Here is a 45,302-nt window from a genome sequence, read left to right on the forward strand (position 1 = left end):
TGCTTGTGTCTTTATCTGGTTGCCACTCATTTGAATTCTATACACACCCTAGTTTACCAAGTTTAGGTGTACGGTTTTTTCAGCATAGCTCAACTGTGTCACTGCTTATATTCCAATAACAGGAGAGTAAGCAGTAACTAGGCGAACTGACATTAAAAAAACTGGTCGAGCAAATGGCTAGCAATATAAATAGCTTTGATGGTATCAAGGACTTTCAAAAGCAACCGCGAGAATTCATCATTTACCCTCTGCTCTAGCTCTATCCTCACCTGAAATAGCAAAAGGTCCTTTTATAAACCAATCATCGTTAGCCTTGGTAAAGCTCCAGCCTCTTGTATCTACTTGTCTCTCTCCTTCATAGTCAATACCTACTGATACCACACAAAAATATTTACCCTCAGTTTCGGTGGCTTTACATTCAGTGTAATCGAGTTCTACCTGATCTTTTAAAGATTGATCAGACATATTACGTGTGACTTTAGATACCACAAGTTCTTTTATTTCAGAGTCACTTGGAGCTCCACTAGATGAACATGCAATGACTGGTAAAATAAGAGCAGATAACGCGAATAGTTTTAATCTTTTTAACATTTTTTACCTCAATTTTTCTAAAAAGTATTAACCTACTTATCATCGCCTTAAGTATCAGACATATTTTCTAAATTAACTTTTGCTGCATCGCTACCATTAGCAGCTGCTTTGGTGAACCATTCAATAGCCTTATCATGGTCTATTCCTTTTATTTCAGAAAGTGCTTTCGCTACGTCTAGGTAATCAAAGCTTTTAGGGTTATCAAGTCCGAAATCTTTAAATAGTTCTTCATAATCCTTAGGTGATAATTCTGTTTCATTTATTTCATGATCATGCAGTATCGTATATACAGCTTCGGGAGTCTCTTTACCATCACGATAGATTAACCCTAGATTATTTTGGGCATCAGCATGACCTTGTTCAGCTGCTTCTGTGAACCATTTAAATGCTTCGTAATCACTCTGTGGAATAGCTAAACCCTCTTTGTACATTAATCCTAGATTGTTTTGAGCACCAGCATGACCTTGTTCAGCTGCTTTCGTAAATAACTCAAACATCTTTTTATAGTCGTATTTAACTACAGATATATCGCTGTCTAAAATTCCTTCTGTACCATTTTTAAGAATTGCACCTATACAAGCATTTACGCTAGCTTCGGTTGGCTCCCACCGTATCTTTGTTTCTTCTGTAACTATAGGTTCATTCATAAGTCATTCCTCAAGGTTGTAAATCCGGACAAATTTTCATCTCTTAACTTACAGCAATTATTTTAAATATGAAACTAGCTTCAGAAGGAAGGCGACAATTAATGTCGCAAAGTAGATAAGTTAGCTTGTGTAAGGTTAGATAAACTAAATCCACAAAAAATACCCTTTGCTGAGGGGGAGGGTAACTAGACAGCTTATTTAGTCCTATTTACCATGTACCATGTACCCTAGGTTCGAAAGGATCAATCCAATAAAAAAGGATGCCACCAATTTGGTAAGCATCCTATTGAGGTGTGAAATACTTGTTAAAGCCATACTCTCTTATTTACAGTAAGTATTGAACAGCACACCTACTGCCTTACGAGGAATATGATCAGTCCAACCCTCATCGCCAAGTCCAGGTCCATACTTACCACCAATTGCCATGGAATCTTTTAAACTGATACGCTCGTTGTCACCCCTTTCGATGTATGAGTTACGAGGGTTTTGACAGTTAAGTAAAACCCAGTCGTCAAATTCTTCACTAGGAAAGGCATAACCAGCGCCTCTGACGCGAGCTAATGCATACTTTACTTTGCCATTTTCTTTAATAATCGTATGTGGACTTGTATAGTACGTTTCGTTTTTGATCTCAGCCGAACTTTCCCAAATTTGTGTCATCCTAGCATCGGGTTTCTCTGCTTTACCAAACTCAGGGTAAGAGTAGACGTCAATATAAGGTACTTCATCAGGATATTTGTTTTCATACAATATAGCTGTAGCCCCAACCTGACTACTGATTAGACCAAACCCCAAAACAGCGAGACCAACCACTGAGTTCTTCATAAAAAGTCCTATAGTTAAATTTTAGACCAGAATTTCCGGACATTTATTGTACTATAAAGATAGATTAATGTTCGTTTTTATGGCATATATTTAATTATAGTATTAGAGATATTTACTGTTCATTTATTATAGCTTGCCTTAAGTCATATTGATTTTGACTCTTTAATGACCTCAGCAATCAGCTGACGTGAGCACTTAGCCATCACCTGTATCTCAGAATAGCTGTGACCAGCTTTCAATAAGCTTGCGATGATTTTGCGTTTCTCAATATCCTTCCTTCGTCCTTTATACTTGCCTTCAGATTTTGCACGTGCAATACCTTGCATTTGACGGTTGCGGCGATCCTCGTAGTCTTTACGAGCAATGGCAGCAAGCATATCAAGTAGCATATCGTTAATGGCACGTAGTACGCTATCCATAAACTCAGAGCTATTCGCTTGCTGCAGAGCCATATAAGACGTTGGCAACTCTTTTGATACTACAGAGAGGCGTTTAGCTGACAGCTTTTGCTTGAGGGTGTCCCAGTCGGTTGGGTTGAGCCGCGCTAATCGGTCTATCTGCTCAACCAAGATCACATCGCCTTCATGAGCGTCATCAATCAACTGCATCAGCTTGGGGCGCTCTAGCGTTGCCCCTGATTCATTCTCAATATAGAAGGCAGCAATTTTGTGACCATGATCGTTGGCAAATGCTATGAGTTCACTTTTAGCACGTTTGGCGTCTTGTTCTTTGGTAGAGGCGCGGAGGTAGGCTCTGATAAACATAAACACCTAAAATAGTCTATTATAAGTGGTTCCATTATAGCAGTCTATTTTAAGTGGTCTATTAATAGGTTTGAGGGGCTAAATAGCCGGTTCCCTTGGGGTATAGTCTTTTGATAAGTTATTAAGACAATTAGTTGTTACGAACAGGTTTGTACAATTGAGCCTTGAAACTTTATAATGCTCAATGAAATCAAAAGATAAAATGTGTTGTGCATATAGTTTAACAAAAACTACCTTTTGAGATAAGTTTGTAGTCCAACCAAGGTTATTGAATGAAACAGTATCTAGATTTATGTCAGCGTATAGTTGATGAAGGTGTATGGGTCGAAAATGAACGAACTGGAAAGCGTTGCTTAACCATTATTAATGCTGATTTAGACTACAACGTAGGAGCTAATGAGTTTCCCTTAGTAACTACTCGAAAGAGTTATTGGAAAGCAGCTATCGCAGAGCTGTTGGGATATCTACGTGGTTATGATAGCGCAGATCAGTTTCGAGCTATTGGATGTAATACATGGAATGCCAATGCTAATGAAAATGCAGCTTGGTTAGCTAATCCTTATCGTAAAGGTAGGGATGATATGGGCCGAGTATATGGTGTACAGGGACGCAGGTGGCGTAATTCAGTAGGAGAGGAGTTTGACCAGCTTCGTAAGATTTATAATAACTTGCGAAACGGTATTGATGACCGAGGTGAAATCCTAACTTTCTACAATCCAGGTGAGTTTCATATGGGATGTTTACGTCCTTGTATGCATACTCATACATTTTCGTTGTTAGGCGGAAAGCTTTATTTGACTTCATCACAACGTTCATGTGATGTGCCATTAGGTCAAAATTTTAATCAGATTCAAGTGTTTACCTTACTAGCTCTCATGGCTCAAATTACGGGGCATGAGGCTGGAAAAGCTTATCATAAGATCGTAAATGCACATATTTATGAAGACCAATTAGAGTTAATGCGCGATGTGCAATTGAAACGCGAACCGTATCCAGCACCTAAGCTTCATATTAACCCTGACATTAAGTCTTTCGAAGACATTGAAACATGGGTAACACTAGATGACTTTAAAGTTGAAGGATACCAGTATCATGAGTCTATTGCCTATCCATTCTCAGTTTAATGTAAAAATAAAGTGAAAGCTGAGAAGGTTGATAAATTTTTATTAGGTATAAAGTATTAATATATGTGATTTGTACTATGGGATATATGCTTATTAGCTAAGCTCTCGCTAGCTTTTAAGCAAGATGAAATCAAGATTATGCTCTTTATAGCATAGATGATTTTTGACAGACTAGTGTATAAGCTGTTTCGATCCTGCATCTTCTAAGGCTAAAATTTTTCTCAATTTCTTAATTTCTTGTTCAGCTTCTGATAGTGACCTTTTGTCTGTGTCAGATAGTGTTTTATAGTAATCTCGTGACTCTCTCATTTTCTGTAACCGTTTATCTGAGTGCTCAGCGATCCTTTTTATATCTTGATATTCATTAAACCAGTAGATAACCTCATTTTGTGTTCGACTTAGCTTCGCTTCAAGCGCATTTTTTGCATCGTTAGTGCTTAAACGTACTTGTTCTTCAAGCGATTTCTCTTTAGTTTTTCGGGCTTCTCTAATCTGTTTTAGTTTTTGGCCAGGCCAAACTCGGTTTGAGATGGTGTTCCGATGAATACCAGTCATTTCTGAAAGTTGTGCTACAGTGACTTTCAACCTCTTATTGCCTTTAATGTCCGATAATGCTTTTTCCAATAGTAATGTATTTGCGTCATAGTCGTCTCTATTTTTCTGGTCATAAGCTTCATTACTCATAGTTCGACTTCCTCACCAAGACTTTCCAGTACCACTTTAGCTTCGTTCATTGCCGCTAAAATTTGATCACGATTTTGCGAGTATTCTGGTTTATTTAGATTGACCTTATTTAATGTGTAAACTTCACGCCATTTAGGAGCATGTTTAATAGTTACAACGGCTTGTTTACACCGAGCTGGGTTACAGCGTAGTGAACCAATACATGGCAAACTTGAATCATACTCTTCCTGTCTATTACCATAGCAAAGCCCCTGTCCCATGTAGACAACGGCAACTCCTTGATCTACCATTGCTTCATACACTTCATCTTCCGTATAGCCTTCAGCCATATATCCATTAAATGTCTTAATTAGACCTTTTTTATGCTCATACGCTTTACCGCCATAATACGTGCCATTTGGATTATGGGCTGTTTTAATAGCCTCTAATTCAGCTGCTCGACGCAGTGATTTCTTATCACCTTTTCGGTTCCCATCTTTTGATAGCATGTCACCTATATCACCATACCCTAGCGTTACTAATGAAGTAGAGCCAGTAGAGGTGTAATTAGAGACACTATCCACAAAATGTTTTAATTGAAAAGATATCAGAGGTAGACCAACTTCAGCCCTGAATAGTTGATATGTTAGGGTGTGTCTTAACATATATGGATTAAATTTTATTTCATTAGCAACGTTTTTGCCTAATAGTTGACTAATAAAATTATTCATTTGATGTGCAATACCCTTACTATCCATTGACTGTGGGGAGCTACCAGGTTTAACAGTATCTACATTAGAAACTAAATAAGGTGAAACTTTAATTTTTGAAATATACGAGGCTGCTAATATTGCATCTTTAACAATTGGTATAGCTACCCACTTATCGTCGAATAAACCCGTACTAACTTCATCTTTATGTTTTTTGACAGTACTTTCAATAAGCCAAACACCATCACTTTGAACTAAGCACGAACAATTCTGAACTCTTACTTCTGATAATTCAGATGGTCTCATACCTGTATACTGACCTACTAAATATGTGCATGCGTACGTTACGAGGTTGAAGTATTCTCTAAGATTATCTAGCTTATAACCACGTTTTTTCAATGCTTTACGTAAAGTCAGTCCGCCCATAACATTAGAATCTTTGTTGAGCATCCAATTATAGGATTCCACCATATTTGTAACGAAACTCGTAGAATAGCCTTTAGTTCCTAGCCTAATAGCAATATAAGCATTTAAGATTTCGTGGGTTACTCTTTCTTGGTTTGCCCATGATAGATGGTTGCTTGTATCAAATCTTTCTAACGAGTTAGAGTCAGATATTTTTGCTGAAGCCCCTATAGCACTTAAAAAGTCAACTATGATAAAGGAAGCCATTTTCGATAAAGACTCAAAGACCAAGTCTGGTAACACTTGATCTTTCTTTTCTTTATCAATATTAGCTCTTTTCTTCCATTTCAGGCTATTTAACTCTACATAAGCAATAGGCTTTTCAAATACATACTTAACAGAAGCTGGACTGCGCAGGTATGTGAAAAACTTATCTAGCGCTACATCTTTTACACGATCATAGTTTTCAGCAGCTCTGGAATACAGTTCGGGTGTTATGTCGGAGAATGTCTGGATTTTTTCTTGAACAAACTCATAACCTAGCTCATGAGAAGCTTGTTTAAATATTTCATTAATAAATGTTAAACCCCTTTCAAAAGATGTAATTAAGGAGTTAGCTTTCAATGTTTTTTTTGATCGACCTTTACCTTCTTTTTTCTGAACTTTGAAAATTGAATTGTTGAGCAAGGCTAACTCAAATATAATTTTTATTTCTGTTAAGACAAATATTGGAATCGCTGTATATTTTGAAAAATTAATGCGTAGCTTTGCACCCTGAACATTCCTTGCAGCATTAGGGTAGTCTTTATTAAAGTTCCAAACGCAGTCAGAAAATTTCGATAATTTTGATACGGGTTTGTCCATAAGAGACGTCATATACTCTACATCATCTGTGTGCTTATGCCGAAGACTCTCATTTTTCTGATCTATAACAGAACTTAAGGCATTTAAGATATAGAGACGATGTTCTACAAAACCTGTTAACACATTTAGTCTTGTTTCATAATCCATTAAATAACTCCATCAACCAATGTTGTTGTTTCAACGTACTCTGCTAAACGTTGCCCATTCTCTAAATCCTCTGAGGAAAAGTCAGATAGCTCTGGATCTGTAATGCCTTTTATTAGTTCCATATTCTCTGAAATGACATGTCCATAGGGTGTATCCATGACACGTGTGTGCTCTATTAAGAGAGTGTAGTCGCGCTTCATTGCAAAAATTTCAGGAAGGTTTTTTGCTGTAATAATGACATTATCACAACCTAAACATTTATTATATTGTGAACATGGAGTGCCTGGAGTATAGGACGCTAGGTTCTTTACAAAGTCTGGCGGGTCGAAAATATTTCTGCATTCAGCCAATGGGGTATGAAAGGTCACTATTAATTCATCATTAATTTTAGTTTCTATAACTTCTGACAGCTCTTCATTCTGTTTATTAAGAGTCGATTGATGTATTTCTTTTAATTTATCATTTATCTTTATTCTACTTATCGAGTTCAAATCAAAAGAATCCAGATAACCAATAGTTGTTTGAATTGACGAGTGTCCCAACATGAGCTGAATTTCACGTAGAGTTACGCCATTTTCAAGCATCTCACTAACAAAGGTTGGTCTAAACCGACTTATTGTAATAGTTAGCGGCTCTCCTATATCATTTTTTAAATCATATTTTTCAGCAAACCTAGACAAACTAGCTCCCAATGCTTTTGCATTTCTGTTTTCATTTCCTAATATTGGAGATACCCTGCCGTGCTTTTTTGTACTATCTGACTGATAAATGAACAACCTATCTTTAAAAACCTCATCTTCAATGTCCTGTCGAAAACTACTCGTCAATCGGACTAATTCTTCAAAAATATTTTTTATTGACTTAGCTTGAGATGATGTAAGCCATGTTAGTTCTGCATTAAAAAGGTCAAGGTGGTATTCTTTATGACCATCAGACCGTTCTTTCCAATATCTAAGACAAGGCCGTGATGTTGCTGGGTGGGAGTCTATGTAATCATTCATGTTAAGAGAAAGTAAAGAATCTGTATTTAAACCAGTAATTTGAGCAAGTCTTAAAATGTAAGGCGTTAGTGTATCCACGTTTACCATTGGGATAACCCCCCATTCATTGTATGTCTCTATCAAACCCTTATCTGAACCCTTAATTATTCTTAAAAAAGACTTCTCAATAGGTGACTTAGCTGTATTGTTATGAACTGGCTTACACATTAAGAGGTTTTCAAAGAGCCAACGCGCATTCTCTAATGTCGAGAGACCTCTTATGACCGAATTTTTTTCGTCCAGAGGGTTTTTACCTATACCTGTTTTTTCATAAGGTATGAGAGCTGCTCTAGATTCACGTAGTCCTTTTTCGATAGCATCTAATACTTGGATTCGCTCGTTCGTTGTAAATGGCTTTTTTGCATCTGTTTCTCTACTTGTGGTAAAGCCATCTATATCGAAAAAAGTATATTCCATATCACGTACTTGGGTCAGTCTATACAGTGTTTTGCGTACTGAACTCAGGACTGTATTTGCATGATGATTTGATATGTCTTTGCTTATTATCTTTTGCTCTAAATATTTTCGATATCTAGATAGAATATGTTCATCAAAAACTGCCGTTATTTTTAGAGGGGCAGTTCCATACAGTTCAGATAAGAACTCCATAAATAAACTGCTCGCAATTCTGTAATTACTCTTACCTGATTCTGAAGAGACAGTTTTACTAGTACAAGCAAACAGTTGCTCAACCTGAATAAAAGGTTCTAGTTTTGAAGGAACGAAGAAGTCAGTAGCAGCAGTTAACTCTCTTGCTGCCAGTCTATGAAAGCGTTCTATCTGACTTTCACTATAATTTTTTCTATTAACGTTCGCTTCGCTTGTTCTTTCAGCAACGCTTTTATAGTTTGAATCAATAACTCCAAGTTTTTCAAGATCCTTGTGAATGAAGCTCCAAGCATCTTTAACAACCTTAAATCTTAAAGAATTTCTTTTTATAGGTAATTGTTGCGAAGATATTTTTTTTATCGAAACCTTATTGCCAAAAATAGGTAATGCATACTTTTCTTCTTCGGATAGCTGTCTATACCAATTTAATAGTTTCCTTGAGTTTTCGATACTAGCAGCTTCGTAATTTTCATCTGGTATCACCAAAATTCCTTCTTCAATCATCTTCTCAATTAAAGGATTTGTAAGAGCCCTATGTCTGTGTGCAACAGAGTATGAGATACCTACAGCATTTTGAATATGCTTGATGGCTACACCGAAACCTAAAGTACTATCAGCCTTACTGATTGGTACTTCCCACAGCGCCTCTATATCTTCAACTGTTTGCGTTACCCATTCTATAACAGATTCTTCGGCATTTTTATTCAGTCGTTTCTCTTCAACCTTTATACTTTCTAGTTCAAAAAGATCCTTGTAAGCCTCATTGGTGGCTATTTTATTCCTTTTCATTTGATGTCCTTAATGCCAATTCTCAATTGTGTACTTTTACTCAAGCGTCTCATTTTTCCCGCTCTAGTTAGTAAGTCGCCGTTTTCATCACACATACTATTGTAAATTTCCTGAGGAATACTGGTATACATTTGGGTAGTACTAAGTTGGTTATGACCTAAGTTTTTTTGTACGATAACGAGCCGATCTAGATAGTCGTATCCTAGATCATCGGATTGTAATATTGCGTAGGCATTACCATGTCGAAGCTTGTGAGGAGAGATTATTCTATTGAGGTTACCCTTCTTTATTGCACGCTTGCTGAGACGCTCAAGTAGTTTGTTGATCGCGCTACGTGTATAAGGAGTACCTTTGGCATTAAAAAATGCTGGGGTTTCATCTGGACTTTCATATTTGCGAGCATGTTTTTTATACAACGGAGACGCATGATATTTCTGTACGCGTTTAATGGTTGCCGAACTAACTAACGTCCACCGCGGTTTGATTTGATTTCCACGCCCTTTGCTACCTTTAATGGCTAAAGGTACGTAGTCTGCATGAATAGGTTGGTCGGAATCTTCTGAAATAAACTTTTCAGAGTTAAAGTTGATAGTATCTTTAAAGTCTTTAAGAGTAACCCTGATCAGCTCTGAACGCCGCACACCAGAATCGTATAAAAACTGAAGTAACACTCTTTCTCGTTCTGATTGAGTAGATTTAATCAATATGACGAGATCATCAAGAGTGCATGAAATAATTGGTGTGCGTTTCGGTACTTTTGAAAGGTATCCATTACTATATGGATTATCTTCTCTAAGTGGCAGACGGTCTTCCGTACGACTGCAGAGGAAGTTAATGAAAGCGTATATTGCCCCGTCACGATTTCTAATAGTAGCTGAACTTTTACGCTCTTCACTACTTAAGAAAGTAAAGTATTGCTGAATTACATATTCTGGGACTGTAATGAATACTTCATCAGTTTCATCATCGTTATATTCTGGACGACTACGGATATACTCTAAGAAGTAAGTTAGATTTTTGCCATATGTATTTGCTGTTCCATAGGCAATCTTTTCGTGCTTGAATTGATATGATAAATACTCAGAGATAATAGGAAGGATTTTACCGCTATCATCAAATACGCCAACCCCATTCACTTTGACTTTCTGATCTAATGATAAGTCTGGTATTTCATTAGTTACACAAGATTTTGATAGGTCTAATTCTTTATTGGAACAAATCTTAATATCCATACTATGGGCCAAATTAATACATAGATTAAATTGTATAACATATTATGCATGACCTGATCTTTGCTATAGATATAGAGAAAAGGGAAGTTTCTAGGCTGCTAATAATTCATACTGTGAATTACCATTATGGGGGAATAATAGGAATAAATCCGCTGAGCGCTGATAGAGCTGGCAGGACAGTTTATTGTCCGCGACAAAGAACTGAAATAGTGTGTGACAAGGTGGCAAAGCGACTTGCTCTGCTTCACCGGGATTCCAGCCGGAGACGATCAAGCGTCGTGAATTGGGATTGGTCTTGATTTGCTCAACGACTTGGGTGATTTGATCGACACCATCGTTATTATAGCTGCCATCGTCACGCTTACTCGCGCCATAATTGCGCCACTGATGACCATAAACGGGCCCTAAATCCCCAGCAGGACGCTTAAAGCGCGCCGTCTGCTCAGCCGTTGCCCATTCATTCCAAATACGCACGCCATTTGCTTGTAAGTAATCAACGTGAGTACTACCGCTTAAAAACCACAGTAGCTCATAAACGATAGACTTAAAATGCACTTTTTTAGTCGTCAGCAGCGGAAAGCCTTCTGCCAAATCAAAACGCAGCTGCGCGCCGAAGTGACTGAGAGTACCCGTGCCCGTGCGATCGCCTTTTTCAGTGCCGTTCGCCAACACGTACTGAAGTAAATCAAGATAAGCTTGTTCGTTTTTACTAGTAATCATGGTTTTCAACTTTGATGAATATATATAAATTTATTAGATTCTAAAGTTTTGATCTATTAGTTTTTTGAGCCAATTAATGAAGATTTATGAATTGGAATGTCTAATTTATAGGTATCTTTGATAAGTTTGTGAACTGTATCTTCAAACCAAGCTGAAGAATTAGGATGTAAAATAATCTTTTTTATCATTTCTCTACTATGTTCAACGGAAAGGTGGATGCCAGCTTTATCATTATTACTCTCTAGGGTAGCATCATTGTCTACTAGTACTAGTCTGGCTTCATTCTCAAAAGAGAAGGCTTTATGTTTATGGTAGAGCCTATAAGTAAGATTACTAATTTTACCGTTCACTGAAAAATCATTGTTATTTGAAAACCAAGAAAAGATCTTTTTTCTATCATACAGGTTATAGGCACTATCAGGCTGCTGATAGTAAACTTCACCGAAGTAAGAACACATAGGATCAAAATTTGAAGCACTATAAGCTGACTTAAGATCACCATTAGTAGTCTGTATTGCTAAAGAATCATCAGATTGACCATAGCTGTTCCACATAGCGTGTGATTCAGGTTCATCTTGATACCAGCAACTTACATATACCCAATCTTTAGCAGTTACTAACTCACCTTCAGTCTGAAAGTGGTCTTTTTCACCATTGAATAAATGAAGATTACCTTCCCAGTTGTCAGTGAAAAGATTGGCTTTAGGAATAAAGAAACCTTGTTCTAACATAGATATTAATTTTACAAACGAAACATATCTTGTTAAAACGATATGTGGACTTAATTTTTCAAGCATTTTAATCCTTATATTAATAAGCTGCTTGCTTACCCCAGTCATAGATACCGCGTTTGTAAGCATAAACCAACATAATCATACCAATAATAATCATTGGCGCGGTTAATATCTGACCTTTGGTCATCCAACCCAACAACACAAACCCTTGGTCAGCATCTGGCTGGCGGAAGAATTCGATGATAAAGCGGCTAATGCCATAACCCAACAAGAATACAGCCGTCGCAGCCATACGCGGGCGCGGCTTCGATGAATACCACCATAAGAAAAGGAACAATAGCAGTCCTTCTGCTAAGGCTTCGTATAACTGCGATGGGTGGCGCGGCAATAAATACTGTCCATTTACCTCAAGCATCAATTCTTGTAGCTCAGGATTGGTCTGTAATTGCTGCATATCAAAGGCAGCCGCTTGCGGGAAATACGTCAGCCAGTTATAGCCGCCATCAGAGACACGGCCCCACAGCTCCCCATTGATATAGTTGCCGATGCGACCGAACAGTAAGCCCGTCGGTACACAAGGAACGATAAAGTCAAAGACTTGAAAAGGTGTCTTCTTATATTTACGGGCGAAGAACCACATACCGAGCATCACGCCGATGAAACCACCGTGGAATGACATACCGCCTTCCCAAACCTTGAGAAGGTACGCCGGATTTTGCAACAGCTCGCCGAACTGATAAAACAACACATAACCGATCCGACCACCTAAAATGACACCAAGCGCGCCATAAAAGACCAAATCAGAGACCATATCGGTGGTCCAACTGTCGCGTTTGGTACTGCGATACCATGCTAGACCGAACGCCGCGGCAAAGGCCAATAAATACATCAGTCCGTACCAGTGTACTTCTACCGGACCCAAGGACAGCGCGACAGGGTCATATTGCGGATGAATCATCATAAGGATATCATTATTATTGATAATAGAATGTGGGTCATAATAGCAAAAATAGTTTGTTAGGCATACCAAATTACTATTAGGCGAATCCCATCGTAACAACTTATCTGCTACTGGTAACATCTAGAAAGAAAGATAGAAAACCGCTAAGATATAAAAAAGCTCCTTGAGAAAAGTGCTTTAAGAAATAATGCTTAGAATAACGATTATAATAAATATAGCATCATGTTTAATAAAGCGTTACAGAGCATGGGCTTGCGCTAATGAAACCTATTAATGGATTAAACGTACTTTTAAGGAATGATTATGCAAGCTGATTTATCCAAAGTGGCAATATCATCTAAGTTGATTGCTAAAACGCGGTTAATGTCGCTGAGTTTATTTGGCATAGCGGCTTTAAGTGTGACTCCTGCTCAGGCAGCCAATAGCAGTATTGAGCAAGTGACGATTTATCAAGGCTTAGCCAGTGTCACCCGTGCGTTACCCATTACTAATAGTGGCGAGCAAACGCTGGTTTTTTCTTGTTTATCCCCTTATATCGATAAAGACAGCCTGAGTGTGCAAGCGGCTAATGACGTTAATATTGGCGAAGTCAGCATCGAAACCTTAAGCGCTGAACAAGCGGCACAGTGTCAATATCAAGGTGATGCCAACGTACAGACGCAGCAGAATAATTTGGACGCGATTAATGCGGAGTTAGAGGCGGCACGCTTAGCAAAAGCCTACTTGCAAAACCTTACCAAGGTCACGCAAATGAGTACAGATGGTAGCCTTGCCGATAATGCGCGTGAGGTAGAGACGCAAGCGGCCAGTATCAATAAAAGAATTTTGAATATTCAGCAGCGCCAAGCGCGCGCGCAAGATACGCTGAACCAGCTGATGGCTGGCAGTACAACTCAAGCACAGGATAGTGTGACGCAAGTGAGTGTGCGCGTCGCAAGTCGTTCGCCAAGCAGCGTCAAGCTGCATTATCAAGTGCGCGGCGCCAGTTGGGAGCCGACCTATCAAGCACGTCTCAACACGGAGAGCAAACAATTAAACATCATCGCCTCTGCCGTTATTGCCCAGCAAACAGGGGAGAATTGGCTAAAGGTTCCTTTGGTATTAAGCTCAGTTAATCCCAATCAAACCACGACCAGCCAACTACCAAGAGTCGAGCGCTTGTCATTATATGAAGAACAGCCAAATAGTAAATTGTCACGCTATGCACAGCCTATGATGGAGTCTGCTCCAGTCGTTGTTGTAGGTAGTGATAGCTATGGCGGAGCAGGGGCTGCAGAGATGCCACCGCTACCGAGCTTTAGCGTGAGCAGTCAGAATAAAAACGGCATCACCGAATATCGACTGCCGCAGCGTATTAGTATTCCAAGTGATGGCAGGCGGGTACGCACGGTTATTGATGAGCAATCAGGCAGTAGCAAGCTGTGGATTCGTAGTACGCCGAGTGTGGAAGCCGCTGGCTACTGGTACGCATCCGCGCCGTTCTTGACTCCGGCTTGGGTCGATGGCTCTTTGCAATTGTACCGTGATGACAACTATGTCGGGCAATCGCGCTATAGCTACCAGAATCTAAAAGAGCAGGGTATTGGTTTTGGCATCGATCCCAGTATGCTGGTCAAGCAACTCACTGATGAAGACAAACAAGGTGATAAAGGCGTGTTTAATCGTCAGCAAACCAGAACGACCATCCAAGCCTATCAGTTCACCAATCAGCACAATCGTAGCGTGCATTTACAAGTCTTGGGTAGTGAGCCGGTTAGCAGTGATGACAGTATTAAGGTCACTGCGACGCACACCCCAGCAGTGAGCCAAAAAGACTGGAATGACAATAAAGGTATGGTCGCTTGGGAGTTTGATTTGCCGAGTAAACAGTCGCAAGTGATGCAGTCTACTTATCAAATTAGCTATCCGGCTGATAAGCAGTTAAACACCAATTAATGCTAAATAAGAACTAGGGTCTGTTGAACATTCAAATATTAGGACTGCTGATCGCTAAAATCGTCTCAAACCTTTTATCAAATCAGGCGTAAACCGACGATAATGTCGAGACCTTAGCTAGGTTTACAACAACGTTTGGGGTGATTTTAGCATCAGCCCCAAGTATACAAGCAGGGGCAGGGCTATTTTTTGCCAATACATGGCGAAATTGTCGAACCTAGAACGACTAGTCGTCAAAAATTTCACTGCGTATTGTCTAAAAAATAGACGCTGCCAGTACCACATTTGAATGTTCATCAGACCCTATATAATCGATTCAATTGAAAAAAATATAATACCGATGGGAGTGCTGTTAGGATAAATTTTTTGAAGCCTCTGGAGTGCGAAGCGCACAGCAAGCTAGGAAAATTTATACCAGCAGGACGCTATTTTGAACGACCCTTTTTGATATCGGAACGATTATATAATAATCATATAAAAGGAATGCTATGTGTATCGTCGCCATTGCTTGGCAATTATTTGATGAGCTGCCTTTGGTTTTATTGTCCAATCGCGATGAGTTTTTGCAGCGCCCAACCGAGCCGTTACATCAATGGGCTGATAAACCTATCTGTGCCGGACGCGATAAACAAAGCGGCGGCACTTGGTTAGGTATCTATCAAAAGTCATATGACGATTTATATGAGCAAAACGGACGTTGGGCAGCGGTATTGAACTTTCGCGATGGCGTGCAGGCAAGTAATGACGAACGCTCACGTGGTGAACTGGTCACCGATTTCTTGACCAGTACGCTAAGCCCAATAGAGTTTGCACGGCAAATCAGTTTGCAAGACTATGCTGGCTTCAATTTAATTATAGGTGATGCGACCCAAGCGGTCCTCGTTAATAATCGTGGTCATGCTCCCACGCCCTTACATGCAGGATTGCACGTTATCTCTAACGGTCAGCCAGAGGATAGTTGGTTCAAAACTGAGCGCCTACGTGGCAGACTGCGGCAAGAAGTATTGCCCTTGATTGCTGAGAATAGCTCACCTGCATACTGGCAACAGGCGGCCTTTGAGGTGCTGTCAGATAATATCAAAGCACCAGCGGACAAGCTGCCAGATACTGGCATGACCAATGAGATTGAGCAAACCTTGTCTTCTATTTACATCGAGCCTGTCGCTTTTGGCGATAGTGCTAAGAACGTACCAACTTATGGCACTCGCACTCAAAGTATCTTAACGTTGCGTGATGAGGATAAAGGCTCAAATTTTACAGCTCAGATTGTCAGTCGCGAGTACCCACACTCAGCAGTTGGTGAATAAAACAATCACTTATTTTCAGTCATATGCACCCTTGTTCTCACACGAACCAGTAGGCAATTTTAAAAACCCTAAAGTAATTGTGGTTTTTGCTTTAAAGTGTCGCGCTTATGGCTTACACTCACTGAGTAGGGGCTTAGAATTTACTGCTAGTATCTAATGCAATTACTGACTATTAAATGACAGTCAGGGCGTGTTTTCAATTCATTCAATACTCATCTAGATGGGCTAAAAATGGATAAACCTTGCCAAACATTGTCAAATAGCTGGTTAATATCCCGATATTATCTACGCTATTTTTCTTGTTTGACGGAAATCGATCTCATTTTTATCACCATTTTTGAAATGAAGACACGCCCTAGTATGAATCAAATAAGTGTGAAAACAGTGTGAAAACAGTGTGAAAACAAGGAGTGTGACATGAGTATGATGAAATCACTAATATTTGTTGCGCCAGGTAAAATTGAAATTGCAGAGAAGAAAATTCCCGATGTTGGGCCCAATGACGCTCTTATAAAAATCACTACAACGACCATTTGCGGCACCGATATTCATATTTTTAAGGGTGAGTATCCCGTTGCTCAAGGGTTGACCATTGGTCATGAGCCAGTCGGTATTATCGAAAAGCTCGGTAGTGCGGTGATGGGTTATGAAGAAGGTCAACGAGTGATTGCTGGCGCGATTTGCCCAAGTTTTACTTCTTATGCCAGCCAAGATGGCTTTCCTTCACAAGATGGTGGTTACATCGGGCCAGACGGGACTTGTCCTTGTCATGGTTATAAAGCGACTGGCGGATGGCGCTTCGGTAATATCATCGATGGCACGCAAGCCGAATACGTTTTAGTACCCGATGCGCAGGCCAACCTAGCGCCTGTGCCTAATGGGCTGACTGATGAGCAAGTGCTGATGTGCCCAGACATCATGTCTACTGGTTTTAAGGGTGCTGAAAATGCCAATATCAAAATTGGCGATATCGTGGCTGTATTTGCGCAAGGTCCAATTGGATTGTGCGCCACTGCTGGTGCCAAGCTGAGAGGGGCGTCTACCATTATCGCTATTGATGGCAATAACGAGCGCTTAGCGATGTCTAAGAAACTGGGGGCCGATATTACCCTCAATTTTAACGAAGTGGATATCGTTGACGAGATTATGAAAATTACTGCGGGTCGCGGGGTTGATAGCAGTATCGAAGCATTGGGCTTACAATCTACCTTTGAACAATGTCTGAAAATTTTAAAACCAGGCGGTACGCTATCAAGCCTTGGCGTTTATTCAGAAGACTTAAGCATCCCCATGTCACACTTTGCAGCAGGTCTTGGTGATCATACTATCCGCACCGCCTTGTGCCCGGGTGGTAAAGAACGGATGCGTCGTCTATTAAATGTGGTGGAGTCAGGGCGTGTCGATTTATCTGAGATGGTCACACATACCTACGCGCTAGACGATATTGTTGCAGCCTATGACTTATTTATGCATCAACGTGATGGCGTACTAAAGGTTGCCATCAAACCATAAATCTAGGGCGTGTCCTCATTTTCATCACCATTTAGATTGTTATCAGTTGAATTGAGGACACGCCCTAGCTATTTTAAATACAAAAAATCCTGCATCCATAATAGATGCAGGATTTTTTGTATTTACTACCAAACAAACAATAAACCAGAGGCTAGGTAAGAAGCAAATGGTTGGTCTGCTCAGGGATAATCAGTTCTTGTTTAAGCGGTAATTCACGTGCCAGCTCTTGCAAAGCACGACGGTATACCCCGCGTTTAAAGTGAATCACTTGTCCGAGTGGATACCAGTAGCTGACCCATTGCCAATGGTCAAATTCCGGTTTTCCCTCATCAAAGCGGATATGTTGAGTATTTGGCTCATCTAAGCGCAGCAAAAACCACTTTTGTTTTTGCCCAATACACAAAGGGTGCTGTCCATGACGCACATAGCGTTTCGGCAGCCGATAACGCAACCAATCTTGCGTGACTGCCAATAAATCTACATGACGCGGATGTAAACCGACCTCTTCCCAGAGCTCGCGATACATTGCATCCATCGGCGTCTCCCCGCGGTCGATACCGCCTTGAGGAAACTGCCAAGCGTTGTGACCAATACGTTTTGCCCACAGAACTTGTCCTTGTGTATTTGCCAAGATGATGCCGACATTGGCGCGAAAGCCGTCTGCATCTATCATGACTAACCCTTTTTAATTTGTCTAAAAATAGCTTATTTCAACATGACACAACGATAGCAATCATAATTATTATAGGGTGACAGTTATCAATATCAGGTAAAAATAAGATTCATTACCGTTATTAAACCAAGAAACAACCCAAATGTGTAACAGTATTTTGCTATAAAATGTTTCACGAGTTTAACCCTTTAAAATCAGACAGTTATAAATGGATTTTTGTAGGTAAGTTTTAGACGCCATAACGATAAATCTAAGTTATATTTAAAAAGGCATATTCAGAGCAGAACGATAAATCTCACTAACCAAAGTGAACACTCAAAAATAGACTCATCAAACGCTCAGGGTAATAATCTAAGACAGTGGCTTTTTAAAATCTCGTTTTAGCTTATGCTACACTAGGGCGTGTCCTCAATCTGAACCCTAAATGGTAAGTGGGCTAATCTCAAGCAAAAATAAAATATTCAGCCAATAAAAAACGTTTAAATCACACATTAAAATAAGGGTAATCTAACATGTCAGAGTCAAAAGCAAGCGTTACGTGGCAAGAAAATAAAGCCTTTAGGGGCGTGTCCCCATCGGGACATAACGTTCAAATCGATGCCGATAAAGAGAAGGGTTCCAGTCCCATGGAGCTAATCCTACTAGGGCTAGGTGGTTGTGCGAGCTACGATGTGGTAGCGATTTTACAAAAGTCACGTCAAGCAGTGACAGACGTGCTTTGTGAGCTGACAGCTCAGCGTGCTGAAACCGTCCCAGCGGTATATACTGATATTCATATGCACTTTGTGGTGACTGGTCAAGATATCAAAGATAAGCAAGTTGAAAAGGCGATTCATTTATCAGCAGAAAAATACTGCTCGGCCAGTAGAATGTTGGTACAAGGTGGGGTGAATATTACCCATGATTTTGAAGTGATTGCAGGGTAGGGGCAAATAGACTAATGAATGCACTCTTTGGGTTGATCCCTAATACCGCAGCGTCAGCGATTTGGGCGATGGTGGTGGCAAGTCTGTTACCACTCGCTATGGCACTGACTGCGAAAGCCATTGGTGGCTTTAACTTGGCTGACAATGCGCATCCGCGTGACTTTTTACACAGTACGACTGGCGCAGCAGCACGCGCTAATGCCGCTCAGCAAAACAGCTATGAGACATTACCCGTATTTTTGGCAGCGGTATTGGTGGCGATGTTGTTCTTTGTACCGCAATCAATTATCAACACGCTGGCTTGGCTTTATGTGCTGATTAGGGTTGGCTATTGCGTGGCATATATTACTAATTTGGCAACGTTTCGCTCGATACTTTGGGTATTATCAATTGCCTGTTGTTTGATGCTTTTTTATCTGGCCATTCGGGTAAGCGTCTAGCGTTCGTTTTTTATCAAAAGACCAGTTTAGAATAAAGGCAGGTATTATTATCGGACACTCATTCGTAGTGCGCTAATAATAGCTGCTTTATTTTTTTCTCGCTTTATACGGTCCCACAATATCTTTGCCTCGCTATAGCCTTTGGTGAGCATCGCTAACCACTGCTTATAACGTCCGACCAATACCACATCGCTTTTTGCGGCACCTTCTAAGAACTTAATCTGATGCCCGATTAAGTCTTCCCAGACTAAGGCGGTCAATGTTTCTGCATCATTATTATGGCCATCAACCTGCGCAATCAAATCGGGACGAGTAACCGCGCCGCGACCTAACATCAAATGATTGGTCCCCGCTTGCGTCATACAATTCTGTGCATGCTCGGCGTTCCATATTTCACCATTGGCAATGACGGGAATATTAAGCGCATTAAAACTTTGAATCTTGTCCCAGTAAGCGGGCGGTTTATAACCTTGGGTTTTTGTCCGTGCATGAATGGTTAGCCAATCAGCACCACTGTCTTCAATCGCACTGCGAATATCATCCATGCGACTGGTGTCGGTATAGCCCAAGCGAATCTTTGCGGATACAGGAATATCGCTAGGTACTGCTGTTCTTACTGTGTTGATTATCTCGTACATGACTTCAGGTTCATCAAGCAGCACTGAGCCACCACGATGGCTATTTACCGTTTTAGCCGGACAACCAAAGTTAATATCAATGGCCGGCGCCCCAAGCTCGGCAGCATAAGCGGCATTGTCAGCCATCAACTGCGCGTCACTACCGAGTAGCTGAATATGAATCGGCGTACCGGATGCAGTTTTGGCATCATAATGCAGCTCTGGCACGTACTTATAAAACACATGCGCGGGCAAGACAGTTTGGGTGACGCGAATAAATTCACTCACTGACCAATCATAAGGACGACCCAAGTCTGTGGCAATCTGTGTCAAAATTTGCCGCATTAATGGATCGGTCAAGCCTTCCATTGGTGCGAGTAGGCGGACGGGATTGGCAAATAACTGTTGTATGGTGTTTTGGCGTGTCTGAAGTTGCTGATTATGATTCATGATCGGAAAGTCAACATTATAAATTGAGAATGGCAAAGGCGATAAAGGGTGAGCTCGGGCAACATTAAGTATTGCCAAAAATCACTTTTTTACCCGTCTGCAATCCTGATATCAAGTCTTTGATATGATGGATGTCCAAATTACTTTGCGCGCGCGTACAAGCGACATAGAGCAAGCGCAATTCTTCTGGGCTTATCTTGACCGCATTGGTGGTCACATCATAATAAAAATCATCATCGAGCTGTACTTTGCCCCATTCAAGGCCTTTCGCTTTATGCGCGGTTGAGATGACATAGTCGGCATTTTCAATACTGGATAAGCTATTGACGGCTTGGCTCAAAACATTGGTGCCATGGTCGTCGACCAGTTTAACCAAGGTTTTAAGGTCACTGCCTTCGTTGGTTTCAGAGTATTCTTGTACGTCACCCCAATTATAAAAATACGCCAGCTCGGGCACGCCATATGCTGATTTACCATTTTTTAAGTTCTCGGCTGCCTGACAGAACTTAAGCATGCGATCGGTATCCGCTTGTAGCGCCACTCGGTGACCGAGTTTGAGACCAGTCAATAGCTGCGACATTGCTGCCGCATTGGTACGACATAGGATGGCATCTTTTTTACTGTGTACCAAGCCTTTTTCGGTAGAAGACTGCTTATTTGGGTTGCCTTTTAACGGTACGTCTTCTTGCAGGGCTTTGAGCAAAGTATTGGCAATCTCAGCAATCGGTTCACCAAAGCGAAACGACTGCGTCAACAAGGTCTGCGGCAATGGCAGCTTTTTCATCGCATTGACCGCGCCGCGCCACTCATAAATCTGCTGATGGGCGTCGCCGACATAAATCACCTGCCGTGGCTGCTGGGTCAAAATCCCCATCATTAAGGGGTCGGCATCTTGCGCTTCATCAAACAAGATGAAATCCGCAGGAATACTGGGCTTGGATAATGCCCATAATTTAAGATAGATATCATGCCCAATACCAGCCGGATGGCGCGCATCAATCGATTGTAGCCAGCGTTGCTCAACGGCGGGGTAGAGCATCTCGCGCAGCTGCTCGGCATCAGAATCATCGAGCCAACTTGGAAATTCAATATGCCGTGGTGCAGGATAACTGGCATGCGTACTACAAAAATTGTTCACCGCATCACTAACGAAGCGCGACAAGCGTGCTGGCGTGAGGGTGATATATTTATTAACCCCATCCATTTGCCGACGTACTTGCACCGGTTGTAAGCCTAAATCATCACCCAGACGTTTGGGTGAAAAGCGTGGTAATGACAGTTTGGCGGTAATATCACGGGCAACATGACGATAGGCGAGTGAGTGAAAGGTACGGCAATCCACGTGACCGGGGAATTTTTGCCGCGCATCGTTGGCAATCGCCTTGTTAAAGGCTAGATATAAGCCGCGCCCACGTAAGCGTTCACCGATCAGCTTCAGCGTCGTTGTTTTACCTGCGCCTGCATAAGCGACCACTTTAAATGACTTGTGATCCATTGCCATATTAAGCGCGCTCAGCTGCTCATCAGTGGGATCGCTCATATAAGCTGGCATAGATGCGGACATAATAAAGCTACCTAAAAGACTAAAAGTGAGTAAAAACGATGGGGGTAAAAAAAGCCACTGGATAAGCAATGGCTGGCGAACAATAATGACGCTTAGTAAGGCTAATAACTACTTCGACTATAAGCTAATAAATGGGATAGAGGGCAGTCGAATCTAATTACTATAGGGGCTGTGTTTTTTTACTCACTATCTACGGCTGCCAAATCAGAACTAGGCTTTTCTTTGATTAAGATTTTTGCTAATAGCAGCCCTAACTCAAACAATAGCCACATGGGAATGGCGAGTAACAACATCGACACACCATCAGGCGGTGTAACGACTGCTGACACGGCAAAACAACCCACAATAATATAGCGACGTTTCTCTTCTAGGCTTTGAATGGAGACAATGCCCACCAATATCAACAGTAAGGTCACCACTGGAATCTCAAAAGTCAGGCCAAACACCATAAACAGCTTAAGTGCAAAGCTTAAATAACTGTCGATATCCGTCATCGGCAAGACATTCTGCGGCGCAAACATGATAAAGAATTTCAACACGCCTTTGAGCACGATAAAGTAAGAAAAAGCCACACCCGCATAAAATAAAAAAATTGATGACGCAAGCACAGGAATCGCGATTTTTTTCTCTTTTTTATACAACCCCGGTGCGACAAATGACCAAATCTGATACAAAATATAGGGCATGGCACAGAAGGCAGCGACAAAAACGGTCAGGCGTATCGGCGCCATGAAATTGGAGGTGATATCCGTGGCAATCATGGTCGAATTGGCGGGTAGCTGAGCGACCAATGGATCGGATAAAAAATTATAGAGCTCGCGCGAAAACCCAACTAACGCTAAAAATATGACCAACACTGCCACGCATATTTTGATTAAATGCGAGCGTAGCTCAATCAGATGCTCAGTGATTGGCATATCAGCGAGTGAGGCTAATATGTCATTAGAGTCCTCATCAATCGCGGTATCAGCTACTTGCTCTCGGTCTGCGTCAGCGACTTTTTCTTGGCGACTCTTTTTGCGTTTAAATAAACCCACTAATCAGTCTCCTGCTTATTAACAGAAAGCTGTTTGTTTAAAGCGCTGTCTAAAGGCCGGTTTAGTAACATATCTGCTTTATAGTTTGGTAAATAGGGCGCTGCAGGTAAGCGTCGTGCCTTATCATAAGCGCCCAAACGAAACCACATGTTTTCCCATGGCTTGGTGGTAATGGCTTGAGTAATTGGTTGAGTATTAGCAATAGAGGCAGTTTTTGAGGTTTCGTCGTCAGTAGCGTGTTTCAGTAATTGCTCAGAATCTGTTGCTGTTTCGTCCTGACCGTAGGCGTAGTCGAATACCTTGGGCGTGATAGATGGCGTGTTTTTTTGACCGCTAGCATCTTGCTGGTGATTGCTTTTGTCATTATTAGCATGGTCAGCGTCTGGGTCATGCGCAGCTTTTAGAGTCTGGTTCTGTGAAGACTCAAACTCTTGCATACTGCCGCGCATTTCTGCCATCTCACGCCGCATCTCCGCCTCAGTCTCACGGATTTTAGCCAGCTCTTTTTGCATTTGTTGCCGCGTTTCAGCCAAGTCAAGCTCAGCCTCTATTTCAGACTGTAACGTAGAGACCGTACGGCGAATTTTAGCATACCATTGCCCAGCAGTACGCGCTGCTTGGGGCAGTTTTTCTGGACCCAAGACAATTAAGGCAATAACGCCAAAGAGCAGTAATTCAGAAAACCCAATATCAAACATAATGGTTGATTATCACTATCTAGATGCTAGCAGTATTATACCCAGCACTATACTCGGTATTATCAATGGTGCTTATCGTCAACAGGCACAGTGTCAATATCGCTATCTTTCACTTTATTGGTTGCGGCGCGATCTGTTGGGTGTGCATTGCCATCATGATCGAGAACCACCTGTTTTTTGGTATGCTCTGCATTTTCGTCTTTGACTGCCTCTTTAAAGCCTTTAACAGCACCGCCCAAATCCTTGCCTGCATTTCTAAGCTTTGAGGTGCCAAATACGACCACCACTACCACCAATAATATCAGCCAATGCGTAATGGAAAAACTGCCCATAATGGTATCCTTAATGTCTTGGTTGCGATATCTATATATGAATGCCTTTATTTTATAGAATATAGATCTATTAAACAAAAAATATAGACGTAAGATGCGAAGCTAAAAAGAGCTATATTATAACCTACCATTGTGACAAAAAGGTGAAAGGTGACAAAAAGGTGAAAGCAATAATAATCAAACAAGGAAGATGCTTATTCTAGAGTTCCACAAGTTATCTTTGTGATTTCACAAGTTATCGAGCCGCTTTTTCATCGATGCCTGATAGTCCAAAGCGTCGTCCCAGCTCATTCAACACCGCGTCCGACTCTATATCGAACCATGCCAGCCCAACCAAAGTATGAAACCAAACGTCGGCCACTTCGTAGATAAGCTCGTGCCGCGCTTCGTCATATTGCGCTTTGTCCGTATTTTCATCACAATGGGCAAAATCTTTGGCAGCGATGATACTCTCTGTGCTTTCTTCGCCCACTTTTTCTAGGATTTTATTCAACCCTTTTGCGTATAAGCTTGCCACATAAGAGCTGTCAGCGTCTGCTTGCTTGCGCTCTGCCAATACCTTATCAAGCTGTTGCAAAATAGAGGTGTTGTCCGTTTGGGTATTATGATTTTCAGCGGCGTTACTAGCATTATCCGCATTAAGCGCAGCAGTATCGTGGTTGTGATCAGTAGCGCTGGCGGTTTTATCTGATTGATAAATATCTGCAGGGTCTTTTAATACCTTATCGACAGTTTGCCATTGCGGCGTTTGCCCAGACAAATCCAAACGCTGATAAAAGCAAGACTCGCGACCCGTATGGCAGGCGATACCCCCAGCTTGAGTCACGCTCAACACAATCACATCGGCATCACAATCTAAGTGAATATCATGGACTGTCTGAGTATGTCCTGATGACTCGCCTTTATGCCATAACTTGGCACGCGAACGTGAAAAATACACGGCGGTTTTTGTTTGTGCCGTTAATTGAAGCGCTTCAGCATTCATCCACGCCATCATCAAAATGCGCCCCGACGCATGGTCTTGAGCAATCGCAGGAATCAAACCATCAGCGTTAAACTTTATGGCAGTTAGCCAAGCAGGTAAAGTCATAATCTGTCTGTCGTCTTATAATTAGGAAGTGGTCAATAATTAAGTGGTCAGCAATAAAAGTCAATATCAGTATTGGCTATCTACTGATAAGATAAATAAATAGCTTGCGTCTATTGATGGGCTACGTAAATTGATGGGTTATATCAGTGTTTATCAGAGCTCGAACAACTGCGGATACAAGGCTTTTTTAATCGTATTATCCAGCGTGGTTACTTTATTAAGGCGAAAGTCATAATTGACAAAATGTTGTCTCGCCTTTGCCACTATGTCACCATTGTGCATGCGTGTGGCTTTGAACACGATATTGCCGCCATTATCATATAATGGCTCAACGCCAACCTCAAACAAAAGCTCCTCACGCGCCCGTACACAGCTGAAAACCCTCAGCTGTAACTCATTAATAATCAAGCCTTGATGATCAGCGTTAATCTCTTTAATACCTTTGGCGTATAAGAAACGCTGCATAGCTTCCGTCAGCAAACCGGTCAATGACTCTAGGGCTAAATGTTGACCCATATCAATTTCGGTATTGCGCACGCGCATCACCGTTTCAAACACAAATATTCCGTCATCAAAGTTTAATTCTTGGTTTGACAACGCTTTCTCCTAGAATGATTGTCCATAATCAATTTTTTGAGCGCTTGGCAAGCGAGCTTAGGGCGTGTCCTCAATTCAAGCGCTTGTCTCTAAATGGGCTAAAAATGGCTAAATTTTGCCAAACATCGTCAAATAGCTGATTAATATCCTGATATTATTTTCGCTATTTTCGCTATTTTCCTCATTTGACGGCAATTTATCTCATTTTTATGACCATTTCTAAAATGAGGACACGCCCTAGCAGTCCAAAAGCAACGAGCCGCGTATAATCCAAGACAAATATAGGCGATAAATGGCGTCGTTTATCGTCGCTTTAAGGTATAGCGCCGCTTAGTGTCTACTTAAGCACAGCTCAAGCTGACATTCAATCTATTTGCAAAAAAAATCGTGATTTACTAGGGTCTATTGAACATTCACAAATAGCCGTCACCAGTGCCACATTTGAATGTTCAATAGACCCTAATAATAACCAGACAGAACCTATTAAGGTAAGGCTAAAACTTTCCTTGGCAAAACAGCGCACTATCTGCTAAAATAGCGCCTCCCACCTCGAGGCAAATAGAGGTTTAGTGGTTGTTTTTAAAGCCACTATTCGTTATTGACTATTTGACGACCAGGTTCTATTAAAGACAAAGAGGCAAATCATCATGAAAAATAAGATGAAAACCAGAAGCGGTGCCGCTAAACGCTTCAAAAAAACAGCGAATGGCTTTAAGCGTAAGCAAGCCTTCAAAAGCCATATCTTGACCAAGAAATCAGCTAAGCGTATTCGCCAGTTGCGCGGTCTAAAGATGGTGGACAAATCTGACGAAGCAGCAGTTCGTCGCATGTGCCCATACCTCTAGTCGACTATCGTTATCTATTTTTAATTAAAAATATGTGACTTTGCAATCTGACAACGATGTCTGTTATTTACTAACATTCATTTCATAACATCGTTAATCGCTTAACAATATCTTGGAGTAATTTATGGCCCGTGTAAAACGTGGTGTACAGGCAAATCGCCGTCACAAAAAAATCTTAAAGCGCGCAAAAGGCTACTACGGTGCCCGTTCACGTGTTTACCGCGTAGCGGTACAAGCAGTGACCAAAGCTGGTCAATATGCTTATCGTGACCGTCGCAACAAAAAACGTACTTTCCGTCGTCTTTGGATTGCACGTATCAATGCTGGTGCACGCTTAAACGGTTTAAGCTACAGCCGCTTTATCAATGGCATGAAATTGGCTAACATCACTGTTGATCGTCGCGTACTTGCTGACATCGCTATGCATGATGCAGCAACTTTCACAGCCTTGGTCGAAAAAGCAAAAGCAGCCCTAGCATAAATATTAACTGTCCTTTAGGCATGCCGCTTGTTAAGTGATTATCTATAGTTACTTACTCATAAGGGATTATCTAAATGGATAGGACTAATATTGATTAATAGGTCGATATTAATAAAAGCTACCGCTGGTCGGTGGCTTTTTTTATATTAAATTATTTTACGGTCGGTTTTATTACCGTTATGATGTAAAACGCTTTTAGGGAAGTTGCACTTTTCATTGTCTAAATATTCAAGCCATTTCTGTAACACGTCTTTAATTTACAATGAATGGGTAAATGGTTTGCAATATTTGGTCAAATCCCTACAATTATAAATCACTATTACTAATAGTCCGTTTAAATCAGGAAGAATGCGTCTTATGACTACCCCTGCTGCTACCACCGATTTGTCGGCGCTACCGACCTTGTCTACAGAGCTCAGCGAGCTAACTGAAGCTCAGCTCACTGAGCTGGCCAGTGCTGCTGAAGCGTTGATCCTACAAGTAACTGATGTACGTGCGCTGCAAGATTTGCGCGTACAATTGACAGGCAAAAAGAGCCCGCTAACTGGCTGGTCAAAGCAGATGGGTAAACTCAGTAGCGATGACAAAAAAACCTATGGCGGCTGGTTACATCAAGTCCGTAGCCGTATTCAAGATGCATTGACGGCGCAGCAGCAGCAGCTAGAAGTGGCTGCACTAAATGCTAAGCTTGCAAGCGAAAGCATTGATATCACTTTGCCTGCTCGCGGTGGCCAAAAAGGTCACTTGCATCCAGTAACGATGATTACTCAGCGTATGCAGCAGTACTTTATACAAGCAGGTTTTAATGTCGCAACTGGCCCTGAAGTCGAAAGCGATTATTATAACTTTGAGGCGCTTAATATCCCTTCGCATCACCCAGCACGGGCGATGCACGATACCTTCTACTTCGATGCGCACTATCTATTGCGTACGCATACCAGTCCCGTGCAAATTCGTACCATGGAAAAGAATGAACCTCCGATTCGTATCATCTGTCCAGGTCGCGTTTATCGTAATGATTCGGACCAAACCCATTCGCCGATGTTTCATCAGTTAGAAGGTTTAATGGTTACTGAATCGAGCACTTTTGCTGAGCTAAAAGGCTTGATTAGTGAGTTCTTAGAAGCGTTCTTTGCTAAAGAATTGACTGTTCGTTTTCGTCCGTCATTTTTCCCATTCACTGAGCCTTCTGCTGAAGTCGATATCCTCGATGATAATGGTAAATGGCTTGAGGTCATGGGCTGCGGTATGGTACATCCACAAGTGCTAACCAACTGCGGTATTGATAGCGATAAATACACCGGCTTTGCTTTTGGTATGGGTATTGAGCGCTTTGCGATGCTGTACTACGGCATTGACGATTTGCGCCTGTTTTTCCAAAACGACGTACGCTTCTTAAAACAGTTTGGCTAGAGCGCTCCTTGTTCATATAAAAAGTGCTCCTTGTTAATACAACAAGTTGATTCGCCAACCTTTAATCCAAAATCTTTATTATAAAATTCTGATCCGAGATATTTATGAAAATTAGCGAACAGTGGCTACGTCAGTGGGTAAATCCAAACAATAGCAGTGAGCAATTGGCTGAACAACTTACCATGGCAGGGCTTGAGATTGACGATCGCTTTGCGGTTGCCCGTGCCTTTAGTGGTGTGGTCGTCGGTGAAGTCATCAGCGTCGAGCAACATCCAGATGCTGATAAACTGCGCGTTACGCAGGTGAATATTGGTGCCGCTGAGCTGTTACAAATCGTTTGCGGTGCGCCTAATGTCTACGTCGGTATGAAAGCACCTGTTGCGACCGTTGGGGCAGTGCTCCCAAGCGATGACAAGAAAGGCTTTAAAATTAAAAATGGCAACCTGCGTGGTGTCGACTCTAACGGTATGCTCTGCGGTGCTTCTGAAATTGATTTGGTGGACGATATCGATGGCCTGCTTGAGCTACCAGCTGATGCACCAGTCGGTATGGATATCCGTGAATACTTAGGCTTAGACAATCAAATCTTAGATATCTCTATCACCCCAAACCGTGGCGACTGCTTCAGCGTACGCGGTATTGCGCGCGAGATATCGGTTATCAACGATTTACCGATGCAGCAGCCTAAAATTCCTGCCAACGTGGCAGTTACTGATAACGTTTCTACTACTACGCCAGCTGTCACAGTTAGTGCAGTTGAAGCGTGCCCGCGCTATTTACTACAATCAATCAGTAATATTGATCGTAGCATCGACACCCCAAGATGGATGCAAGATGCGCTAATACAGTCAGGATTACGCTCGCATAACTTCTTGGTTGACGTGACCAACTATGTATTGATGGAATTGGGTCAGCCGCTACACGCGTTTGATGCTGATACCATTGAAGGCGATATCGTGGTACGTTTGGCACAGCCTAGCGAGACCCTCACTTTATTAAATGAGCAAACCATTATCTTAACCGGCGATGAATTGGTCATTGCCGATGATAAAGGTGCATTGGCACTTGCTGGTATCATGGGCGGTCAACGTAGTAGTGTCACTGACAGTACCACCAATATTATTGTAGAAAGCGCTTTCTTTAGTCAGCTTGCTATTGCCGCTCGTGCACGCCGTTTTGGTCTGCATACCGATGCCTCACAACGCTTTGAGCGTGGTGTCGATTTTGAATTGCCAGAGCTTGCTTTGGCACGCGCTGTTGATTTGATTACCAGTGTCACTGGTGGTCAAGCTGGGCAAATAGTAAAAGTGGAAAGCAGAGAGCACTTGCCAGCACGTACGCCGATTACTTTGCCAATCACTAAAGTCCGTGAGGTCATCGGTATTGAGATTGAGCCAGCCGTGATGGTGCGTATTTTGACTCAATTAGGCTTTGAGGTAGATCAGCAAGCCGATAGGCTGATTTGCACGCCGCCATCGTATCGCTTTGATATGAGTATTAAGGAAGACTTAATCGAAGAGATTGCCCGTATTTACGGTTATGACAATATTCCGAGTGTGTTGCCGCATTTGCAAGTCAGCATGGATTATGACGATACTGCGGACTTAACGCATGAAATGAAGCTGGCCTTGGTCAATAATGGCTATATGGAAGCCATTAGCTTTAGTTTTAGTGATGCAAAAATAGAAGCCTTGCTCGATGATAAAGCGCTTGGAGAAGTGTTGGCACTGGCCAATCCTATCTCTAGCGACTTGGCGGTGATGCGCCGTACTTTGCTATCAAGCTTATTGCCTTGTGTACAATATAACCTCAATCGTCAGCAGCCACGTGTCCGTTTCTTTGAAACGGGTCTTAGCTTTGTCGGTCAAAGTATTGGCGAATTGGTACAAACGCCAAGTATTGCATTGGTCGCAGTGGGTGACATTTGGGACGAGCAAGCGTATCAAAACCGTGCGTTAGACTTTTATGACCTCAAACACGACATCGAACAATTGCTACCAGCGCAAATCGATAGCGCCCGCATCCGCTATGAGCGTAGTGCGCTTGCCTTCTTGCATCCGGGTCAAAGCGCAAAACTCTATATCGATAATGAGTATGTCGGCTGGTTGGGTCAATTGCATCCTAACACCGCTAAGCAGTTAGATTTGCCAGCTACGTGGGTGGCTCAATTATCACTTGCGCCGCTACTAACACTTGCTCGTGAACAAGATGCGATTACCACGCCAAGTAAATTCCCACAAGTACGTCGCGATATTGCTATCTTAGTAGATAGCGATATTAGCTTGCAGACCTTAGAGTCGACGATACGCACGGCAGCAGGTGAGCTATTGACTGACCTATGGTTGTTTGACGTCTATCAAGGCGACAATGTACCAACTGGGCAGCGTTCATTGGCTTTTGCTTTGGTATGGCAGGATAGGTTACAGACCTTGTCTGATGAAGCAGTCAAAACCGCGACTGACAAAGTGGTACGAGCTTTAACTGAGCAACATGCTGCGAAGTTGCGTGACAGCTAGCATTTAGCATTAATAGTAGAGCATGCTCTGTAGCCTTTATAATTGTGAGGCTATAGGGCATTGCTATTTATAGCGTTTTTTATCTTATCGATAGATTTTATTTGTAAAAAAAGTTAAGTGGTTATTAATAAAGGATTTTAATGCAGACTTTATTAAAAAGACGGTAAAAAACCTTTATAATGACTAGGGTCTGTTGAACACTCAAATATTAGGACTGCTGATCGCTAAAGTCGCATCAAACTAGGCGTAAACCGACGATAATGTCGAGACCTTAGCTAGGTTTACAACAACGTTTGGGGTGATTTTAGCATCAGCCTTTTAGGGCAGGATTATTTTTTGCCAATATCTGGCGAAATTGTCTAACCTAGAATAACTAGGCATCCAAAATTTCACTGCGTATTGTCTAAAAAATAGCTGCTGCCAGTGTCATATTTGAATATTCAACAGACCCTAAGATTAACCTGATACCGCTAATCCATGATATTCGACATCACGACATAGCATAGGAGTCGTACTGTGAGCACCTTAACCAAATCTGACATGATTGAGCATTTGATGAGTCATCTGAACCTGACACGCCAAGAAGGCCGCTGTTTGGTAGAGAATTTTTTTGATGAATTGTCAGAGAGTTTGATTGATGGCAACGAGGTCAAGCTTTCAGGCTTTGGCAACTTCGAGCTTAAAGATAAAAGCAGCCGTCCAGGACGTAACCCTAAGACAGGGGAGCCCGTGGCAGTATCAGCACGTCGTGTGGTCACCTTTAAAACAGGGCAAAAATTTCGTCAACAGGTTGATGAGGGCCTATTTGATGAGTAGTAAATAGCAGCTACTGAGTCCTACCTAACGCTTGCCATTGCGAGATCTTATAATATCGCGATGTTGTTAAAACTGACATGAGTGCTCTATAGTTGTAAATATACTAAATAGCAGACATAAAAAAAGAGAGCATAGGCTCTCTTTTTTTTACTACAGTATGTTTACCGTCGAGACGATAAAATTACTGAGCTGGCTCTTCAACAACAACTTCGTCAGATGCTGCAACAGCAGTATCAGTTTCGCTAGCTACGTCTACGCTAGTAGTAGTACCGTCTACAGGAACTTCAGCGTCCATTTCGTCAGTAGCAGTTGCAGCTTGTGCATCAGCGATGTCAGCTTCAGCGCCGGCAACAGCAGCTTCAGCATCAGCAGTAACTTCGCCTTCAGCAGCAGCTTCGTTTAGCTCTTCAGAAGCATCTTGCACTTCTTCTTGCGCGTCAGATAAATCTTCAGCAGCGTTTTCTTTGTTGCTATCACAGGCAGTAAGGCCCATAGTTGCAGTCATGATACCAGCTAGAGCAAGTAATTTAAGTTTCATATGGTTTTCTCCGGAAAAATGAAATGAGCAGTAGCAGCGACAAAGGTTGAATGTCCGAGATGTCTCAGAATTCAACTAGTCTTAGTCACAGCTACTCAGCTTCCACGCATTCTATATGTTTTCTTTTCAAATGAAAAGACCTTGTACAATTGAGTAACAATAAAATTGTAAAAAGTATTTTACATAGCTCATCTAATATAATTTTTAATACAACAACTTCAATGAATCTACGTATAATTAACCAAAACCAAGCTGTTTTTAGATCCAATAAACGTCCATTATTGTTTAATATTTTCTTTTAAATATATACGCTTAGACGGATTACCTTAAATAGTACAGGCATAAAATTAATGTCTTATTAAGGCTAGGTAAATATTGTTAAGGATAGGTAAGTATTGCAAAAAGAAATGATACAAATAGGACCAAGCTTTAGATAACTAACAAGCATGGTTGTAGCAAAAGCGATTCAAAAATTATATAACATGAATAACTATCCATACGAATAGCAGGATGTATCGTATGTTTCTGGAGTAAGATTATGAAATGGCAAGGCAGACGAGGCAGCTCCAACGTACGTACGAGTAGCGGCGGTGGCAAGATGATCGGTGGTGGTATTGGCGGTATTATTATCGCGGGTATTTTGTGGTTAGTGTTTGGGGTCAACCCCATGACAGCCTTACAGACGGGTCAAGTAGTGGCCGGTGGTAGTAATACCTCGACTGAGCCGGCGACCAGTGATGACCGTGATACACAGTTTGTGAAAGTCGTGCTCGCTGATACAGAAGAAGTGTGGCATCAAATATTTAATGAGGGCGGTAGTACTTATCAGGAACCGTCGTTAATTCTTTTTAATGGACAAGTCAGTTCAGCCTGTGGCAGTGCCACGGCAGCGACGGGACCTTTTTATTGTCCAGGTGACCAGACGGTTTATTTAGATACGTCTTTTTTCGTAGAGATGCGTCAAAATCTAGGCATCGCAGGTGATCAGCAAGACTCTGGTGGTCAAGATAATGAAGGTAAGGCAGGTGACTTTGCCCAAGCCTATGTGATTTCACATGAAGTCGGCCACCATGTACAGACACTATTGGGTATTACTCAGCAGGTCAGTGAAGCCAGTCGTCAAGTCACGCGTACAGAAGCCAATAAGCTCTCCGTATTACAAGAACTACAAGCTGATTGCTTCGCAGGGGTATGGGCGCAGCGTAACCAAGCGCGTGTCCAGTTCTTAGAAGCAGGCGATATAGATGAAGCCATCAATGCTGCCAGCCAAATCGGTGATGATCGTCTGGCACGTGCTAGCGGTGGAGCGGTAGTTCCTGATAACTTTACTCATGGTACCAGTCAACAGCGCGTTCAATGGTTCACTCGTGGTCTAGAGAGTGGCAGTGTGCAGACCTGTGATACCTTTAGTGGCGCATTGTGAGATAGTAGCGCGTTGTAAGAATATTCTTAAAGTCATCAATGATCTATTAGACACAAAAAAGCCTGCAATGATTTGCAGGCTTTTTATTCTTACCGCTATCGCTTGATAGCTTCGATATTTATAACCAATTATTTGGTTTGGTCATAGATGTAACCACCAGCACCACCAAGTGCTGCACCAGCTAGTGCGCCACGTGCGATATCTTTGCTATCGCCTTTGCTTCTGATAAGGGCACCAGCAGCAGCGCCAGCAGTCGCACCTTTTACAGTGTTGCTTGCATTGCCGTATGGACCTGAGTTACAACCAGTCATGATTAGTGCTGAGCTAGTAATAGCTGTCATTGCAAATGTTTTAGCAAATTTCATAATGTCACCTGTTAAGTTGTTAAATTAAAAATACAATATACACGATATTTTTGAATACGTTTTACTACTTTTCATAGTAGTCGTTGAATACCTTTCTAGTCGTGGTAAAAACGCTAATCTTTGCAAATAGAGTGTAAAAGATGTTGCCTCACTGTATCGATGGTAGTGCTTTTGCTGAGGGTTATTATATTTGATTCGATAATACGCTAACTGTTTTCATCTTTATTATTTATGTGAGTCAGAAAAAAGACCGCTTATAAGTAAGCGGTCTTTTTATATAATAGCAACGATAAGACGATTAGTTTTGAGATTTACGCTTCATTTGCTCAAAGAATTCGTCATTAGTCTTAGCTTCTTTTAGACGATCTAGCAAGAACTCAGTAGCTTGGACGCCATCCATCGGCTGCAGCAGTTTGCGTAAAATCCATACTTTACGCAGCTTGTCTTCATCCAGCAGGCGCTCTTCGCGGCGTGTACCAGATTTTTTGATATTAATCGCAGGGAAGACACGTTTTTCAGCCAAGTCACGCTCAAGCGTGATCTCTTGGTTACCCGTTCCCTTAAACTCTTCAAAAATAACGCTATCCATCTTACTTCCAGTATCAATCAATGCACTGGCAATAATGGTCAAACTACCACCTTCTTCAACGTTACGCGCAGCACCAAAGAAACGTTTTGGACGTTCTAGGGCATTGGCATCCAGACCACCCGTCAACACTTTGCCTGACGATGGGATAACCGTATTATAAGCACGTGCTAGACGCGTAATTGAATCAAGTAAAATCACCACGTCTTGCTTGTGTTCAACCAAACGCTTGGCCTTTTCGATGACCATTTCAGCAACTTGTACGTGACGCTGTGGAGGCTCATCAAAGGTAGAGGCGACCACTTCACCGCGTACCGTACGTACCATCTCGGTCACTTCTTCTGGACGCTCATCAATCAATAGTACGATCAAATAGCATTCAGGATTATTACGAGTGATTGATTGCGCGATGGTCTGTAGCAACATCGTTTTACCCGCTTTTGGCGGTGCGACGATGATAGAACGCTGACCTTTACCAATCGGTGCGATCAAGTCGATGATACGACCAGTCAAATCTTCAGTGGTTCCGTTACCAAGCTCAAGTTTTAAATGCTCAGTTGGGAATAGGGGTGTCAGGTTCTCAAAGATAAGCTTATGACGTGAGCGATCTGGCGTATCAAAGTTGATTTCGCCAACTTTTAATAGCGCAAAATAACGTTCAGAATCTTTGGGCGGGCGAATGGTGCCAGCGATACTGTCACCCGTTTTTAGGCTAAAGCGACGGATTTGACTTGGGCTGACATAGATATCATCAGGGCCTGCCAAATAAGAGCCTTCGGAGGAGCGCAAAAAGCCAAAACCATCAGGGAGAACCTCAAGCACACCATCACCGTAGATGGCTTCACCGTTACGAGCATGGGTTTTTAGGATAGCAAAGATAATGTCTTGTTTACGGCTACGAGCCATATTATCAAGACCCATTTCTTTGGCGATAGCCAATAGCTCAGCGATTGATTTTTTCTTTAATTCAGTAAGATTCATAGATAGGTCATTAGCAATTGATCAGATGAGAGATGCCATTAGCAGCACAAGTCACGACAGTGATTAAAATAACGGTAATATGATGATATGGGTGTGTGCACAGCGCTGTAGTTTATGTAGTTTTGGTTTTATATGTCTGCTTATGTACGCATTGCCATCATCGGAGGCAAGGTAATAAGAAATAAGGATAAAAAAGGCTACATAAGAGTCTGCGTCAAAAACTCAATATCAGTAATTGCGTTTAGTCATTTTGTTCAGCAATGGTGTTTATAATGACGATTGTGTTTTTGTTGATAAACACGAGGAGAATAGCGACAAGATACTTAGGAAAACAGTTGGTTTTCTCTTGTCAGCAGACTATACGGTCTTCACAATAGCGTTGTCAATAAATTTTGCCAAAAAAGTCACATTATCGAGTTTTTTGCACAAAAAACAAGCAAAAAAGCCACTATCTTAGTCAGATAATGGCTTTCTCAGTTATTCTATTTTACCCGCTCAAGATAGTCTGAAGCGAGAAAATTCAACTTATAAATGCTTGTCTAGTACTTTAGCCAATTCAGCTTTTGGCTGTAGGCCCATTACTGAATCAACTTTTTCGCCATCTTTGAATACAAATAGCGTTGGGATGTTACGAATACCAAAACGGCTAGCCGCTTGTGGGTTGTTGTCTACGTCTACTTTGACGATTTTAACTTTACCTTGGTACTCAGTCGCTAGATCTTCTAAAATAGGGGCGATGGCTTTACAAGGACCACACCATGGAGCCCAGAAGTCTACTAGTACAGGTACGTCTGATTGTAGAACGTCTTGATCAAAGTCTGTATCGGTAGTATGTACAATAAGGTCTGACATAATTTTATCTCTCTTGTTTTATTACTTCTATCACCACTCATCGACCTATATATCGGTTTAATAATAAATCAGTTGGTGGTCAAAGAATTGTTTAGAAGGGGTGAAAATGTGCCATTATATTAACATGTTTGGCAACGATTGGCAGACGCCAGCTGGTTAAATTGCTTAACAATTACTATTAGCACAATAAATCGAAACATAACTAAACAGGTTATGTTCTATCTGTCACTTGCATCCTCTGTTGTCATTTTAGTTTTGCACTCACACCTGACCTTGGCTTTGTGCGCTAAGATTGTTTTTATGCTCAGTTTCAGTTTCAACGTTAGCTAAAAGACTTAGTGTCAGTATTCAGTTTGTATACTTCAGTGTAGATAATTCAATTCAGATGCTATTGTCAGCTTGGCTTTTTGATACACGCTAGTCCCCAACTTTAAATCCAATAATATAATTTAAGTCCAATAATATAAGTAGCTTTTTTTATGCCTTTTACTGACGACAAAATCCTGACCCTTAACGCCCAAGAAAAGGACTATCCGCTTGAATTTTTTCAAGAATTTGCGCAAGCCGTTACCGTCTATGAAGATGATGACATCTGGGTGGTCGATAAGCCAGCAGGACTATTGAGTGTCGATGGTAAAACCCTAAAGGTGAGTTTGCTCGCGCGGCTTGAACGTGCCAATCCTACGGTTAAATTGATTCATCGATTGGATATGGATACCTCAGGGCTGCTCATTTTTGCAAAAAATGCCGAGGCACAAACCAATATCAGTAAGCAATTTATTGAACGGTTACCACAAAAGAAGTACCAAGCACGGGTTTTTGGCGCGTGGGAAAGCGTAGGGGCAACGGGTAAAATCTCAGTGCCAGTGCGCTATGAGCCAAGCACCAAACCGCGCCATATCGTCGACCACGACTGGTCAAAGCACGCGCTCACTTTGTATGAAGTACTGGCGCATGAAGACTGCAATGGTCAGACGGTCACGCGCGTGATGCTAAAGCCAGTCACCGGTCGTAGCCATCAGTTACGTGTCCATATGGTACACGTCGGTCACGTCATGATTGGCGATCCCATTTATGCTGAAGGGGAGGCCCTAACGATTGCACCGCGGCTCAACCTGCATGCACAGCAATTGCGCCTCAAACATCCTACGCTTGGCGCGTGGATGGATTGGGAAAGCCCCAGCCCTTTTTAAAAGCTCTGTTATTAGGATCTATTGAGCATTCAAATGCTAGGACTGCTGATCGCAAAAATCACACTAAACTAGGCGTAAACCGATGATAATGTCGAGACCTTAGCTAGGTTTACAACAACGTTTGGAGTGATTTTAGCATCAGCCCCAAGTACAGAAGCAGGGGCAGGACTATTTTTTGCCAATACATGGCGAAATTGTCTAACCTAGAATGACTAGGCATCAAAAATTTCACTGCGTATTGTCTAAAAAATAGCCACTGCCAGTGCCACATTTGAATGTTCAACAGACCCTAAATTAATAATGTAAAAGTCATCATGCAAATTAAAACCCGTCATGTAAAAACAAGGAACGTATTATGCTTGATATGACTGCAACCAAACAAGCCATTAGCCAGCGCTTTAAACGCAAAAAATCACCAGCAACGCCGCCAGTAGATTGTGATGTTCTCATCATTGGTGCAGGGATTGCTGGCATCGGCATGGCCTGCCATTTACAACAACGCAAGCCAAAGAAGCAACCACGTATGGACCCAAAAACGCCGCCATTTATCGTGTTAGAAAAACGCTCAGATTTAGGCGGCACGTGGGATTTATTCACTTATCCTGGTATTCGCTCAGATTCTGACGCTTTGACCTTTGGCTATAGCTTTAGACCGTGGTTGGATCATCGCATGCTGGCAGCGGGTGAGGATATTAAGCGCTATATCGCTGATACGGCATGCGAATTTGGCGTGTCGGAACATATTCGCTATCAGCATGAAGTCCTGCAATTGTCGTGGTCCAGTCGCGATCAACGGTGGTCAGCCACGATTAAAAATCATGCAAGCGGCGAGATGTCTACCTTGAGTGCCAACTTCGTCGTCGGTGCCACGGGCTATTACGACTACGAGCAAGGCTATCAACCGTATTTTGAAAAGGAAGAAGATTTCCAAGGTCGTATTGTCCATCCGCAGCATTGGCAGAATGTCGATTATGATGATAAAAAAGTGGTCATTATCGGTAGCGGCGCTACAGCAATGACCTTGCTGCCTGCGATGGTCAATAAAGACGATGGTCAATGCGTGCGCCATGTCACGATGCTGCAACGTTCGCCGACTTATGTGGCAAGCGTACCCGGTGATGATTATGCGCTTGACTGGCTGTCTGCTAAATTTTCGCCTTTATCAAAACAGCAAGCTTATACGCTGCTGCGGACGCGTAACGTCTTAAGACAGCAAGGTGTTTATCAATTTGCTACCCACGCACCGAAAGTGTTAAAAGCGCTGTTAACCCATGGCGTAAAAAAAGAGCTAAAGGGTAGTGGCGTGAAGGTTGATCATTTTGTACCGGCTTACAATCCGTGGGATGAGCGACTATGTGCGGTGCCAGATGGTGATTTATTTAATGCCTTGCATAGCAAACGAGCCGCGGTAGTCACTGATCAAATCAGCCACTTCACCAAAACGGGTATCATGCTTGAGTCAGGCAAACATCTCGATGCTGACATTATTGTCACCGCAACCGGATTGAAGTTGCAAATGCTCGGCGGTGCAGCCTTATATATCGATGGTCAGCCTGTCGATGTGGGCGCACGCATGACGTATAAAGCAGTCTTAGTTGAGGGTGTGCCGAATATGGCCGTGTTGTTCGGTTATATTAACGCCTCGTGGACGCTAAAGATCGACTTGGGCTGTCAGTATGTCGTACGGCTACTTGAGCATATGCAGAGCCATCGCTATCAGGTCGCTGTGCCAAAAGCTGAGACCAAGCACGAAAAAGTGCAGGTTCAGCCTGATACGGTGATGGGTGCACTATCGGCGGGCTATGTGCAGCGGGCGCAAGATGAGCTGCCCAAGCAAGGTGATCGTTATCCTTGGCACGTGACCAACAACTATGTCAGCGACCGCATCATGCTCAAGTACCGTAAAATAAAAGACGACTGGTTACGTTTTAGCCGTTAAGTGCGTTAGCGCCCATTCTTAACGGCAGTTCTTTGTTCACGATCTTTTATTGGTTGCCATTTAGTGCTTATTGATAAAATCAGCAACTTGTTTACTTAGCATTTCCCATAGGGTCTCTTGCGCGCTTTTGCTGCCCCAAGCGTTATGCGGGCTAAAGATGACGCGGGGATGATCACTAATGCTGAGTAGTGGATCCTCGTCGGTGATAGGTTCTTGCTCAAACACGTCGCTAGCATAACCGATGATTTGCTCGCTATTAATGGCATCGGTCAGCGCTTGGCTATCGACAACGCCGCCACGAGCAACGTTGACGATAAGTGGTTGCTTAGCCATTTTTGCCAGAGTATCTGCATTAATAAGGTGCTGGGTTTGCTCGTTTAATGGACAATGTAAGCTCAGCACATCAGACTGCGCCAGTACCTCTTCAAACGCCGTATAATCCTCATTACGCGGCGTACGGTCTTGATGTTCTGCCCACAATACGCTCATACCAAAGGCACGGGCAATCTCGGTGACGCGCTTACCGATAGTACCGACGCCGATAATTCCCAGCGTTTTATCTTCCAAATCTATCAGTGGAATATCCAGTAGGCAGAAATTACCGTTACCTTGCCAAGTACCATCGACCACTTTTTGATGATAGTGAATGCTGGCGCGCATGGCAGTTAGCATCAGCATAAAGGTATGCTCGGGCACGCTTTTGACCGCGTAACCGGCAACGTTATACAGCGCAATATTGTGCTTAGTACAAGCGTCTTGATCGACATTATTCATACCTGTCGCTGTCAGCTGGATAAGTTTAAGCTTGGGTAGTTTAGCAATGACGTCAGCATTGATTTGGACTTTATTGGTGATGATAATATCAGCGTCTTTGCAGCGCGCCAAAATAACGTCATTGTCTTTTGGCGTATCATCATAAGTCACATAATCACTGATGCCTGTCGGTGCTGGCAAGTCGACGCCATCAGAAAACGTACCTTTATCTAAAAAAACGGCTTGCATGGTTATTCCTTATTTATTATTGTCGTATAGATGGTCATCGGCTTAATGTATGGTCAGTGAAAAGTAATATCGAAACATCACGCACCGCTGATATCCATTTTTCTTGCTTGCTGTACCTGCGCAGACAGAGTCTACGAAAAATTGATATCAGCAATACCGCAGCGCTTTTAGGATATTTTGACTATAGCACGTTGCAGTCTTTAGTCAAAAAACCCCGTCAAAAAGCGTCCAGCAAAAAACCTCTATTTTATTGAAATAGAGGTTTTATTTTTTGAGACAGTCGTTTTTGTGCTTACGTCGCTTTTACGCTTATAAAGAGAAACGCTTACGCAATTTACCTATTAGACTACGTACGCGACTGCTTAAATCAATACGCACATCGTTTTCAGGGTCGTGCTCGACTTCATAGCGCTTAACCAATTCAGGACTGGCTTTCAGTTTTGTATGATGCTGGAACGCACGGTTGACGCTAATCTCAAGGAGGCTAGCGCGCATTGGTTTTGGTAAGCAGCGATAGACCTGACCTTTATTAATCAAATCAATCAACAAGCCTGCATCTTGGAATTCAGTTTGTACTAAAACCACCAAGTGCGGCGCATCTTGTTTCAAGGTAAAGATAATCGGCGCGATGTTCTCGCCGCTGACATTGATGTCGGTAATACAAACACCGATATCTTCATTCGCCAAATAATCATAAGCTTCTTCTAAGCCTTTAGCATGCAGGACTCTATAGCTGTTCGAAAACTGCTTACGTATTTGCTCAATCAGATCGTTGGTTTCATCGATGACCAATAGCGTTTGTTTGTTGCCTGAGCTGTCGAATTGTTCAGCGTCTTCGTCTGGATTATAGGTCAAAGCTATTTCGGTGGCGCGACCGACGACGGCAAGCAGCTCTTCAGATTTACAAGGTTTGGTCAAATAACGATAAATCTCTCCATCGTTAATAGAGCCGATAATCGCGTTCAAATCAGCATAACCGGTCAATAAGATACGCATGGTAGACGGCGATACTTCTTTGACTTCGCGCAAGATATCGACACCAACGCGCTCAGGCATACGCTGGTCACTGACCGCCACGTGTACGTGGTTGTTTTTGATATAGTCGATATATTCAGTCGGGTCAGTGGTGATAAAAACGTCATGCGTTTTACGAAACAGCAGTTTCATCGAACGTAAAATGCGTTGTTCGTCGTCAATAAATGCCAGTTTTGGCTTTGGTTCAGACCCTAACTCCGTGCTAGGGGTTTCCATTTCAAATTCATTCATGATGGTATCCTTATGATGAATAATAGTGCTATAGCTTTATATAATCATTAAAATATCAATTATAATAAGACAGAACCTAGCGTTTACGCTGCTAGGCTTTGTTCCGTTAAGTCATTATCAATCGGTAGCGTTAAGGTAAAGGTGGTGCCAACGCCTTCGGTCGAGACCGCTTGAATGTCGCCATTATGCTGCTCCATAATCTGCTGACTGATGGCCATACCAAGTCCAGTACCTTCGCCTGCGCCCTTAGTGGTAAAGAACGGCTCAAAGATTTGATTGAGAATCTCTGTGCTCATACCTTTGCCGTTGTCGCTGACATCGATATAGACATTGCTGTCATCAGAGCGCGTCCGCACTTCGATTTTGCCATCCGGTTTTTCTCCCATAGCTTGCGCAGCGTTATTCAATAGGTTGACCAAGACTTGGTTAATCTGTGACGGCGAGCATTTAATCTCAGGCGTTGGGGCAAAGTCTGTGACAATTTCTTGATGTCTGATAGAGTTGCCAGCGATTTTCAATGACGCTTCGATACACTCGCGTACATCGATGGTTTTCACTTTTGACTCATCAAGGCGGGCAAAATTACGTAGGTTTAACACCATTTCAGTGATTTGCTCAACGCCAAAGAGTGAATCTTTAATCAGCTCTTTTAGCTCAGACGACAAGTCATCTTCTTGGATTTCATCGGAAGCACGGACGATATCTGCCAATAGCTTATCAATTTTGCCATCAGCAGCGGCATCCGTTTTAACGGCTTTTAACCCTTGTACCAGTTCAATCAGCTCTTCGTATTGCTCAGTCAACTGACCGATAATTTCAAGGTTGTTTTGCACATAAGATAATGGCGTATTTACTTCATGAGCAACACCCGCAACCATTTGACCTAACGTCGCCATTTTTTCTGAACGAATCAATTGCAGCTGAGAGTTTTTCAGCTCTTTTAGCGTATCTTGCAGCTCAGCGGTACGTTCTTCGACTTTAATCTCTAGCTGCTGATTGATATTGGCAAGCTTACCTTCGTTAGATTGGATACGGCCTAATAGGTCATTAATAGAGCCGTTTACCAGTCCAATCTCGTTGCGACCTTCAGCGAATTTAACCTCGCTTAGCTTATTATATTGCTTATTGTTAATCAGGTTTTCCGCTTTAGAGATTTTATCGGTGGTTTCTTTCAACGGTTTGAATGCCAAGAATGTCAGCATAAAGTAAATCACACCCGCTGTGATTAATAGCGCCAAGGCAATCCAGTTAATCAAGTTTTCACTGAGATTATCGGCGATAGCGTTAATTTCAGCATCAGGCTGGACAACGATAAGCTTCCAATAGGTCTCAGGAATCTCAAACACGTACGCTTGACTGCCGTTGTAGAAGTTGTCTTTAGTCAGCTCAAAGCTCTGCAATAAGCGACTATCCATAGCGTTTTGCTTGTTTTCGCTATTATTGAGATAAGCGGCATAATTGACCAAATAATAACCTTTGGAATCACCCGTTTCTGCTTTATCAATCGTATTCAATACTTGCTGTACTTGCGGCGATACGCTAGCAGCAACTTGCTCAATAGTCTCGTTACGTTGGACATCTAAGAAATCAAGCACCGGTTGCCAAGCAGGGTCTGAGTTGATAACTTGCTTAATATCAAGTGGCGTGCCTGTCTTTTCATCAATATAGCTCAAGCGTTCAGGGTTAGAAGAAGCGATAACCTTGTCACTGTTATCCAAGAGTAGAATGTAACCTGAACCTGAGCTTTCACTTAACTGAACGATGTTTTCTTGTAGCTGGTTTAGGGTAAAGTTGACCGTACTGGCACCCCAAAACTGATTGTCACGCTCGATTGCCACACCGCAGCTCATCGCCAGCTCGCCTTTGGTTTGGCTCGCGCGTACATGGTTCCAGATACAGCTCTCGGGTTTGAGCAGCTTTAAGACGCTAAACCAATCTTCCTGATAATAAGGATTGGCTGGATTTGGGTCGCTCAACACCGCTTGATAATCGCCGTTTTGACGTACCATCAGGAACGGGTGGGTAGCAGTATTTGCCCCAAGCGCACCGTTATCAGGCCAAATACCACCACTGCCTAACAAACTATAATCACGCTTATCAAAGGCATTGGCGGTACTGGCTTGTAAAATCGCCTCTTCTGTTGGCAAGGTTTGTGCGCTTTGTTGCAGCAGCAACGCACTACGCATCACCCGATTGATATCAGCAGAGATACTATTGACTGCCGTATTACCACGTTCAGCCACCAGTTTTGCAGATTCAAGGCGGATTTTCTCATAGCCTTCTTTATCAACAACATAAACGACGACGGCGAGTACGATTGCAAAAGCAATAAATAGAATAGTAGTCACTTGGGTACTGACTTGATTAAAAAAGCCAACTTTTTTGGAGGCACTCATGGTGGTGATGGTCGTTGGATAATGGTGACCACAAAAAAAACTGCCAATACAATTTAGGGTCTGATGAACATTCAAATGTGGTACTGGCAGCGTCTATTTTTTAGACAATACGCAGTGAAATTTTTGACGACTAGTCGTTCTAGGTTAGACAATTTCGCCATGTATTGGCAAAAAATAGCCCTGCCCTAAAAGGCTGATGCTAAAATCACCCCAAACGTTGTTGTAAACCTAGCTAAGGTCTCGACATTATCGTCGGTTTACGCCTAGTTTGGGACGATTTTAGCAATCAGCAGTCCTAACATTTGAATGTTCAACAGACCCTAATGATCGCAATCAATCAGGTGGTTATGTGTAATTTTGATTAAAATGGTCTATGTATAACGGCAAAACACCTAAAAGTATAAAAGTTATGGCGGTATAACTTAATCGACTGATTAAATTTAATTGCCATAACTTTAAGGACTATAATTTTAAAGACTATAATTTTAAAGACTATAAAAAGCCACGCTGTGCTTAAGAACACCGTAAAGCAGTTAATGACGAATAATGAGAGTCTAAAGGGTATATTTAGAAGAGCGTTTGGACAGTTCAGATAATTCAGGTAAGAAAAAAGAAATGTTCTATTGCATTTGTTAACAATACAGAAGCAATTTTATAATGACAATATTTTTCTTTACTTGCGAGTCG

At 42.1% G+C, this 45,302-nt stretch carries 39 protein-coding genes and 1 pseudogene; 14 read left to right on the forward strand and 26 right to left on the reverse strand.

The genetic code is table 11. The features are described from left to right. Positions 1–237: 237 nt before the first annotated feature. The 4 genes from CXF65_RS02425 to CXF65_RS02440 all read right to left on the reverse strand — a co-directional run bounded on the left by CXF65_RS02425 (position 238) and on the right by CXF65_RS02440 (position 2,827). Entirely contained in the window at positions 238–591 is a 354-nt protein-coding gene (locus tag CXF65_RS02425) for a hypothetical protein (protein ID WP_101210920.1), read from the reverse strand. A 47-nt stretch (positions 592–638) separates the two neighbouring features. After that, positions 639–1,238, reverse strand: a complete 600-nt coding sequence (locus tag CXF65_RS02430; RefSeq protein ID WP_101210945.1) for a tetratricopeptide repeat protein — start codon at positions 1,236–1,238, stop codon at positions 639–641. Between the two features lie 321 nt (positions 1,239–1,559). Then, positions 1,560–2,063, reverse strand: coding sequence for a hypothetical protein (locus tag CXF65_RS02435; protein WP_101210921.1), 504 nt, complete (start codon positions 2,061–2,063; stop codon positions 1,560–1,562). 143 nt (positions 2,064–2,206) lie between these two features. Continuing rightward, a complete protein-coding gene (locus tag CXF65_RS02440) occupies positions 2,207–2,827 on the reverse strand; it encodes a recombinase family protein (protein ID WP_101210922.1) in 621 nt (206 codons plus the stop codon). Positions 2,828–3,099: 272 nt separating this feature from the next. Here CXF65_RS02440 and CXF65_RS02445 point away from each other — a divergent pair, with 272 nt between their 5' ends. Then, positions 3,100–3,951 (forward strand): thymidylate synthase, encoded by an 852-nt coding sequence (locus tag CXF65_RS02445; RefSeq protein WP_101210923.1) that lies wholly within the window; start codon positions 3,100–3,102, stop codon positions 3,949–3,951. Positions 3,952–4,122: 171 nt separating this feature from the next. On the opposite strand, the gene CXF65_RS02450 is transcribed toward CXF65_RS02445, so the two are convergent. The 7 genes and pseudogenes from CXF65_RS02450 to lgt form a co-directional block, all read right to left on the reverse strand. Then, on the reverse strand, positions 4,123–4,635 hold the full coding sequence (locus CXF65_RS02450) for a hypothetical protein (RefSeq protein WP_101210924.1): 513 nt from the start codon (positions 4,633–4,635) through the stop codon (positions 4,123–4,125). Continuing rightward, positions 4,632–6,740 carry a site-specific integrase gene (locus tag CXF65_RS02455; protein WP_101210925.1) on the reverse strand — a complete coding sequence of 703 codons (2,109 nt, stop codon included), beginning with the start codon at positions 6,738–6,740 and terminating at the stop codon, positions 4,632–4,634. The genes CXF65_RS02450 and CXF65_RS02455 overlap by 4 nt, the downstream gene beginning before the upstream one ends. Beyond that, complete coding sequence (locus tag CXF65_RS02460) at positions 6,740–9,178, reverse strand: site-specific integrase (RefSeq protein WP_101210926.1); 2,439 nt, start codon at positions 9,176–9,178, stop codon at positions 6,740–6,742. Before CXF65_RS02460 ends, CXF65_RS02455 begins: the two co-directional genes overlap by 1 nt. Then, on the reverse strand, positions 9,175–10,410 hold the full coding sequence (locus tag CXF65_RS02465) for a tyrosine-type recombinase/integrase (protein ID WP_101210927.1): 1,236 nt from the start codon (positions 10,408–10,410) through the stop codon (positions 9,175–9,177). The genes CXF65_RS02460 and CXF65_RS02465 overlap by 4 nt, the downstream gene beginning before the upstream one ends. A gap of 99 nt (positions 10,411–10,509) precedes the next feature. Beyond that, positions 10,510–11,130, reverse strand: a pseudogene (thyA, locus tag CXF65_RS02470) (thymidylate synthase); the annotation flags it as partial. Between the two features lie 56 nt (positions 11,131–11,186). After that, positions 11,187–11,927 (reverse strand): DUF2971 domain-containing protein, encoded by a 741-nt coding sequence (locus CXF65_RS02475; protein WP_157824006.1) that lies wholly within the window; start codon positions 11,925–11,927, stop codon positions 11,187–11,189. 13 nt (positions 11,928–11,940) lie between these two features. Continuing rightward, positions 11,941–12,825, reverse strand: a complete 885-nt coding sequence (gene lgt / locus CXF65_RS02480; RefSeq protein ID WP_101210929.1) for a prolipoprotein diacylglyceryl transferase — start codon at positions 12,823–12,825, stop codon at positions 11,941–11,943. A gap of 303 nt (positions 12,826–13,128) precedes the next feature. Here lgt and CXF65_RS02485 point away from each other — a divergent pair, with 303 nt between their 5' ends. From CXF65_RS02485 to CXF65_RS02495, 3 genes are all read left to right on the forward strand, one after another. Then, positions 13,129–14,760, forward strand: a complete 1,632-nt coding sequence (locus CXF65_RS02485; protein ID WP_227523182.1) for a DUF4139 domain-containing protein — start codon at positions 13,129–13,131, stop codon at positions 14,758–14,760. A 488-nt stretch (positions 14,761–15,248) separates the two neighbouring features. Beyond that, positions 15,249–16,067 (forward strand): NRDE family protein, encoded by an 819-nt coding sequence (locus CXF65_RS02490; protein ID WP_101210931.1) that lies wholly within the window; start codon positions 15,249–15,251, stop codon positions 16,065–16,067. A gap of 417 nt (positions 16,068–16,484) precedes the next feature. Continuing rightward, a complete protein-coding gene (locus tag CXF65_RS02495) occupies positions 16,485–17,579 on the forward strand; it encodes an NAD(P)-dependent alcohol dehydrogenase (protein WP_025651507.1) in 1,095 nt (364 codons plus the stop codon). A 151-nt stretch (positions 17,580–17,730) separates the two neighbouring features. Here CXF65_RS02495 and CXF65_RS02500 read toward each other — a convergent pair whose 3' ends face one another. Then, positions 17,731–18,252 carry an RNA pyrophosphohydrolase gene (locus CXF65_RS02500; protein WP_025651508.1) on the reverse strand — a complete coding sequence of 174 codons (522 nt, stop codon included), beginning with the start codon at positions 18,250–18,252 and terminating at the stop codon, positions 17,731–17,733. A gap of 512 nt (positions 18,253–18,764) precedes the next feature. On the opposite strand from CXF65_RS02500, the gene CXF65_RS02505 reads away from it, so the two are divergent. Together CXF65_RS02505 and CXF65_RS02510 are read left to right on the forward strand one after the other, a co-directional pair. Next, positions 18,765–19,178, forward strand: a complete 414-nt coding sequence (locus tag CXF65_RS02505; protein ID WP_101210932.1) for an OsmC family protein — start codon at positions 18,765–18,767, stop codon at positions 19,176–19,178. A 14-nt stretch (positions 19,179–19,192) separates the two neighbouring features. Beyond that, positions 19,193–19,618 (forward strand): MAPEG family protein, encoded by a 426-nt coding sequence (locus CXF65_RS02510; protein ID WP_025651511.1) that lies wholly within the window; start codon positions 19,193–19,195, stop codon positions 19,616–19,618. A gap of 47 nt (positions 19,619–19,665) precedes the next feature. Here the strand turns inward: CXF65_RS02510 and CXF65_RS02515 are convergent, their stop codons facing one another. The 7 genes from CXF65_RS02515 to CXF65_RS02545 all read right to left on the reverse strand — a co-directional run bounded on the left by CXF65_RS02515 (position 19,666) and on the right by CXF65_RS02545 (position 26,003). Next, entirely contained in the window at positions 19,666–20,685 is a 1,020-nt protein-coding gene (locus tag CXF65_RS02515) for a tRNA dihydrouridine synthase (protein ID WP_101210933.1), read from the reverse strand. A gap of 64 nt (positions 20,686–20,749) precedes the next feature. Beyond that, positions 20,750–22,249, reverse strand: a complete 1,500-nt coding sequence (locus CXF65_RS02520; protein ID WP_101210934.1) for a UvrD-helicase domain-containing protein — start codon at positions 22,247–22,249, stop codon at positions 20,750–20,752. Positions 22,250–22,428: 179 nt separating this feature from the next. Next, positions 22,429–23,286 carry a twin-arginine translocase subunit TatC gene (tatC, locus tag CXF65_RS02525; RefSeq protein WP_101210935.1) on the reverse strand — a complete coding sequence of 286 codons (858 nt, stop codon included), beginning with the start codon at positions 23,284–23,286 and terminating at the stop codon, positions 22,429–22,431. Next, a complete protein-coding gene (gene tatB, locus CXF65_RS02530) occupies positions 23,286–23,984 on the reverse strand; it encodes a Sec-independent protein translocase protein TatB (protein ID WP_025651515.1) in 699 nt (232 codons plus the stop codon). The genes tatC and tatB overlap by 1 nt, the downstream gene beginning before the upstream one ends. 62 nt (positions 23,985–24,046) lie before the next feature. Then, a complete protein-coding gene (tatA, locus tag CXF65_RS02535; protein WP_101210936.1) occupies positions 24,047–24,316 on the reverse strand; it encodes a Sec-independent protein translocase subunit TatA in 270 nt (89 codons plus the stop codon). Positions 24,317–24,551: 235 nt separating this feature from the next. Beyond that, positions 24,552–25,406, reverse strand: a complete 855-nt coding sequence (gene hisIE, locus CXF65_RS02540; RefSeq protein WP_101210937.1) for a bifunctional phosphoribosyl-AMP cyclohydrolase/phosphoribosyl-ATP diphosphatase HisIE — start codon at positions 25,404–25,406, stop codon at positions 24,552–24,554. Between the two features lie 153 nt (positions 25,407–25,559). Further along, positions 25,560–26,003, reverse strand: coding sequence for a thioesterase family protein (locus tag CXF65_RS02545; RefSeq protein WP_101210938.1), 444 nt, complete (start codon positions 26,001–26,003; stop codon positions 25,560–25,562). Positions 26,004–26,650: 647 nt separating this feature from the next. Between CXF65_RS02545 and rpmI the strand changes: the two genes are divergently transcribed. The 5 genes from rpmI to CXF65_RS02570 all read left to right on the forward strand — a co-directional run bounded on the left by rpmI (position 26,651) and on the right by CXF65_RS02570 (position 32,074). Further along, positions 26,651–26,848 (forward strand): 50S ribosomal protein L35, encoded by a 198-nt coding sequence (gene rpmI / locus CXF65_RS02550; protein WP_025651519.1) that lies wholly within the window; start codon positions 26,651–26,653, stop codon positions 26,846–26,848. A gap of 124 nt (positions 26,849–26,972) precedes the next feature. After that, positions 26,973–27,329: a 50S ribosomal protein L20 gene (gene rplT / locus CXF65_RS02555; protein ID WP_025651520.1), complete on the forward strand. Its 357-nt coding sequence runs from the start codon at positions 26,973–26,975 to the stop codon at positions 27,327–27,329. 357 nt (positions 27,330–27,686) lie between these two features. Continuing rightward, a complete protein-coding gene (gene pheS, locus CXF65_RS02560; protein ID WP_037026232.1) occupies positions 27,687–28,742 on the forward strand; it encodes a phenylalanine--tRNA ligase subunit alpha in 1,056 nt (351 codons plus the stop codon). A gap of 104 nt (positions 28,743–28,846) precedes the next feature. Beyond that, positions 28,847–31,258 carry a phenylalanine--tRNA ligase subunit beta gene (pheT, locus tag CXF65_RS02565; protein ID WP_101210939.1) on the forward strand — a complete coding sequence of 804 codons (2,412 nt, stop codon included), beginning with the start codon at positions 28,847–28,849 and terminating at the stop codon, positions 31,256–31,258. Positions 31,259–31,774: 516 nt separating this feature from the next. Further along, positions 31,775–32,074: an integration host factor subunit alpha gene (locus CXF65_RS02570; protein ID WP_101210940.1), complete on the forward strand. Its 300-nt coding sequence runs from the start codon at positions 31,775–31,777 to the stop codon at positions 32,072–32,074. A gap of 181 nt (positions 32,075–32,255) precedes the next feature. Here the strand turns inward: CXF65_RS02570 and CXF65_RS02575 are convergent, their stop codons facing one another. Continuing rightward, the gene (locus CXF65_RS02575; protein ID WP_025651523.1) at positions 32,256–32,612 is read right to left on the reverse strand and encodes a hypothetical protein; all 357 of its coding nucleotides are present in this window, start codon (positions 32,610–32,612) and stop codon (positions 32,256–32,258) included. 538 nt (positions 32,613–33,150) lie between these two features. On the opposite strand from CXF65_RS02575, the gene CXF65_RS02580 reads away from it, so the two are divergent. Continuing rightward, on the forward strand, positions 33,151–34,035 hold the full coding sequence (locus CXF65_RS02580) for a neutral zinc metallopeptidase (protein ID WP_101210941.1): 885 nt from the start codon (positions 33,151–33,153) through the stop codon (positions 34,033–34,035). 128 nt (positions 34,036–34,163) lie between these two features. Here the strand turns inward: CXF65_RS02580 and CXF65_RS02585 are convergent, their stop codons facing one another. The 3 genes from CXF65_RS02585 to trxA form a co-directional block, all read right to left on the reverse strand. Further along, entirely contained in the window at positions 34,164–34,400 is a 237-nt protein-coding gene (locus tag CXF65_RS02585; protein WP_025651525.1) for a glycine zipper 2TM domain-containing protein, read from the reverse strand. A 298-nt stretch (positions 34,401–34,698) separates the two neighbouring features. Continuing rightward, positions 34,699–35,967 (reverse strand): transcription termination factor Rho, encoded by a 1,269-nt coding sequence (rho, locus tag CXF65_RS02590; protein WP_055125334.1) that lies wholly within the window; start codon positions 35,965–35,967, stop codon positions 34,699–34,701. Positions 35,968–36,492: 525 nt separating this feature from the next. After that, positions 36,493–36,819: a thioredoxin gene (gene trxA / locus CXF65_RS02595; RefSeq protein ID WP_057761928.1), complete on the reverse strand. Its 327-nt coding sequence runs from the start codon at positions 36,817–36,819 to the stop codon at positions 36,493–36,495. 479 nt (positions 36,820–37,298) lie between these two features. Between trxA and CXF65_RS02600 the strand changes: the two genes are divergently transcribed. After that, complete coding sequence (locus CXF65_RS02600) at positions 37,299–38,012, forward strand: RluA family pseudouridine synthase (protein WP_101210942.1); 714 nt, start codon at positions 37,299–37,301, stop codon at positions 38,010–38,012. 355 nt (positions 38,013–38,367) lie between these two features. After that, entirely contained in the window at positions 38,368–39,951 is a 1,584-nt protein-coding gene (locus tag CXF65_RS02605) for a flavin-containing monooxygenase (RefSeq protein WP_101210943.1), read from the forward strand. A gap of 60 nt (positions 39,952–40,011) precedes the next feature. Here the strand turns inward: CXF65_RS02605 and CXF65_RS02610 are convergent, their stop codons facing one another. The 3 genes from CXF65_RS02610 to CXF65_RS02620 all read right to left on the reverse strand — a co-directional run bounded on the left by CXF65_RS02610 (position 40,012) and on the right by CXF65_RS02620 (position 44,615). Further along, positions 40,012–40,953, reverse strand: a complete 942-nt coding sequence (locus CXF65_RS02610; protein ID WP_101210944.1) for a D-2-hydroxyacid dehydrogenase — start codon at positions 40,951–40,953, stop codon at positions 40,012–40,014. Positions 40,954–41,262: 309 nt separating this feature from the next. Next, positions 41,263–42,219, reverse strand: a complete 957-nt coding sequence (locus CXF65_RS02615) for a response regulator (protein WP_025651532.1) — start codon at positions 42,217–42,219, stop codon at positions 41,263–41,265. Between the two features lie 83 nt (positions 42,220–42,302). Then, positions 42,303–44,615 carry a sensor histidine kinase gene (locus CXF65_RS02620; RefSeq protein WP_025651533.1) on the reverse strand — a complete coding sequence of 771 codons (2,313 nt, stop codon included), beginning with the start codon at positions 44,613–44,615 and terminating at the stop codon, positions 42,303–42,305. Positions 44,616–45,302: the final 687 nt, after the last annotated feature.

Source organism: Psychrobacter sp. Sarcosine-3u-12 (genome assembly GCF_002836005.1).
Taxonomy (GTDB): Bacteria; Pseudomonadota; Gammaproteobacteria; order Pseudomonadales; family Moraxellaceae; genus Psychrobacter; species Psychrobacter okhotskensis.

Bases quoted from the DNA above. Each gene is read 5' to 3' on its own strand.
- pheS (WP_037026232.1), top strand. From the start codon at position 27,687: ATGACTACCCCTGCTGCTACCACCGATTTGTCGGCGCTACCGACCTTG.
- CXF65_RS02435 (WP_101210921.1), bottom strand. From the start codon at position 2,063: ATGAAGAACTCAGTGGTTGGTCTCGCTGTTTTGGGGTTTGGTCTAATC.
- lgt (WP_101210929.1), bottom strand. From the start codon at position 12,825: ATGATGATTCATCCGCAATATGACCCTGTCGCGCTGTCCTTGGGTCCG.
- tatA (WP_101210936.1), bottom strand. From the start codon at position 24,316: ATGGGCAGTTTTTCCATTACGCATTGGCTGATATTATTGGTGGTAGTG.
- tatB (WP_025651515.1), bottom strand. From the start codon at position 23,984: ATGTTTGATATTGGGTTTTCTGAATTACTGCTCTTTGGCGTTATTGCC.
- CXF65_RS02615 (WP_025651532.1), bottom strand. From the start codon at position 42,219: ATGAATGAATTTGAAATGGAAACCCCTAGCACGGAGTTAGGGTCTGAA.
- CXF65_RS02495 (WP_025651507.1), top strand. From the start codon at position 16,485: ATGAGTATGATGAAATCACTAATATTTGTTGCGCCAGGTAAAATTGAA.
- CXF65_RS02575 (WP_025651523.1), bottom strand. From the start codon at position 32,612: ATGAAACTTAAATTACTTGCTCTAGCTGGTATCATGACTGCAACTATG.
- pheT (WP_101210939.1), top strand. From the start codon at position 28,847: ATGAAAATTAGCGAACAGTGGCTACGTCAGTGGGTAAATCCAAACAAT.
- rho (WP_055125334.1), bottom strand. From the start codon at position 35,967: ATGAATCTTACTGAATTAAAGAAAAAATCAATCGCTGAGCTATTGGCT.
- CXF65_RS02485 (WP_227523182.1), top strand. From the start codon at position 13,129: ATGCAAGCTGATTTATCCAAAGTGGCAATATCATCTAAGTTGATTGCT.
- CXF65_RS02475 (WP_157824006.1), bottom strand. From the start codon at position 11,927: ATGCTTGAAAAATTAAGTCCACATATCGTTTTAACAAGATATGTTTCG.
- trxA (WP_057761928.1), bottom strand. From the start codon at position 36,819: ATGTCAGACCTTATTGTACATACTACCGATACAGACTTTGATCAAGAC.
- rpmI (WP_025651519.1), top strand. From the start codon at position 26,651: ATGAAAAATAAGATGAAAACCAGAAGCGGTGCCGCTAAACGCTTCAAA.
- CXF65_RS02585 (WP_025651525.1), bottom strand. From the start codon at position 34,400: ATGAAATTTGCTAAAACATTTGCAATGACAGCTATTACTAGCTCAGCA.
- CXF65_RS02520 (WP_101210934.1), bottom strand. From the start codon at position 22,249: ATGTCCGCATCTATGCCAGCTTATATGAGCGATCCCACTGATGAGCAG.
- CXF65_RS02515 (WP_101210933.1), bottom strand. From the start codon at position 20,685: ATGAATCATAATCAGCAACTTCAGACACGCCAAAACACCATACAACAG.
- CXF65_RS02600 (WP_101210942.1), top strand. From the start codon at position 37,299: ATGCCTTTTACTGACGACAAAATCCTGACCCTTAACGCCCAAGAAAAG.
- hisIE (WP_101210937.1), bottom strand. From the start codon at position 25,406: ATGACTTTACCTGCTTGGCTAACTGCCATAAAGTTTAACGCTGATGGT.
- CXF65_RS02505 (WP_101210932.1), top strand. From the start codon at position 18,765: ATGTCAGAGTCAAAAGCAAGCGTTACGTGGCAAGAAAATAAAGCCTTT.
- CXF65_RS02510 (WP_025651511.1), top strand. From the start codon at position 19,193: ATGAATGCACTCTTTGGGTTGATCCCTAATACCGCAGCGTCAGCGATT.
- rplT (WP_025651520.1), top strand. From the start codon at position 26,973: ATGGCCCGTGTAAAACGTGGTGTACAGGCAAATCGCCGTCACAAAAAA.
- CXF65_RS02580 (WP_101210941.1), top strand. From the start codon at position 33,151: ATGAAATGGCAAGGCAGACGAGGCAGCTCCAACGTACGTACGAGTAGC.
- CXF65_RS02425 (WP_101210920.1), bottom strand. From the start codon at position 591: ATGTTAAAAAGATTAAAACTATTCGCGTTATCTGCTCTTATTTTACCA.
- CXF65_RS02465 (WP_101210927.1), bottom strand. From the start codon at position 10,410: ATGGATATTAAGATTTGTTCCAATAAAGAATTAGACCTATCAAAATCT.
- CXF65_RS02460 (WP_101210926.1), bottom strand. From the start codon at position 9,178: ATGAAAAGGAATAAAATAGCCACCAATGAGGCTTACAAGGATCTTTTT.
- CXF65_RS02620 (WP_025651533.1), bottom strand. From the start codon at position 44,615: ATGAGTGCCTCCAAAAAAGTTGGCTTTTTTAATCAAGTCAGTACCCAA.
- CXF65_RS02490 (WP_101210931.1), top strand. From the start codon at position 15,249: ATGTGTATCGTCGCCATTGCTTGGCAATTATTTGATGAGCTGCCTTTG.
- CXF65_RS02450 (WP_101210924.1), bottom strand. From the start codon at position 4,635: ATGAGTAATGAAGCTTATGACCAGAAAAATAGAGACGACTATGACGCA.
- CXF65_RS02445 (WP_101210923.1), top strand. From the start codon at position 3,100: ATGAAACAGTATCTAGATTTATGTCAGCGTATAGTTGATGAAGGTGTA.
- CXF65_RS02430 (WP_101210945.1), bottom strand. From the start codon at position 1,238: ATGAATGAACCTATAGTTACAGAAGAAACAAAGATACGGTGGGAGCCA.
- CXF65_RS02610 (WP_101210944.1), bottom strand. From the start codon at position 40,953: ATGCAAGCCGTTTTTTTAGATAAAGGTACGTTTTCTGATGGCGTCGAC.
- CXF65_RS02605 (WP_101210943.1), top strand. From the start codon at position 38,368: ATGCTTGATATGACTGCAACCAAACAAGCCATTAGCCAGCGCTTTAAA.
- CXF65_RS02500 (WP_025651508.1), bottom strand. From the start codon at position 18,252: ATGATAGATGCAGACGGCTTTCGCGCCAATGTCGGCATCATCTTGGCA.
- CXF65_RS02455 (WP_101210925.1), bottom strand. From the start codon at position 6,740: ATGGATTATGAAACAAGACTAAATGTGTTAACAGGTTTTGTAGAACAT.
- CXF65_RS02440 (WP_101210922.1), bottom strand. From the start codon at position 2,827: ATGTTTATCAGAGCCTACCTCCGCGCCTCTACCAAAGAACAAGACGCC.